Origin of the sequence: Aminobacter sp. HY435 (assembly GCF_027568395.1) — a bacterium.
Classification (GTDB): domain Bacteria; phylum Pseudomonadota; class Alphaproteobacteria; order Rhizobiales; family Rhizobiaceae; genus Aminobacter.
Genome location: NZ_JANKZL010000012.1, coordinates 173,015 through 220,310, shown reverse-complemented (window position 1 = coordinate 220,310; position 47,296 = coordinate 173,015). Strand labels below are relative to the sequence as shown.

45 protein-coding genes and 1 pseudogene (1 of these 46 only partly in view) are annotated in these 47,296 nt (G+C 64.4%); 25 read left to right on the top strand and 21 right to left on the bottom strand.

The features are described from left to right. Nucleotides 1-132, top strand: a pseudogene (locus PCJ21_RS18845) (IS481 family transposase); the annotation flags it as partial. Here PCJ21_RS18845 and PCJ21_RS18840 read toward each other — a convergent pair. The 8 genes from PCJ21_RS18840 to PCJ21_RS18805 form a co-directional block, all read right to left on the bottom strand. After that, nucleotides 129-1,367 carry a phenylacetate--CoA ligase family protein gene (locus PCJ21_RS18840; protein ID WP_269932966.1) on the bottom strand — a complete coding sequence of 413 codons (1,239 nt, stop codon included), beginning with the start codon at nucleotides 1,365-1,367 and terminating at the stop codon, nucleotides 129-131. The pseudogene PCJ21_RS18845 and the gene PCJ21_RS18840 overlap by 4 nt on opposite strands. Nucleotides 1,368-1,438: 71 nt before the next feature. Then, the gene (locus PCJ21_RS18835) at nucleotides 1,439-2,275 is read right to left on the bottom strand and encodes an ABC transporter ATP-binding protein (RefSeq protein ID WP_269932965.1); all 837 of its coding nucleotides are present in this window, start codon (nucleotides 2,273-2,275) and stop codon (nucleotides 1,439-1,441) included. 62 nt (nucleotides 2,276-2,337) lie between these two features. Further along, nucleotides 2,338-3,666, bottom strand: a complete 1,329-nt coding sequence (locus PCJ21_RS18830) for an ABC transporter substrate-binding protein (RefSeq protein WP_269932964.1) — start codon at nucleotides 3,664-3,666, stop codon at nucleotides 2,338-2,340. A gap of 44 nt (nucleotides 3,667-3,710) precedes the next feature. Then, nucleotides 3,711-4,787, bottom strand: coding sequence for a branched-chain amino acid ABC transporter permease (locus tag PCJ21_RS18825; protein WP_269932963.1), 1,077 nt, complete (start codon nucleotides 4,785-4,787; stop codon nucleotides 3,711-3,713). Nucleotides 4,788-4,791: 4 nt separating this feature from the next. After that, nucleotides 4,792-5,766 (bottom strand): branched-chain amino acid ABC transporter permease, encoded by a 975-nt coding sequence (locus PCJ21_RS18820; protein WP_269932962.1) that lies wholly within the window; start codon nucleotides 5,764-5,766, stop codon nucleotides 4,792-4,794. A gap of 134 nt (nucleotides 5,767-5,900) precedes the next feature. Further along, on the bottom strand, nucleotides 5,901-6,680 hold the full coding sequence (locus tag PCJ21_RS18815; RefSeq protein ID WP_269932961.1) for an ABC transporter ATP-binding protein: 780 nt from the start codon (nucleotides 6,678-6,680) through the stop codon (nucleotides 5,901-5,903). Beyond that, entirely contained in the window at nucleotides 6,677-8,650 is a 1,974-nt protein-coding gene (locus PCJ21_RS18810) for an AMP-dependent synthetase/ligase (RefSeq protein WP_269932960.1), read from the bottom strand. The genes PCJ21_RS18815 and PCJ21_RS18810 overlap by 4 nt, the downstream gene beginning before the upstream one ends. A 217-nt stretch (nucleotides 8,651-8,867) precedes the next feature. Next, nucleotides 8,868-9,542 (bottom strand): Crp/Fnr family transcriptional regulator, encoded by a 675-nt coding sequence (locus PCJ21_RS18805; protein WP_269932959.1) that lies wholly within the window; start codon nucleotides 9,540-9,542, stop codon nucleotides 8,868-8,870. Nucleotides 9,543-10,021: 479 nt separating this feature from the next. Here PCJ21_RS18805 and PCJ21_RS18800 point away from each other — a divergent pair, with 479 nt between their 5' ends. The 10 genes from PCJ21_RS18800 (at nucleotide 10,022) to panD (ending at nucleotide 20,000) form a co-directional block, all read left to right on the top strand. Then, nucleotides 10,022-10,972 carry an NUDIX hydrolase gene (locus tag PCJ21_RS18800; RefSeq protein ID WP_269932958.1) on the top strand — a complete coding sequence of 317 codons (951 nt, stop codon included), beginning with the start codon at nucleotides 10,022-10,024 and terminating at the stop codon, nucleotides 10,970-10,972. An 81-nt stretch (nucleotides 10,973-11,053) separates the two neighbouring features. Continuing rightward, a complete protein-coding gene (gene nadA, locus PCJ21_RS18795) occupies nucleotides 11,054-12,028 on the top strand; it encodes a quinolinate synthase NadA (protein ID WP_269932957.1) in 975 nt (324 codons plus the stop codon). Further along, nucleotides 12,025-13,566, top strand: coding sequence for an L-aspartate oxidase (locus PCJ21_RS18790; RefSeq protein ID WP_269932956.1), 1,542 nt, complete (start codon nucleotides 12,025-12,027; stop codon nucleotides 13,564-13,566). Before nadA ends, PCJ21_RS18790 begins: the two co-directional genes overlap by 4 nt. 2 nt (nucleotides 13,567-13,568) lie before the next feature. After that, nucleotides 13,569-14,420, top strand: a complete 852-nt coding sequence (nadC, locus tag PCJ21_RS18785; RefSeq protein WP_269932955.1) for a carboxylating nicotinate-nucleotide diphosphorylase — start codon at nucleotides 13,569-13,571, stop codon at nucleotides 14,418-14,420. Nucleotides 14,421-14,482: 62 nt separating this feature from the next. Next, the gene (bioB, locus tag PCJ21_RS18780) at nucleotides 14,483-15,481 is read left to right on the top strand and encodes a biotin synthase BioB (protein WP_269932954.1); all 999 of its coding nucleotides are present in this window, start codon (nucleotides 14,483-14,485) and stop codon (nucleotides 15,479-15,481) included. Further along, nucleotides 15,478-16,614, top strand: coding sequence for an 8-amino-7-oxononanoate synthase (locus PCJ21_RS18775; protein ID WP_269932953.1), 1,137 nt, complete (start codon nucleotides 15,478-15,480; stop codon nucleotides 16,612-16,614). The genes bioB and PCJ21_RS18775 overlap by 4 nt, the downstream gene beginning before the upstream one ends. After that, the gene (gene bioD, locus PCJ21_RS18770; protein ID WP_269932952.1) at nucleotides 16,611-17,276 is read left to right on the top strand and encodes a dethiobiotin synthase; all 666 of its coding nucleotides are present in this window, start codon (nucleotides 16,611-16,613) and stop codon (nucleotides 17,274-17,276) included. Before PCJ21_RS18775 ends, bioD begins: the two co-directional genes overlap by 4 nt. Beyond that, on the top strand, nucleotides 17,273-18,538 hold the full coding sequence (locus PCJ21_RS18765) for an adenosylmethionine--8-amino-7-oxononanoate transaminase (protein WP_269932951.1): 1,266 nt from the start codon (nucleotides 17,273-17,275) through the stop codon (nucleotides 18,536-18,538). The genes bioD and PCJ21_RS18765 overlap by 4 nt, the downstream gene beginning before the upstream one ends. Continuing rightward, nucleotides 18,535-19,518 (top strand): beta-ketoacyl-ACP synthase III, encoded by a 984-nt coding sequence (locus tag PCJ21_RS18760; protein WP_269932950.1) that lies wholly within the window; start codon nucleotides 18,535-18,537, stop codon nucleotides 19,516-19,518. Before PCJ21_RS18765 ends, PCJ21_RS18760 begins: the two co-directional genes overlap by 4 nt. 29 nt (nucleotides 19,519-19,547) lie before the next feature. Beyond that, nucleotides 19,548-20,000 (top strand): aspartate 1-decarboxylase, encoded by a 453-nt coding sequence (panD, locus tag PCJ21_RS18755; protein ID WP_269932949.1) that lies wholly within the window; start codon nucleotides 19,548-19,550, stop codon nucleotides 19,998-20,000. 51 nt (nucleotides 20,001-20,051) lie between these two features. Here the strand turns inward: panD and PCJ21_RS18750 are convergent, their stop codons facing one another. Next, nucleotides 20,052-20,807, bottom strand: a complete 756-nt coding sequence (locus tag PCJ21_RS18750; protein ID WP_269932948.1) for an SDR family NAD(P)-dependent oxidoreductase — start codon at nucleotides 20,805-20,807, stop codon at nucleotides 20,052-20,054. A gap of 277 nt (nucleotides 20,808-21,084) precedes the next feature. On the opposite strand from PCJ21_RS18750, the gene PCJ21_RS18745 reads away from it, so the two are divergent. After that, nucleotides 21,085-21,771, top strand: coding sequence for a TetR/AcrR family transcriptional regulator (locus PCJ21_RS18745; protein ID WP_269932947.1), 687 nt, complete (start codon nucleotides 21,085-21,087; stop codon nucleotides 21,769-21,771). 7 nt (nucleotides 21,772-21,778) lie between these two features. Here the strand turns inward: PCJ21_RS18745 and fdxA are convergent, their stop codons facing one another. Further along, nucleotides 21,779-22,114 (bottom strand): ferredoxin FdxA, encoded by a 336-nt coding sequence (gene fdxA, locus PCJ21_RS18740; protein ID WP_269932946.1) that lies wholly within the window; start codon nucleotides 22,112-22,114, stop codon nucleotides 21,779-21,781. Nucleotides 22,115-22,260: 146 nt separating this feature from the next. Here fdxA and PCJ21_RS18735 point away from each other — a divergent pair, with 146 nt between their 5' ends. The 13 genes from PCJ21_RS18735 to PCJ21_RS18675 all read left to right on the top strand — a co-directional run bounded on the left by PCJ21_RS18735 (nucleotide 22,261) and on the right by PCJ21_RS18675 (nucleotide 33,962). Then, nucleotides 22,261-22,842: a 2-oxoacid:acceptor oxidoreductase family protein gene (locus tag PCJ21_RS18735; protein ID WP_269932945.1), complete on the top strand. Its 582-nt coding sequence runs from the start codon at nucleotides 22,261-22,263 to the stop codon at nucleotides 22,840-22,842. Continuing rightward, the gene (locus PCJ21_RS18730; protein ID WP_269932944.1) at nucleotides 22,839-23,096 is read left to right on the top strand and encodes a 4Fe-4S dicluster domain-containing protein; all 258 of its coding nucleotides are present in this window, start codon (nucleotides 22,839-22,841) and stop codon (nucleotides 23,094-23,096) included. The genes PCJ21_RS18735 and PCJ21_RS18730 overlap by 4 nt, the downstream gene beginning before the upstream one ends. Continuing rightward, nucleotides 23,096-24,172 (top strand): thiamine pyrophosphate-binding protein, encoded by a 1,077-nt coding sequence (locus PCJ21_RS18725; RefSeq protein ID WP_269932943.1) that lies wholly within the window; start codon nucleotides 23,096-23,098, stop codon nucleotides 24,170-24,172. Before PCJ21_RS18730 ends, PCJ21_RS18725 begins: the two co-directional genes overlap by 1 nt. After that, nucleotides 24,169-24,957: a thiamine pyrophosphate-dependent enzyme gene (locus tag PCJ21_RS18720; protein WP_269932942.1), complete on the top strand. Its 789-nt coding sequence runs from the start codon at nucleotides 24,169-24,171 to the stop codon at nucleotides 24,955-24,957. The genes PCJ21_RS18725 and PCJ21_RS18720 overlap by 4 nt, the downstream gene beginning before the upstream one ends. Nucleotides 24,958-24,961: 4 nt before the next feature. Beyond that, complete coding sequence (locus PCJ21_RS18715; protein ID WP_269932941.1) at nucleotides 24,962-26,455, top strand: class I adenylate-forming enzyme family protein; 1,494 nt, start codon at nucleotides 24,962-24,964, stop codon at nucleotides 26,453-26,455. Nucleotides 26,456-26,507: 52 nt separating this feature from the next. After that, nucleotides 26,508-27,752, top strand: a complete 1,245-nt coding sequence (locus PCJ21_RS18710; RefSeq protein ID WP_269932940.1) for an ABC transporter substrate-binding protein — start codon at nucleotides 26,508-26,510, stop codon at nucleotides 27,750-27,752. 17 nt (nucleotides 27,753-27,769) lie between these two features. Beyond that, nucleotides 27,770-28,633, top strand: a complete 864-nt coding sequence (locus PCJ21_RS18705; RefSeq protein WP_269932939.1) for a branched-chain amino acid ABC transporter permease — start codon at nucleotides 27,770-27,772, stop codon at nucleotides 28,631-28,633. Further along, entirely contained in the window at nucleotides 28,630-29,637 is a 1,008-nt protein-coding gene (locus PCJ21_RS18700; RefSeq protein WP_269932938.1) for a branched-chain amino acid ABC transporter permease, read from the top strand. The genes PCJ21_RS18705 and PCJ21_RS18700 overlap by 4 nt, the downstream gene beginning before the upstream one ends. Beyond that, nucleotides 29,634-30,404 carry an ABC transporter ATP-binding protein gene (locus PCJ21_RS18695; RefSeq protein WP_269932937.1) on the top strand — a complete coding sequence of 257 codons (771 nt, stop codon included), beginning with the start codon at nucleotides 29,634-29,636 and terminating at the stop codon, nucleotides 30,402-30,404. The genes PCJ21_RS18700 and PCJ21_RS18695 overlap by 4 nt, the downstream gene beginning before the upstream one ends. Then, complete coding sequence (locus PCJ21_RS18690) at nucleotides 30,397-31,101, top strand: ABC transporter ATP-binding protein (RefSeq protein WP_269932936.1); 705 nt, start codon at nucleotides 30,397-30,399, stop codon at nucleotides 31,099-31,101. Before PCJ21_RS18695 ends, PCJ21_RS18690 begins: the two co-directional genes overlap by 8 nt. A gap of 68 nt (nucleotides 31,102-31,169) precedes the next feature. Next, the gene (locus PCJ21_RS18685) at nucleotides 31,170-31,946 is read left to right on the top strand and encodes a ferredoxin--NADP reductase (protein ID WP_269932935.1); all 777 of its coding nucleotides are present in this window, start codon (nucleotides 31,170-31,172) and stop codon (nucleotides 31,944-31,946) included. A gap of 310 nt (nucleotides 31,947-32,256) precedes the next feature. After that, complete coding sequence (locus PCJ21_RS18680) at nucleotides 32,257-33,177, top strand: dihydrodipicolinate synthase family protein (protein ID WP_269932934.1); 921 nt, start codon at nucleotides 32,257-32,259, stop codon at nucleotides 33,175-33,177. Nucleotides 33,178-33,302: 125 nt separating this feature from the next. Beyond that, nucleotides 33,303-33,962 (top strand): TetR/AcrR family transcriptional regulator, encoded by a 660-nt coding sequence (locus tag PCJ21_RS18675; protein ID WP_269932933.1) that lies wholly within the window; start codon nucleotides 33,303-33,305, stop codon nucleotides 33,960-33,962. Between the two features lie 59 nt (nucleotides 33,963-34,021). On the opposite strand, the gene PCJ21_RS18670 is transcribed toward PCJ21_RS18675, so the two are convergent. The 11 genes from PCJ21_RS18670 to PCJ21_RS18620 form a co-directional block, all read right to left on the bottom strand. After that, on the bottom strand, nucleotides 34,022-34,918 hold the full coding sequence (locus tag PCJ21_RS18670) for an MBL fold metallo-hydrolase (protein WP_269932932.1): 897 nt from the start codon (nucleotides 34,916-34,918) through the stop codon (nucleotides 34,022-34,024). Nucleotides 34,919-34,947: 29 nt separating this feature from the next. Continuing rightward, nucleotides 34,948-36,120, bottom strand: coding sequence for a MalY/PatB family protein (locus PCJ21_RS18665; RefSeq protein WP_269932931.1), 1,173 nt, complete (start codon nucleotides 36,118-36,120; stop codon nucleotides 34,948-34,950). 154 nt (nucleotides 36,121-36,274) lie between these two features. Further along, a complete protein-coding gene (locus tag PCJ21_RS18660) occupies nucleotides 36,275-37,786 on the bottom strand; it encodes a malonate--CoA ligase (protein ID WP_269932930.1) in 1,512 nt (503 codons plus the stop codon). Next, nucleotides 37,779-39,071, bottom strand: a complete 1,293-nt coding sequence (locus tag PCJ21_RS18655; RefSeq protein WP_269932976.1) for a malonyl-CoA decarboxylase domain-containing protein — start codon at nucleotides 39,069-39,071, stop codon at nucleotides 37,779-37,781. The genes PCJ21_RS18660 and PCJ21_RS18655 overlap by 8 nt, the downstream gene beginning before the upstream one ends. 64 nt (nucleotides 39,072-39,135) lie before the next feature. Next, a complete protein-coding gene (locus PCJ21_RS18650; RefSeq protein WP_269932929.1) occupies nucleotides 39,136-40,560 on the bottom strand; it encodes an amidohydrolase in 1,425 nt (474 codons plus the stop codon). A gap of 25 nt (nucleotides 40,561-40,585) precedes the next feature. Further along, on the bottom strand, nucleotides 40,586-42,499 hold the full coding sequence (locus PCJ21_RS18645; RefSeq protein ID WP_269932928.1) for a CocE/NonD family hydrolase: 1,914 nt from the start codon (nucleotides 42,497-42,499) through the stop codon (nucleotides 40,586-40,588). A 10-nt stretch (nucleotides 42,500-42,509) separates the two neighbouring features. After that, entirely contained in the window at nucleotides 42,510-44,183 is a 1,674-nt protein-coding gene (locus PCJ21_RS18640; RefSeq protein ID WP_269932927.1) for an acyl-CoA synthetase, read from the bottom strand. Between the two features lie 7 nt (nucleotides 44,184-44,190). Further along, complete coding sequence (locus PCJ21_RS18635) at nucleotides 44,191-45,051, bottom strand: alpha/beta fold hydrolase (RefSeq protein ID WP_269932926.1); 861 nt, start codon at nucleotides 45,049-45,051, stop codon at nucleotides 44,191-44,193. Then, on the bottom strand, nucleotides 45,044-46,048 hold the full coding sequence (locus PCJ21_RS18630) for an ABC transporter ATP-binding protein (protein ID WP_269932925.1): 1,005 nt from the start codon (nucleotides 46,046-46,048) through the stop codon (nucleotides 45,044-45,046). The genes PCJ21_RS18635 and PCJ21_RS18630 overlap by 8 nt, the downstream gene beginning before the upstream one ends. Further along, nucleotides 46,041-47,003, bottom strand: coding sequence for an ABC transporter ATP-binding protein (locus PCJ21_RS18625; protein WP_269932924.1), 963 nt, complete (start codon nucleotides 47,001-47,003; stop codon nucleotides 46,041-46,043). Before PCJ21_RS18625 ends, PCJ21_RS18630 begins: the two co-directional genes overlap by 8 nt. A 68-nt stretch (nucleotides 47,004-47,071) precedes the next feature. Continuing rightward, nucleotides 47,072-47,296, bottom strand: the end of a protein-coding gene (locus PCJ21_RS18620; RefSeq protein WP_269932923.1) for an ABC transporter substrate-binding protein. It continues 1,389 nt past the right edge of the window; 225 of the gene's 1,614 nt are visible here — the last part of the coding sequence; the start codon falls outside the window, past its right edge; its stop codon occupies nucleotides 47,072-47,074.

Genomic DNA, 47,296 nt, shown 5'->3' with positions numbered 1-47,296 from the left:
CATCGTGCCGCTGAGTTGCCGGTCTGGCTTCACAGATACAATTGGCATCGCCCGCATGGCAGCCTAAGGTCCAAAACACCCATCAGCCGCCTCGGCGTGACCGAGGACAACCTGTTGAGGCTCCACACCTAGTCCAGCGGTCGTTCGTCGGCGATCACCTTGCCGTCATTGGGGAGGCTGCCCGGCGCCACGATCTCGACGCTGCCCTTCATCTTGGTCGCCGCCTGCAATGCCGCCTCGAGCGTTGCCGCAAGCCCGGTTGCCGGCGACCCGGCTTCCGCCTTGAGCACCATCACATCCTGTTCGCCATCGCGGCCGACGACCAGCCGCAGGCGGCCAAGTTCCGGGAAGTTTCGGCCTACAGCAGCGATCTGGGCAGGGTCGACGAACATGCCCTTGACCTTGGTGCGCTGGTCGGCGCGGCCCATCCAGCCGGCAAGCCGCAGGTTGGTGCGGCCGCAGGTGCTGCTTCCCGGCAGGACGCGCGACAGGTCGCCGGTGCCGAAGCGCAGCAGCGGATATTCCGGGCTGAGCCTGGTGACCACGATCTCGCCGACTTCGCCCTCGGCGACCGCCTCGTGGGTGCCGGGGCGTACGATCTCGACGATCAGGCCTTCATTGACGATCAGCCCCCCGCGCGCCGAACTCTCGTAGGCCGTCACGCCCAGTTCAGCCGACGCATAAGCCTGATAAGCATCGATGCCGGCGCGAGCGATCTCCTGCTGCAGCGAGACCGGAAACGCCGCGCCCGACACCAGCGCATGCTTGAAAGGATTGGTAACGCCGGCAGATGCCATGCGGTCGAGCAATATCTTGAGAAAGTCCGGCGTGCCGATATAGCCCGACGGCTTGAGCACGGCGATCGCCTCGATCTGCTGGTCGGTGTTGCCGACGCCCGCAGGGATTACCGCGCAGCCGAGCGCATGGGCACCCGATTCCATCATGTGTCCGCCCGGCGTCAGATGGTAGCTGAAGGCATTGTGGACGATGTCTTCCTTGCGCATTCCGGCCGCAAAGAGAGCTCGCGCCGTCCCCCACCAGTCATCGCTCTTGCCTTCAGGATCGAAGATCGGCCCCGGCGAGACGAGCAAACGCTTCAGGGCACCCGGCCTGACGGGCGACAAGCCGGCGAATGGCGGAGTCGTGGCCTGCAGGGCAAGCAGATCGCCCTTGCGGATGACCGGTACCCGCTGCAGCGCCGCGCGGTCGACGAGACCCTCGACGGCAATTCCGGCAAGCTGGTTGCGCAAGGCTTCGGCGCCGGATTGCGCCTCGGTGAGGAGCGTACGCAGCCCGGCGAAGAGCGCTGCCTCGCGAGCGGCCGGATCCTGGGTTTCTCCGGCATCATAGTGTGCGGTCGTGACCATGGTTCACCTAAGTTCAATGTGGCGCATGCTGCCGACAGGGATTTCCGCGCGGGCCTCCGGCAAATGAAGCGTCACGCCAGCCAGCGCTTGCGCCGCTTGTAGCTCTTGACCTCGCGGAACGACTTGCGGCCCTCGCCGCCGATGCCGAGGTAGAATTCCTTGACGTCCTCGTTGTCGCGCAGGGAGGCCGCGTCGCCATCCATGACGATACGTCCCGTCTCCATGATGTAGCCGTAGGTGGCGTATTTCAGCGCCATGTTGGTGTTCTGCTCGGCCACGAGAAAGGATACGCCCTGCTTGCTGTTCAGGTCCTTGACGATCTCGAAGATCTCGTCGACCACCTGTGGCGCGAGTCCCATCGACGGCTCGTCGAGCAGGATCATCTTGGGCCGGCTCATCATCGCCCGGCCGATGGCGCACATCTGCTGCTCGCCGCCCGAGGTGTAGCCGGCCATCGACGACCGGCGCTGCTTCAGCCGCGGGAAGTAATCGTAGATCATGTCGAGGTCGTCGCGGATGGCACGGTTGCCGTCGCGGCGCGTGAAGGCGCCGGTCAGCAGATTCTCTTCGATGCTGAGATGGCCGAAGCAGTGGCGCCCCTCCATCACCTGAATACAGCCGCGCCGCACCAGTTCGTTCGGGCTCAGGCTGTCGACGCGTTGGCCATCGAACTCGATCGAGCCCTTGGTCACCTCGCCGCGTTCGGCATGCAAAAGATTCGATATCGCCTTCAGCGTCGTCGTCTTGCCGGCGCCGTTGGCACCAAGGATGGCGACGATGCCGCCCTGCGGCACGGCCAGCGACACGCCCTTGAGGACGAGGATGACGTGGTCATAGATGACCTCGATGTTGTTGACGGACAGCATCGGGCGAGCTGGCTCGACGACGATGGAAGCATGTTCAGACATGACGAAGCTCCGGAGCGGGTATCCCTCCCCCTGGCGGGGAAGGGATATGGTTCGGGTGTCGCTTACGAAGCGTCGCAGGCCTCGGTGCGGGCCGGCCATGGCGCATTCTTTTCGGCATAGGCCTTGGCGTCGGCATCAAGCAGCGGGCCGACCTTGTCGTTCAGCGGCGCGATGTAGTCCGACACCTTCTCGTAGGTCGTTCCGTTCCAGCTCTGGACGAAGGTCGAGAAGTGGCCGTTGTGATCGGCGCAGGACAGCTTGACCGGGCTGGTGAAGCCTTCGAGGCCGATTTCCTTGAGCCGCGCCTCGTCGATGTTGAGGCTTTCCAGGCCACGACGCACATCCTCACCGGTGACCGCCTTCTTGCCACTCAGTTCCTGGGCCTTGCGGATGGCTTCGGCGATCAGCATCGAGTTGTAGATGCCACGGTTGTAGAGCACCTGGCCGACCTTGTCCTTGGACGAGACCTGGCTCTTGCCGGCGTCGACGACGTGCTTCTGGATGTCGGCGAGCAGCGGGAAGTCGGCGCCCACGGCATGCCAGTTCAGCGTCTTGAAGCCCTTGGCCTTTTCGCCCGCGCCCTTGGCGTCGTCCTCGCTCGGCCACCAGATCGAGATGAACTTCTCCATCGGGTAATTGGTCTTGACCGCTTCCTTGACGGCGGTGGCGTTCAGCGCGCCCCAGCCGTACAGGATCATGTAGTCGGGCTTGTCGCGCCGGACGCTCAGCCATTGCGACGACTGGTTCTGCATGTCGGCCGCGGCAACCGGGTAGAGCTTGGCCTCGAAGCCGAGTTCCTTCGAAAGCTGCTCGATCAGCGGCAGCGGCTCACGGCCGAAGCTGGCGTCGAGATAGATGTAGCCAATCTTCTTGCCCTTGAGCTTCTCGACGCCACCGCCTTCCTGCGCCGCGATGTACTGCAGGATCTGCGTGAAGCCGTCCCAATAGGTCGCCGGCGGATTGAATATCCACGGGAACACGTCCCCCTTGGCCGATGCCGACAGGCCGTAGGCCATCGACAGGACCGGGATCTTGTCCACCGCGGCCTTGGGGATCAGCGGCAGGGTGATTCCGGTCGACCACGGATTGACCAGCACCGGGTTCTTCGGCTTGACCGCCTCGTAGCATTCGAGGCCCTTCTTGGTGTCATAGCCGGTCTCGCACTCCTCGACGATCAGCTTGACGCCGCCGATGCCGCCGTCGCGCTCGTTGAGAAGCGTCAGATAGTCATGCATGCCGTCGGCGATCGGCGTGCCCGAGCCGGCAAACGGCCCGGTACGGTAGGTGAAAAGCGGCACATAGATCGATTCCTGGGCCTGCGCGTCGTGGACGGCGGGCAAGGCCAGAGATGCCGTGGCAGAAAGTGCGAACAACCAGTTTCTAAGCGACATTTTCGTTCTCCTCCCTAGTGTGCATTCCCGTCTTGCGTGTGGCCCTAGTAGGGGAAGGGCCACACGCGAAGCTTCTGTTTGGCGATCTGCCAGAGCCGGGCCAGGCCATGCGGCTCGACGATCAGGAAAAAGATGATCAGTGCACCAACGATGAGATAGGTCAGGTGCTCGACCGTGGCGGCGCCGATCGGCAGCCCCAGCGCTTCCGGCAGCGCGCGGATGGCGATCGGCAGGATGTGGATCAGCGCGGCGCCGAGGAAGCTGCCGATCATCGAGCCCAGTCCGCCGATGATGACCATGAACAGCAACAGAAACGACAGCTTGATGTCGAAGGCCGAGGGTTCCGCCGCGCCCAGCCACAGGAACACCATCAAGGCGCCGGAAACGCCGCAGTAGAAGGACGAAACCGCAAAGGCCAACAGCTTGGCCGGCAAAAGCCGGATGCCCATCAGCTGTGCTGCGATATCCATGTCGCGCACCGCCATCCAGGTGCGGCCGATCCTGCCATGCACGATGTTCGAGGCCAGAAGCGTCATGACCACCACGATCACCAGCACCACCAGATAACGCGTCGTCGGCGTCGCCGAAGGCCCGGTGATGGCGATGCCGAACAACGTCCTTGCCGGCACCTCGATCGCGCCTGACGGATTGTCGTTGTAGAGCCAGCTGATGCGCACGAAGCACCATTGCAGGAAGAACTGCGCAGCCAGCGTCGCCACCGCCAGGTAGAAGCCCTTGATACGCAGCGACGGCAGGCCAAACAACACGCCGATGCCGGCGGCAAAGAAGCCCGAGCAGAGGATCCACACCAGGATGTTCACGCCGGGGAAGAAGGTCGAAAGCTTGTAGGCCGAATAGGCGCCGACGCCCATGAAAGCGGCCGAGCCAAGGGAGAGAAGGCCGGTGTAGCCGACCAGGATGTTCAGGCCGATGGCGCCGAGCGACAGGATCAGGAACGGAACCATCACCGAGGCGAGCAGGAATTCGTTGCCGAACATGGGGATGCCGACAAAGGCGACGAGCAGGATGAGGGCCAGGCCGAAGCGGTCCTGAAGGATCGGGAACACCGCCTGGTCGGCCGCGTAGCTTTGCTTGAACTGGCCTGTTTCGCGATAAAACATCGTCTCAGATCCGCTCGATTATCTTGTCGCCGAACAGGCCCTGCGGCCGGTACAGCAGGAACAGCAGGGCGATCGCGTAGGCGAACCAGCTTTCGATGCCGCCGCCGAGCAGCGGCCCCCAGTAGAACTCGCCGAGCTTTTCGCCGATGCCGATGATGAGCCCGCCGACGATCGCGCCGGGCACCGAGGTCAGGCCGCCCAGCACCAGCACCGGCAGCGCCTTCAGCGCCACGATCTCGAGCGCGAAGGAGACATCGGACCGGGCGCCCCACATGATGCCGGTCACCAGCGCGACCAGGCCGGCGGCGAACCAGACGATGACCCAGATCTGGTTGAGCGAAATGCCGACCGAAAGCGCCGCCTTGTGGCTGTCGGCGACGGCGCGAAGAGCCCTGCCGATGCGCGTCTTCTGGAAGAACAGCGCAAGCCCGACGATCATCACCGAAGCGATGACCGCGGCGGCGATGTCAATCTTCTGGAAGGAAACGAGGCCGCCGAGCATCTCGACGTCGACCGAGCCGCTGGGCAGGAACAGCTCGCTTGTGATCATCTGCTTGGGGTCGCCGCCAAACACCATCTCGCCAAGACCGATCAGCACATAGGTGATGCCGAACGTCGCCATGAACAGGATGATATCGGGCTGGTTGACCAGCGGCCGCAGCACGACGCGCTCGATCAATACAGCAAGCACGAACATCACCCCCGCCGCGAGCGCCAGCGACACGAAGGCGGCGACATGGCCGGAAAATCCGGCCGCCGACAGCTTTTCGTAGAAGCCGACCAGGGTCAGCGCCGAGAACACGACCATGATGCCCTGGGCGAAGTTGAACACGCCGGAAGCCTTGAAGATCAGCACGAAGCCGAGCGCGATCAGGGCATAGAGGACGCCGGAGACAAGCCCCTCCCAGATGGTCTGGACCAGCAGGTCCGGCATCTGAACCATCTGGACGAAGGGATCGATGAAGATGTTGTAGAGCATCGGTCCGCCTCCTCAGCCTGCCCGCGCCGAACTGGCCGAACGGCACCCCTGGCCGTTTGCCACGGCCTCGGTCGACGTGTTTTCCGGCGCCGTGCGTCTCATGCGGGACATTCCTCTTCCTGACGCCGGCATGGTCAGTGCCCCACGCCCAGATAGGCCTCGATGACTTTCGGATCAGCCTTGACCACCTCGGGCGTGCCGTCGGCGATCTTGTGTCCGTATTCGAGCACCACGACGCGGTCGGACAGGTCCATGACCACGCCCATATCGTGCTCGATCAGCGCGATGGTGGTGCCGAAGTATTTGTTGAGGTCGAGGATGTAGCGGCACATGTCCTCCTTCTCCTCGATGTTCATGCCGGCCATCGGCTCGTCGAGCAGCAGGAGTTCCGGCTCCATCGCCAGCGCGCGGCCCAGCTCGACGCGCTTCTGCAGGCCGTAGGGCAGCTTGCCGACGGGGGTCTTGCGGATCGACTCGATCTGCAGGAAGTCGATGATGTCCTCGACGACGCGCCGGTGCTCGATCTCCTCGCGCATCGCCGGGCCGAAGCGCAGCATCTGCCAGAAGAGCCCGCGGTGCATCTTCAGCGTGCGGCCGACCATGATGTTGTCGAGCGTGCTCATGCCCTTGAACAGCGCCACGTTCTGGAAGGTCCGTGCTATGCCCTGGCTCGCGGCCTGGTAGGGCCGCATGCGCGTACGCGTCTTGCCCTTGTAGGTGATGCGCCCATGCTGGGGATGGTAAAAGCCGTTGACGACGTTCAGCATCGAGGTCTTGCCGGCGCCGTTTGGGCCGATGATGGCGCGGATTTCGCCCTTGCGGATGTCGAAGGAGACATCGGTGATAGCCTTGACGCCGCCAAATGACAGCGACACGCCGTCGACCGACAGCAGTGGCTCCGAAGTGGCGGTCATGCGGCGGCTCCGAGCTTGGCTGCGGCCGCAACGGGCGCATCGGCGATGCGCACGCGTGCCGAGATGACGCCCTTGCGGCCGTCCTCGAAGGTCACCTCGGTCGAAATGTCGGCGGCCTCAGCGCCATTGTAGAGCGCATCGACAAGTGGCTTGTAGCGCTCGGCGATGAAGCCGCGGCGAACCTTCTGCGTCCGCGTCATCTCACCGTCGTCGGCGTCGAGCTCCTTGTGCAGGATGAGGAAGCGCTTGATCTGCGCCGCCGCCATGCGCGGCTCCGCGGCGAGCGCCCGGTTGACCTCGGCGACATGCCCGCTGAACATCGCATAGACCTCCGGCCGCTGCGCCAGTTCCTGGTACGAGCCATAGGCGATGTTCTTGCGTTCCGCCCAGTTGCCGACCGCCGTGAGGTCGATGTTGAGCATGACGGTGGCGAAGTCGCGGTCCTGGCCGAAGGCCACCGCCTCCTTGATGTTGGGGAAGAACTTCAGCTTGTTTTCGATGTATTTCGGCGCAAACAGCGCGCCCGAGCTCAGCTTGCCGACATCCTTGGCGCGATCGATGATGGTAAGGTGGCCGTCATTGTCGAAGAAACCGGCGTCGCCTGTCTTCACGTAACCGTCGGGCGTAACCGTTTCTGCCGTCTTGTCGGCGTCCTTGTAGTAGCCGACGAACTGGCCCGGCGAGCGGTAGAGCACCTCGCCGTCCTCGGCGATGCGGATGTCGACATTGGGCGTCGCCGGCCCCACCGTGCCGACGCGGATCTGGCCGTCGGGCTGGGCCGTGACATAGAGGAAGGCCTCGGTCTGCCCGTAGAGCTGCTTCAGGTTGAGGCCGAGCGAGCGGTAGAACGAAAACAGGTCCGGGCCGATGGCCTCGCCGGCGGTGTAGGCGACGCGGATGCGCGAGAAGCCAAACACGTTCTTCAGCGGCGCATAGACCAGCAGATCGCCGATCGCATAGGCGATGCGCCCGCCTGGCGGCACTTTCTCGCCGTCGAGTATCTTTTCGCCCCAGCGCCTGGCGACGCCGATGAAGTGGTTGAACATGCCGCGCTTCAGCGCGCCTGCATCCTCCATGCGGATGGTGATGCGCGTCAAAAGCGTTTCGAAGACGCGGGGCGGCGCGAAATAGAAGCTCGGCCCGATTTCCTGCGTGTCGGCCTCGGCAGTCTCGCGGCTTTCCGGACAGGCGATGCAGAAGCCGGCGACCAGCGACTGGGCATAGTTGAGATAGTGATCGCCGACCCAGGCCAGCGGCAGATAGGCAAGCACCTCGTCGCGGTCGGTCAGCTTGTCGAAGGTGACCGTGTCGCGCGCCGCGGCGATCGAGCCTCCGGCGGTCAGCAGCACGCCCTTGGAGCGGCCGGTGGTGCCCGACGTGTAGAGGATGATCGAGATGTCGCTGGCCTGGCCGCGATCCCGCTCGGCATCGATGGCCGCAGCCATTGCGCTGTCCGAGGCCAACAGGCCACGGCCCTGCCCGATCACGTCGGCGACGGCATGCAGCCTGGTGTGGTCGTAGTCGCGCAGGCCGCGCGGTTCGTCGTAAAGCACGGTGCGGAGCTTCGGCGCACGGTCCTGGATGGAGATCAGCTTGTCGACCTGTTCCTGGTCCTGCACCACGGCGAAGGCGACGTCGGCATGATCCAGCACATAAGCCATCTCGTCGGCCACGGCATCGGCATAAACCGGCACCGGGATCGCGCCCAGCCATTGCGCGGCAAGAATTGTCCAGTACATCGCCGGGCGGTTCGAGCCGATCACCGCAATGGTGGCGCCGCGCTCCAGCCCCATCTGTCGCAAGCCTGTAGCGTAGGCACGAATTGTCTCGGCCAGTTCGCTCCAGTTCCATGTCCGCCAGATGCCGAGATCCTTGTGCCGCATTGCCGGGCGGTCTGGCCGCACGCGGGCATGCTCGCACAAAAGCTTGGCAAACGTATCGAGCCCTGCGGTCTCGCTTGCTTGTGCCAACGGCACGCCTCCCGTTCGTTCCCTCGTAGTCGCCGGGTGTTCCCGGTCGTTGGATCGAAGCTCGCAACCTTGGCGCCGTTTTTCAAGGGGTGCCTTGACAGACACGCCTCCTATGTTCAGTCTTGGCTACCGGCCTCATGCGGCAGCGCGGCCAAGATTTCACCAAGCGTTTGATTTCATTGCTATCCTTGCTCCGCCCAAGGTCGCGAGCGGCTGACTACTCGCCGTGGCGACGCAGTTTTTCCAGATCCAGGATCGTCACGCCACCGCCCTCGTTGCGGATCAATCCGGCCTTTTCCAGTTCCTGCAGGATTCGGTTGGCGACGGGGCGCGACACGCCGGCCAGCAAGCCGATATCCTCCTGGCTGATGTCGAGGTGCGACCCGACAAAGGGACTGATCACCGGGTTGAACAGCGACGCCAGGCTGCGCGCCACCTTGCCAGTCGAATCGAGCGTACGGTCGTGTTCGACCTGGGCGATGAACTGCCCGAGCCGCTCGTTTATGAGCCGCACCAGCAGGCGGTCGAAGGCGACGCTGTTTTCGAACAGCCAGAGAAATGTTGAGCGGTTGAGCAGCGCCACCTGCGTGCGGCGCAGCGCCAGAACGTCATACTGGCGCGGTTCGTCCTTGAGCAGCGACCCCTCGCCGAACCAGCAGCTTGGCGGCAGCCCGGCATAGGTCACCGCCTTCCCCGACGTGGTGATCGAGCCCAATCGCAGCAACCCGCTGACCACGCCGATCCAGCTGTCGATGCGGTCGCCGCGGTGGATGAGATAGGTCCCAGGCTCGAGCACGCGCAAGGTGATGCCGCGACGCGCGCGCTCACGCTCGTCCTCAGGCAGTTCCCGCGCCCAGAATGCCGACGACAGAAATTGCTCCGAGCTTATCAAGCGCGCTCCTGCTCAAACCGATTGCCGTGCGTCCCGCCGGTAACATTCGCCACGCCGCAACAATAGCGCTGTCGGTCCAGACTGCCAGCAGCCATGCCTGCTATCCTCAACATTCGCGAGGCGTAGGCCCGGATGTGACGGAGCGGTCGATCCAGGCGATGCGTCAGTTGCAGGTCAGGGATGCGAATGATCTCGCGGGAAGCCCGACAGAACAATTCTGCGGGAGACGCACGCAGCGGCGACCGATCCGGAAAAGTCGGGTCAACTGAATGAACGCTTTTGCGTTCGGGCCCAGCATTACCAGACGTAAGCTTGCAGATTTGCCCGGCCCCGCGCGAGGCGCGGACGACATTCTTGTGCACACAACTCAAAACAGGCATACGAAAGAACAGAGACTGGCCTTCATTTGTTGACGGCGCAGTGCTGCGAGTTCAGGTTCGGACACAACCCGCCCTTCAAGCTCAAACGACAGCGAGAGTATGCAAGACGACACCGCAGTCCCGAAACCTGGCGCAGGCTCGAGCCCAAGCGCCGGCGTACAGGTCGACCTGATTGCGCTGCTCGTCGCTGCCCCGAATGGCAATCCGGTGGTATTGACGGTCAACGAGGGCGACGCGCTGCCGTCGGGACCTTTCGAGCAGAGCCACCGTTCGCTGCAATCGGGTTTGCGCAACTGGGTCGAACAGCAGACCGGGCATCCGGTCGGCTATATCGAGCAGCTCTATACATTCGCCGACCGCGACCGTGGCAGCGAGGAGCCGAAGCACCGCGGCATCTCCATCAGCTATCTTGGCTTGTCCCGCGAGGAGCCGTCGCACCGCACGCCGCCGGGAAGCTGGCGCAACTGGTACGAATTCTTCCCGTGGGAAGACCATCGCCTTGGCGCGCCGCAGATGATCGCCGACGTCGTCGAACCCGAGTTGCGCGCCTGGGCTGCCTCGGCCGAGCAGCAGGAGAGGCGACAGAACCGCCGGCGCCGGGCCGCCGGCGCTTTCGGCTTCGACGGCCGCCTTTGGAACGAGGAGATGGTGCTGCAGCGCTATGAACTGCTGTATGAAGCGGGACTGGTCGAGGAAGCCGTGCGCGCGACGGGCGCAACCGGAGTCCGGACCGTCCCCGGAAGGGCGATGACTGGCGACCACCGGCGTATCCTGGCCACCGGCATCGCGCGTCTTCGGACCAAGATCAAATACCGCCCGGTCGTCTTCGAGTTGATGCCGCCGGCCTTCACGTTGCTGCAGCTGCAGCGCGCGGTGGAGGCCCTGGCCGGCGTGACCGTACACAAGCAGAACTTCCGCCGGCTGATCGAACAACAGGACCTCGTCGAGGAGACCGGCCAGATGTCGTCGGACACCGGCGGCCGGCCGGCCAAGCTGTTCCGCTTCCGCCACGCCGTGCTGGACGAGCGCCCGGTGGCCGGCACCAAGTAGCAAACTTCCGCTTGACAGACCTTATGCTCATGGTAAGCATATGCTCCAATTATACTCAACACGAGCATAATAGGAACGACGATGTCTGGCATTTCCCCCTCCGCCGCCGCGCTCTACAGCCGTGTCGAAAAGGTCATCCCCGCCATCGAGTGGCCGGTCTTCACCGACGACATCGATGCGATCCTGCGCCTCAAGCGCGAGCGCAACGCCGTCATCCTGGCGCACAACTACCAGACCCCTGAAATCTTCCACTGCGTCGCCGACATCGTCGGCGACAGCCTGGCGCTGGCCCGCAAGGCAATGGACGTCGAGGCCGACGTCATCGTGCTCGCCGGCGTGCATTTCATGGCCGAGACCGCCAAGCTGCTCAACCCGGGCAAGACTGTGCTGATCCCCGACATGGGCGCAGGCTGCTCGCTGGCCGACTCGATCACGCCGGACGATGTCCGCCTGATGCGCCAGCGCTACCCCGGCGTACCAATCGTCACCTACGTCAACACTTCGGCCGCCGTGAAGGCAGAGTCCGACATCTGCTGCACCTCGGGCAACGCCAAGGCGGTGGTGGAGTCGCTCGGCGTGCCGCGCGTCATCATGCTGCCGGACGAATACCTGGCGCAGAACATCGCCGCCCAGACCGATGTCGAGATCATCGCCTGGAAAGGCCATTGCGAGGTGCATGAGCGCTTCACCCCGGAAGATATCCGCGAGCTGCGCGCCGCCCATCCCGGCCTGACCGTGCTCGCCCATCCCGAATGCCCGCCTGATGTCGTCGACGAGGCCGATTTCGCCGGCTCGACCGCGGCCATGTCCGACTATGTCGGTACCGTAAAGCCGGCACGGGTGGTGTTGATGACCGAATGTTCGATGAGCGACAACGTCGCCGTCGACCATCCCGACGTCGAATTCATCCGCCCCTGCAATCTCTGCCCGCACATGAAGCGGATCACGCTCGCCAACATCCGCACGGCGCTCGAAGAGATGCGGCATCCGGTGACGATCGAGCCCGAACTGTCGGGCCGCGCCCGGCTGGCCGTCGAGCGGATGCTTGCGGTATGACCACCGATATGCGCGACCTTGCCGGTCGCCCCGTCATCGTCGGCGCCGGCATCGCCGGACTGATGACGGCGCTGGAGCTGGCGCCCGAGCCTGTGCTGCTGCTGTCGGCAGTGCCTCTCGGCGGCGAGGCGTCCAGCCCACTGGCCCAAGGCGGGTTGGCAGCAGCCATCGGCCCTCAAGACTCGCCTGCCCTGCATCTCGCCGACACGCTGGCTGCCGGCGACGGACTTTGCGACGAGTCGGTGGCCCGGCGCGTCGCCGAAGCGGCTCCTCTGGCAATTGAAAAGCTCGAACGCCTCGGGATCGCCTTCGACCGCACGCCCACCGGCAGCATTGCGCTGGGTCTGGAGGCCGCCCATTGCCGCCGGCGGATCGTCCATGCCGGCGGCGACGCCACCGGGCGGGAGCTGGTGCGCGGACTGGTGGCGGCGGTGCGCCGCACGCCGTCGATTGCGGTGCTTGAAGATTTCGCCGCGCGTCGACTTATCGTCGAGGATGGCACTATTGTGGGCGTGCTGGCGGCCGGCCCGGGGGGTGACATCGCACTCGCCACCGGCCGCATCGTTCTTGCCACGGGCGGTGTCGGCGGTCTGTTCGGCGACACCACCAATCCGCTCGGCTGCTTCGGCCAGGGACTGGCGCTTGCAGGCCGTGCCGGGGCGGAACTGGCGGATCTCGAATTCGTCCAGTTCCACCCGACAGCGCTCGACACGGCGACCCGCCCGATGCGGCTGGTCAGCGAGGCGGTGCGCGGCGAAGGCGCAAGTCTCATCGACGAGGCAGGCCGGCGTTTCCTCGCAGACCTGCCGGGCGCGGAACTCGCCACACGCGATGCGGTGGCACGCGGCGTCTTTCGCCATCTCGCACGCGGCCACCGGGTGTTCCTCGACACCCGCCAATGCCTCGGCTCGCGGTTCGCCGAGCGCTTCCCCGCCATCGATGCGTTCTGCCGCGAAGCCGGCATCGACCCGGCGGTCGAACCGATCCCGGTGCGCCCGGCGGCTCACTACCACATGGGCGGCGTCGCGGTGGACGTAGAGGGCCGCAGCTCGGTACCCGGCCTGTGGGCTTGCGGCGAAGTCGCCTCTACCGGCCTGCACGGCGCCAACCGGCTGGCCAGCAACTCGCTGACCGAAGCCGTCATTGCCGCCGGCTGGGTGGCCGACAGCATCCGGGGCTTGGACGGCGGACGCGCAGTGCAGACCCTGGCGGAACAGGTGCCGGTCCGCCCCGACGCCTCCCTCGTGCGACCCATCCTCTCACAGGCGATGGGCGTACTGCGCGACGGCGACGGTCTGCGGCAGGCTGTAGCCGACTTGCTGCCGCTCGCCCTTGGTGACAGTGCTTCCGCCGATCCGGCAGCCGTGGGCCTCATGATGGTCGTCTCAGCGCTCGGCCGGGCGGAAAGCCGCGGCGCGCACAGCCGCACCGACTATCCCACCAGGAGTGCGGTCGCGCTCCGTTCGAAACTCACGCTCGACGCCGCGCTGAAATCCGCCTGCGAACTCGACCTGAAGCCATTGGCCCGGAGCGCCTGACCATGCACCTTCCCCCCCTTCCCCGGATCATGCTGGAGCCGTTGGTGCGCGCCGCGCTGCTGGAAGATCTCGGCCGCGCCGGCGACACCACCACTGACGCCATCGTTCCAGCGGACCACCGGGCAACAGTCGTTCTTGCCTCGCGCCAGCCGGGCGTGGTGGCAGGGCTCGACCTGGCAGCCCTCGCCTTCCAACTGATCGATCCGGCAATCGGGATGGCGATCGCGAAACCGGATGGCAGCCGCCTCATCCCCGGCGACGTCATCGCCACGCTGCGCGGCCCGGCCCGCGGCCTCCTGACCGGCGAACGCGTCGCGCTCAACTTCCTCTCCCATCTCAGTGGCATCGCGTCCGCCACCGCCGGCATGGTCGATGCCATCAGCGGCCACAAGGCGCGCATCGTCTGCACGCGCAAGACCACGCCCGGCCTGCGCGCGCTGGAGAAATACGCCGTGCGCGCCGGCGGCGGCTCCAACCACCGCTTCGGCCTCGACGACGCCGTGCTGATCAAGGACAACCACATCGCCATTGCTGGCGGCGTACGCCCGGCGATCGAACGGGCCAGGGCCAATGTCGGCCATCTGGTGAAGATCGAGGTCGAGGTCGACACGCTGCGGCAGCTCGACGAGGTGCTTGCGCTCGGCGTCGATGCCGTGCTGCTCGACAACATGTCGCCAGAGCAACTGACGACAGCAGTCGGCATGGTCGGCGGTCGGGCGATCACCGAGGCTTCGGGCCGGATCAATCCGGCAACAGCGCCCGATATCGCCGCCAGCGGTGTCGATCTGATTTCGGTTGGCTGGCTGACCCACAGCGCCCCTATCCTCGATATTGGGCTGGACACGGCCGCCTGACCAAGGCAATGGTCCCGCCCCGGGTGGGGATGGCAAGCACATTTCTTGGCGATGGAGAGCGCATGAACGCCGATTTGCACCTGAACGCAGCCGCGGAACCGCTCAAGGGGGCAAGCCCCCAGTGGAGCCGCGAGGACGCCCAGGCGATCTACGACCTGCCCTTCAACGACCTGCTGTTTCGCGCACAGACCGTCCATCGCGCGAATTTCGACCCGAACCGGGTGCAGCTGTCGCGCCTGCTGTCGATCAAGACCGGTGGTTGCCCCGAGGATTGCGGCTATTGCAGCCAGTCGTCGCACCATGAGTCGGGCCTCAAGGCCTCCAAGCTGATGGAAGTGCAGCGCGTTCTGGCCGAAGCCAAGAAGGCCAAGGACGCCGGCGCCACCCGCTACTGCATGGGCGCTGCCTGGCGCAGCCCCAAGGAGCGCGACATGGAGGCGGTCGTCGCCATGATCGAGGGCGTCAAGGAGCTCGGCATGGAGAGCTGCATGACACTCGGCATGCTCGATCTTGGCCAGGCGCAGCGGTTGAAAGAGGCCGGCCTCGACTACTACAACCACAACATCGACACCTCCGAGCGCTACTACAACGAGATCATCACCACCCGCAGCTTCGCCGACCGGCTCGATACGCTGGCCAATGTCCGCGACAGCGGCATCAAGGTCTGCTGCGGCGGCATCGTCGGCATGGGCGAGGAGAAGGCCGACCGCGTCGACATGCTGGTGACGCTCGCGAACCTGCCCGAACATCCCGACAGCGTGCCGATCAACATGCTGATCCCGATCGAAGGCACGCCGCTGGGCGAAGCCGAGCCGATCGAGCCGATCGAGTTCGTCCGCACCATCGCGCTCGCCCGCATCATGATGCCGAAGTCGCATGTGCGCCTGTCGGCCGGCCGCACGGCGATGAGCGACGAGATGCAGGCGCTGTGCTTCTTTGCCGGCGCAAACTCGATCTTTGTCGGCGACACGCTTTTGACGGCGGAGAACCCCGGCGAGGACAAGGACACCATGCTGTTCCGTCGTCTCGGCATTCAGCCGATGGAGCTCGTAACGGAGTGAACGGACGGGCCTTGCTCGACCGCTACGAGGCCAGCCTGCGCGGGCTGGCCCGCAAGAGCCGGCTGCGCTCGCTCAGCGGCCGCGCCGGGCTCGACTTCGCCTCCAACGACTATCTCGGGCTCGCGGGCAGCAAGCGTTTGGCCGAGGCGGTCGCCACTGCCCTCGCCAATGGCACGCCCGTCGGCGCCACCGGCTCGCGGCTTTTGCGTGGCAACGATCCCGAACACGAGGTGCTGGAGGAAAAGGCCGCCAGCTTCTTCGGCGCCGAGCGCGCGCTGTTCTTCGGCGGCGGCTATGTCGCCAATTTCGCCGTGCTGACCACCCTGCCGCAGAAGGGCGACCTGGTCGTGCTCGACGAGCTGATCCACGCCAGCGCCCATGAAGGCGCACGCGCCGGCCGCGCCGAGGTGGTGGAAGCCAGGCACAACGATGCCGACGCGGTGGACGACGCTATCAGATCTTGGCGTGCCAAGGGTGGCACCGGCCGGCCGTGGATCGTCACCGAAAGCCTCTACTCGATGGACGGCGACCGCGCCCCGCTGGACGAACTGATGGCCGTGGCGGGTAGGCACGACGCCTTCCTGTTCATCGACGAGGCGCACGCGACCGGCGTCTACGGCCACGATGGACGCGGACTCGCGCATCACCTCGAAGGCCGCGACAACATCGTTGTGCTGCACACCTGCGGCAAGGCGCTGGGCGCTTCCGGCGCGCTGGTCACAGCCTCAGCGGTTTTGTGCGACTATCTCGTCAACCGCTGCCGGCCCTTCATCTATGCAACAGCGCCTTCGCCACTGATGGCGGTGGCGTCGGCAACCGCGCTCGACATCATCGCCGACGAACCCGATCGCCGCGAGCGGCTGGCAAGGCTGGTGACACTGGCGGGCACCAGGGCAGACGCCCTGGGTTTCAAGCCAAGCGGCTCGCAGATCCTGCCCATCATCATCGGCGACAATGGCCGCGCCATGGCGCTGGCCGAGGCGCTGCAGGCACGCGGCTTCGATGTGCGCGGCATCCGCCCGCCGACCGTGCCCGAGGGCACCGCGCGGCTCAGGATCTCGTTGACGCTCAATGTCGGCGAGGACGACGTTTCGGCGCTGTTCGATGCCCTTTCGGAGGAATGCTCGCGATGACGGCGCAGACGCCAGCAACGATCGTCGTGACCGGCACCGATACCGGCATCGGCAAGACCGTGTTTGCGGCTGGCCTCACCGTCCTGCTCGACGGCACGTACTGGAAGCCGGTGCAGTCGGGCATCGAGGAGGAGACCGACAGCGAGATCGTTGCCCGGCTCGCCGGCCTTGCGCCGGACCGTGTGTTGTCGGAAGCTTGGCGGTTGAAGGAACCGCTGTCGCCGCACCGCGCCGCCGAGCTCGACGGCGTCGAGATCGATGCAGACGCGCTGACGCTACCAACGACCGGACGGCCGCTGGTGATCGAGGGCGCGGGCGGGCTGATGGTACCGGTCAACCGGCGCACGCTCTACATCGACGTCTTCGCCCGCTGGGCGGCACCAGTGGTGCTCTGCGCCCGCACCGGCCTCGGCACGATCAACCACACCTTGCTGTCCATCGAGGCGCTGCGCGCCCGCGCCGTCCCGCTAATGGGCGTCGCCTTCATCGGCGACGAGATGGCCGATACCCAGCGCACCATCGCCGAGATGGGCAAGGCGCGCGTGCTCGGCCGCCTGCCCCGGCTCGACCTGCTGACGCCTGAAACGCTTGCCGAGGCCATGCGCGCGAACTTCAAGGTAGCCGACTTCCTGGAGGCCCTGTTCTTCGAGACCAAGTCATGAGCCGTTCCGCCGTCTGGCATCCCTTCACCCAGCACGCCACCGAGCCCACTCCGCCGCTGATCGCGCGCACCGAGGGCGCTTATGTCGAGACATCTGACGGCAAGCGCATCCTCGACGCGATCTCGTCCTGGTGGGTCATCACCCACGGCCACAGGCATCCCACAATCGTCGAGGCGATCCGCACGGCAACCGAAACACTCGACCAGGTGATCTTCGCCGGGCTGACCCACGAGCCGGCGGAACAGCTGGCGTCCGCGCTGGTCGAGATGGCGCCTGCCGGGCTCGACTGGGTGTTCTATTCCGACAGTGGCTCGACCAGCGTCGAGGTGGCGCTGAAGATGGCGCTCGGCTTCCACCACAACAACGGTCGGCCGCGTTCGCGCATCGTCGTGATGGAACACAGCTACCATGGCGACACCATCGGCACGATGAGCGTGGGTGCGCGCGGCGTGTTCAACGCCACCTACGATCCCCTGCTGTTCGAGGTAGATACTATCCCCTTCCCCGCGGCGGGCCGCGAACAGCAAACACTCGACCGCTTCGAAGCGCTGGCCCGCGACGGCAAGGCCGCCGCCCTCATCGTCGAGCCGCTGGTGCTCGGCGCCGGCGGCATGCTGATGTATCCGGCCCGGGTGCTGACTGAGCTGAAACGCATCGCCGAGCGCTCGGGCACGCTGTTGATCGCCGACGAAGTGATGACCGGTTGGGGCCGCACCGGCACCATGTTCGCCTGCGAGCAGGCTGGTATCTCGCCCGACATCCTCTGCACCTCCAAAGGCCTGACCGGTGGCTCGCTGCCGCTGGCGGCGACACTTGCCACCGACCCGATCTTCCGGGCGCATTTCTCGACCGACCGCGCCAAGACGTTCTTCCATTCGAGCTCCTACACCGCAAACCCCATCGCCTGCGCCGCAGCACTCGCCAATGTCGAGATCTGGCGCGACGAGCCGGTGTCCGAGCGTGTGGCGGCGCTGTCGCGCATGCAGGCGGAGAAGATCGCGCGCTTCCGCAAAGACCGGCGCTTCGAGAATGTGCGCACGGCAGGCACCATAGCCGCAGTCGACCTGCGCGTCGGCAAGGCAGGCTATCTCGCCGAAGTCGGCCCAAAGTTGCGCGCGTTCTTCCTGGAGCGTGGCCTGCTGGTCCGGCCGCTGGGCAACGTCATCTATGTGCTGCCGCCCTATTGCGTGACCTCAGCCGAACTCGACAGGCTCTACAATGCCGTCGACGAAGCCGCCGAACTGGCTGGCGGCGCTGGATGAACCGCGCGGCGCGCATCGCCGGCTTCGGCCACCATGTGCCGGGGCGCAAGGTCGAGAATGCCGAGATCGAGGCGAGCCTCGGCCTCGACGCCGGCTGGATCGAGGGCCGTACCGGCATCCGCACACGATACTGGGCCGAGGCAGGGGACACGCTGTCCGACCTCGCCACCAAGGCCGGCGAGATGGCGCTGGAGGCGTCGGGCCTCAAGCGCGAGGATATCGGCCTGCTCCTGCTCGCCACCTCGACGCCCGACCATCTGCTGCCGCCGAGCGCGCCGTTGGTCGCCCACAAGCTCGGGCTTGCCAAATCAGGCGGAGTCGATCTAGCCGGCGCCTGCGCTGGCTTCATCTACGCGCTGACCTTCGCCGACGGCTTTGTCCGCCTGCACAACAAGCCGGCCGTCGTCATCGCCGCCAACATCCTGAGCCGCCGCATCAACCCGGCCGAGCGGGCAAGTGCGGTGCTGTTCGCCGACGCCGCCGGTGCAGTGGTGCTCGCGCCATCCGACAATCCGGGTCACGGCATCCTCGGCGCTTCTGTCGCCTCGGACGGATCGAGCTACGGCCTGATCCAGATCCCGGCCGGCGGCAACAATCGGCCCTTCGCCGACGAAATCGACATCGCCGAAACGCGCATGACCATTTCCGACGGCCGCGCGGTATTCACCAAGGCCGTCGAGATGATGAGCCGATGTTCGCAGGAGGCGCTTGCGGCGTCAGGTCTCGCCCCGACCGACATCTCCCGCTTTGTGCCGCATCAGGCCAATGCCCGCATCTTCCATGCGGTCGGCAAATCGCTCGGCATCGCCGACGACAGGACCGTCAAAACCATCGCCGACTACGGCAATTCGTCGGCCGCGACGATCCCGCTGTCGCTTTCGGTCGCGCATGCGACCGAGCCGCTTCTTTCCGGCGAAAAACTGCTGCTTGCTGCGGCGGGTGCGGGCCTGACCGGCGGAGCGCTGGTGGTGGGAATGTAAGACGACACTGTCTGGCAAGGAGGACAAGAATGCGCAAGATCGTCGCCGGCAAGCTGCACGGCATCCACGTCACCGAAGCCAACCTCAACTATCACGGCTCGATCACGCTCGACCCGAACCATTGCGAGGAAGCCGGCATCCTGCCGATGGAGTTCGTCGAGATCTGGAACAAGAGTTCCGGCGCGCGGATTTCGACCTATGTGATCCTCGGCGAGCGCGGCTCGCGCTGCTGCATCCTCAATGGCGCTGCCGCCCGCACCTGCCAGGCCGGCGACCAGCTCATCATCTGCAACTCGGTCTATGTGAACGAAAACGAGATCACCGGCCTCAAGCCGCGTGTGCTGACCTTCGACAGAGACAACCACGTCATCGAACGCCTGACCTATTCTGTCGAGCGTGACCGGGCCGGGCGCTACAGCTTTGCCATCCTGGACGAAAGCAACGCGATATTGCCCATCCCTGCACTGGTCAGCGGCAACTGAGCTTCGATTTTGGCCTCCGAGTTGGGAAGCGCTACGGAGATGTTGCCGACATCAGCTCAAGGTCTGGCCGCCATCGACCAGCAGCGTCTGGCCGGTGATCCAGCCGCTCAGCGGCGAGGCAAAAAACAGGATGGCTCGAACAATGTCTTCGGGCGTGCCGAAACGGCCAAAGGGAAAGCTGGCCTTGGTCTTGTGGTAGAGCTCGGGATTGTCGTCACGGCATTTGTCCCACCAGCCGCCTGGGAACTCAAGCGAACTCGGGGCTATGCAGTTGACGCGAATACCCTTTTTCGCCAGCGCCGCGGCCTGTGACTGCGTGAAGTGCATGACGGCGGCCTTCGCCGCGCCATAGGCCGGCGTTGTCGGCGCCGGTCCGAAGGCGGTGCGCGACGAGATGTTGACCACCGCCGAGGCGTTGCCCTGCTCCAGATAAGGCTGGGCGACACGCGAGGCCCGCACAGTGGCAAGGACATCAATCCCAAGGCTCGCCGCCCAGTCGTGCTCGGTGTCCGAACTGGCTTTGCCGGTGGCGTTGTTGACGAGGATGTCGATGCCGCCGAGAGCTTTTGCCGCCTCCGCAACGTAGTTGTCGATCGAGGACAGTTCTCCGAGATCGCAATAGGCGGCATGGGCGGTGACACCGTGGCTTGCGATGCTGTCGCGCGCGGCAGCAAGATCGGCCTCGCCGCGGGCGCATATCGAGACCGAGGCGCCAGCCCTGGCGAAGGCCAGCGCCGTATGCAGGCCGAGCCCCCTGCTGCCGCCGGCGACGACAGCACGCCTCCCCTTGAGATCGAGTTCGAACATGATCGCTGCCTTTCGCGAGAGCGCTGCCGCGCAACTTACCCGGATAAATTTCATGCTCAAGTAGAAATTCTAGTTGCCTTGTCCACGGCGATGGCCATCCTGTGAGCGATTCTGAACGCCCGACGAAGCCACACTCCATGCATCGCCCGGATGGCCGGGCCGCCGACGCGCATGGCCAGCCACGAGTGGGAAAGCAGTGGCTTGAGTGCAAGGAGGCACGTTACACATGGTCCGGGAACACAGGCACGGCGAGTCGGCAGGCTCGAGCGGCGGAAGAATGACGACGAACGAATCCGAAGCGCTGACAATCATCGAGGCAGAAGGCACGCGCGAACTCAACCGCACGGCCCGCAACGCCTCGGGCCGCAAGCCGAGCCGCAAGACCGAAGGCGTCCAGGAAAAGATCCTGGACGCCGCCGCCAAGGTGTTTGCCCAGAAGGGCTACCAACTCACCAAGCTCAGCGACATTTCCGACGAGATCGGCCTGCATGTCACGGCGCTGCGCTATCACTTCCCGACCAAGGACGTGCTGGTCGAGGAGATGATCAACAGCCTGACGCGGCAGTTGCACGTCAGGTTGCTGGCAACGCTGCAGCAACTGCCCGCCGATACGCCCTATCGCGAACGCATCGAAGCAGCGGCGATCACCTACCTGAACACGACGCTGCAGAAGCTCGACTACATCGCCGCTCATGGCAACGTCATCAACCAGATCCCGCAGGATGTGCGCGAGCGGCATTTCGGGCTGTTGAACGAGACCAACAAGATCTGGCGCGACCTGATGACCGCGGCAGCCGAGGCGGGTGAGCTGCGGTCCGGCATCAACGTGTCGCTGGCCAACCAGGTGCTGCAGGGCACGCTGATCTGGACCCGCGAATGGTACAAGCCGGGCGGCCTCACCCCTACCGAGCTGGCCATCAGCATTCTCGACGTGTTGTTCGACGGGCTTTCGCCACGAAAATAGCAGCCTCTCAGCGCGCCGCCGCAGCCGGCGAGAAATGGGTCTCGAACTTGTCCTCGATGCCCTTGAAGGCCTGAGCATCCCCGGGCGGCGGCAGCTGGGCCGCGATGACCGGCCATTTCGCCGCATATTGCCTGTTCAGCGCCAGCCACTTTTCCGCCCGCGGATCGGTGTCGGCCAGGATGGCGTCGGCCGGACACTCCGGCTCGCAGACGCCGCAATCGATGCAAACCTCCGGGTCGATCACCAGCATGTTTTCGCCTTCGTGAAAGCAATCGACCGGGCATACCGCCACGCAGTCGGTGAATTTGCAGCGCACGCAGGCGTCGGTCACCACATAGGCCATTGGTCCCTCCTTCAAAGCGGTGGCCGGAAGCTAGCTGACATTTTTTGTTGTTCAACAAGAAATTTCTAGTCGAGATAGAAAAAATGTCTTGCGCCCGAAACCGGATGCCCGTAGCTGTAGAGCCACGAGTAACCGGGAGGGGTTAGTTGGAACTCGACCTTTTCATTTCTGGCATCGGCGGCCAGGGCATCCAGCTTGTCGGCAAGTCGCTGGCGCTGGCAGCCATACGAGACGGACGCCATGTGATGCTGGCCGGCGAATATGGCGGCCACATGCGCGGCGGCAGCTCGATCGGCACCGTCGTCATTGGTGCGCGGCCGCTCAAGGCGCTGCCGATCCTGCCGCATGCCGGCACCGCCATCGCCCTGTCGCATCTGTTCTGGGAACGCGTCGGCTCAAGGTTGCGGCCCGGCTCCCTGGTACTGGCCGAAGAGACCATCGCCGCCGACCTGCCCGACATGGACAGGCACCGTCTGGTCAGACTGCCGGCAACGGCGATCGCCACCGAGCAAGGCAGCCGCATGGCCGCCGGCATGGTCATGCTGGGCGCCTTCGCCGCGCTCACTGGCGCGGTGAAAATCGACAGCGCGGTGGCAGCGATGGCCGAACAGATCCCTTCGTATCGCCGCCAGCACATCGAGGCCAACGAGCGAGCGATCCGGGCCGGCGCGGCTGCCGTGACGGCTTTGGCCTTCGCCGTCGACTTCGACGCCCGGGAGGTCGCATGAGACAGGTCACGCGCGGCACACTCGTCATCGACGCCGACCGCTGCAAGGGCTGCGAACTCTGCATCGTTGCCTGTCCGCCGAGGGTCCTGACCATGTCCAGGACCGGCAATGCGACAGGCTATCTTTACCCCGAGCTTGCGCCCGGCTGCACCGGCTGCACCGCCTGCCAGCAGGTTTGCCCGGATTTCGTCTTCGAAGTCTACAAGTACCACGAGCCGATCGTTTCGGGCTCCGACGCCGAAAGGATCCAGTGATGACGATGCGCCTGATGGACGGAAGCGAGGCGATCGTCGAGGCAGCGATCCAGGCGGGCCTGCGCTTCTATGCTGGCTACCCGATGTCGCCGGCGACCGAGCTGCTCGAATACATGGCCGAAAAGCTGCCGCGCCACGACGGCGTATGCATCAACGCCGCGACCGAGATCGAGGGCGTCAACATGGCACTTGGCGCCGCCGCCGGCGGCTTCCGCGCGGCCAGCGGCTCGTGCGGCCAGGGCCTCGCCCTGATGCAGGAGGCCATCGCGGAAGCCGCGCTCAACGAGACGCCGGTCGTCATCTTCAACATGGCGCGCAACCAGCAGGACTATTTCCAGGCCACGCGCGGCGGCGGCTGGGGTGACTATCGCACCATCACGTTGGCGCCGAAGGACCTGCACGAGGCGGTCGAGCATGCGCAGCTCGCCTTCCACCTCGCCGACAAATACCGCGTGCCGGTGATCTTCATGGGCGACAACCTGCTCGCCCGCACCCAGATGGGCACCACCTTGCCGCAGCTCGACCTCGAGCCGCTGCCACCCAAGGACTGGCAGCTCGACGGCACCTCCGGCGGCACCGGCAAGTCGCGCCAGATCTGGACCTTCGGCTGCGGAAAGACCAACGATCCCGGCCCTGGCCCGAGCAAGCACTGGGAGCGCATCGCCGCCAAGTTCGACGCCATCGCCGAGGTCGAGGCGCGGCATGAGGACGGGTTCGTCGAAGATGCCGAGACCCTCGTCGTCGCCTTCGGCAGCGGCGGAAAATTCGTCGAGCACGTCGTTCGCGAGATGCGCGCCGACGGCCACAAGGTCGGCTATTTCCGCCCGATCACGCTGTGGCCCTATCCGGGCGAGGCGCTGGAGAGGGCATCTCAGCACTGCAAGCGCGTGCTCGTCTTCGAGCTCAACGCCGGCCAGATGATCGACGACGTCAAACTCAACGTGCGCGACCGCAAGATGGTCAAGGCCATCGGCGGCGTCAGCTTCGACGAATCCGGCCTGAACCTCGGCCCCCTCATGGATGCGACTGTTATCCGCGAGCGCATCGAGCTAGCCATCAACGGAGCCAGCCAATGAGCATCGTCATGACCACGCGCCCGCCCGAGGCGCCTTCCAACAAGGTCGCAGCGTTCAAGCCGACGCTGCTGCAGACCGAGGAACACCACCTCTGCCCGGGATGCGGCGAGCCGGTGGCGATCCGCCTGGTGCTCGAGGTCATCGAAGAACTCGGCCTAGCCCAAAAGAACGTATCGATCATCGGGCACGGCTGTTACGGCTCCTTCATCATGACGATGGATGTCGACTCCACGCTTTGCCTGCACGGACGCGCCCCCGCGGTCGCGACCGGCCTCAAGCGCATGCGCCCGGACGTCGCCGTGTGGACGCTGCAGGGCGACGGCGACATGACCAGCGAGGGCCTGGCCGAAATCCTGCATGCCACCGCGCGCGGCGAAAACATCACCTGCATCCTCCTCAACAACGGCGTGTTCGGCGATACCGGCGGCCAGATGACGGCGTCTTCGGTCATCGGCCAGCGCACCAAGAACACACTGGAAGGCCGTGACGCGGCCTATCACGGCCATCCCATCGTCATCGGCGACATGGTGGCGGCCATGCCGGGCGCGGCCTATGTGGCGCGAGGCTCGGTGCACAACGCCGCCTCCATCGCCGCGACCCGCCGCCTGATCCGCAAGGGCTTCCAGCGCCAGATGGAGAAGAAGGGGCTCAGCCTCGTCGAGATCCTGACAATGTGCCCGACCGGCTGGTTCGTGCCAGCATCGGGCGGCGCCGACTACATGATGGAGTCGCTCGGCAAGACCTATCCGCTGGGCGAGATCAAGGACATTTCAGCTTCGGAATGAGACAATGCTCTGCCTGACCCATCGCATTCTCGATCTCGCCGTCGGTTCGACACCCAACGCGCTCGCGGCCTCGCTCGATGAGCGGACGGTTACATTTGCCGAGGTCGACAAGGCTGCGAACGCCATGGCGCGCGCACTGCAGGTCCTCGGCATCGGGCGCGGCAGCCGCATCCTGTTTCAGGCCGAGATGGCGCTCGACCATCTCGGCTTCTATTTCGCCACCCAACGGCTCGGCGCCGCTTTCGTGCCGATCAACCCGGCGCTGTCGCCGGAAGAAATCCGCCCGATAGCCGGCTATATCCGCCCCGACCTGCTGGTGCTCGATCCGGCCCGCCAGGACGGCAGCAGCTTCAGCGTGTCCGGCCTGAGCATCCCGGTCGCCGTACTCGGCGCAGGCGAAAATGCCACGGCCGGCATCAACCTCGACGCGCTGGCCGGCAAGGCCAGCACCGACGCCCTGCCCGACCTTGGCGTAGCTGAAAGCGATACGCACGCCATTTTCCTGACCAGCGGAAGCACCGGGCTGCCGAAGGGCGTGGTGCTGTCCCACAAGGCGAGCTGGCTGCGCTCCTATCTTGGCGCGTCGCGCTTCGTCACTTCGGGGGGACGCGGCGAGTTGATGACGTTTCCGATGTTCCACTGGGCGGGCTGGAACTATCTCATGGAAAACTGGGCGCATCGCCGCGCCGCCCACTTCGTCAGCCGTCCCGACGGCGAGATGCTGGCGCGCGCGATCGACCGCTGGAAGCCGGCTTTCCTGTACTGCATCCCGGCGATCTGGGAGCGCGTGCTTGCCGCCAAGACACCCTTCGACGGCGCGGTCGTCCGCTCGGCCGCATCGGGAACCTCGAGCTTCGACCCAGTGCTGATGGAGCGCATTCGCGCCCGTTTCCCGCGTGCCTACCGGGCAGCGATGTACGGTTCCACCGAATTCGGCGGCGCTCTCGGCCTCAACGACTCCGACATCGAGCTCAAGCCGGGCAGCGTCGGCCTGCCGATGCCCGGCCACGAGACACGGATCGTCGACGGCGAACTGCAATTGCGCTCGATGAGCATGATGGATGGCTATTTCGAACTGCCCGATCAGACGGCGGACGTATTTGTCGACGGCTGGTACCGCAGCGGCGACCTCGTCGAAGCCGACGACGAAGGCTACCTGACCATCACCGGCCGCCGCCGCGAAGTCATTCGCTCGGGCGGCGAGACCGTCGCCCCGGCAGAGGTCGAGCTTGCACTCGCCGGCTGCCCCGGCATCCGCTCGGTCGCCGTCGTCGGCCTGCCCGATCCGGTCTGGGGCGAACTGGTCTGCGCAGCCGTCGTGCTCGACCGTCCCGGCGAGTGTCCAAGCCTCGACGTCCTGCGCTCGCATCTCGGCGGCGCGCTCGCTGCATTCAAGCATCCACGCAAGATCGTCGCCGTCGACGACCTGCCGAAGACGCCGGCCACCGGCCAGATCATGCGTTCGCGGGTCAAGGAGATGGTCCTGCTGATGAACTGACCAGGCATTTCATATCCGGGGCGGAGGAACCCCGGTCTTTTGGGAGGAAGACATGAGATTGAACAGAAGACATTTTCTGACGACGACCGCTGCAGGCATCGGCGCATTGGCCATGCCGGGCATTTTGCGCGCAGCGCAGGGTGATACGGTGCGTATCGGCCTGATCACCACGCTGAGCGGGCCAGGCCAGGTGTACGGCAACTACATCAAGGACGGCAGCGAGATCGCCGTCGAGCGCATCAATGCCGCCGGCGGCATCAACGGCTCGAAGATCGAGCTTGTGGTGCGCGACGACAAGAACTCGCCCGAGGGCGCTGTCACCGCGTTCCGCGAGCTGACCGGCAACGGCATCAAGCTGTTTGCCCAGGGCACCTTCACCGCCAACCTGCTCGGCACGCTGCCGCTGCTCGATGAAGCGGACGTGACCATGGTGATGGTCGGCGCATCGGCACTGGCGCTCACCCACGAAGCCTTCAACCGGCGCGCGTTCCGGCTCGGCTTCTCGTCGCCGATGTGCTTCGGCGGGTACGGCACCCTGATGGCCCAGAAGCATCCGGAAATCGAGAAGTGGGCGATGCTGCGCTCGGACGTGACGGCACTGGCCGACATCACCAACGCCTTTGCGAAAGGCCTGACTGCGGAAACCGAGAAGGCCGGCCGCAAGGTCGAGATTCTCGACCCCGTTCTGGTGCCCTATGGCGGCGCCGATTTCCGCAACCAGATCTCCAACATCATCGGATCCGGCGCGCCCGGCCTGTTCAACGTGCTGCAGGGCGCCGACGCCATCAGCTACTACAAGCAGGCGCGCACCTTCGGCCTCGACCAGAAATTCAAGGTGCTGTGCGACTCGGCCAACGAGTTCGCCATCGCCAAGGCGATGGGCGCCAACACGCCCGCCTCGCTGTGGAGCTGGACCGGCTGGTACCCGGCGGCCAACAAGGACAATCCGGTCAGCGAAGAGGTGCACAAGGCCTACATCAAGCTGCGCGGCGACGAATTCCCCAACTGGTACATCGGCGTCTCGCACGACAGCATCCTGACGCTGGCCAACGCCGTCGCCAAGGCCGGTTCGATGGACGCAGCCAAGCTGATCCCGACCATCGAGACCGAAACGCCGCAGGGCGCGCTCGGCAACATCCACTTCCGCAAGGAAGACCACGGCTTTGCCGGCGACCTCACCTACATCCGCTTCGGCCGCGACGACAAGAACGCCAACGGCTGGAGCGTGTTCGAAACGGCGCAGCTTCCGGGTGCCGAGTTCCTCGAGCCGGCGACGCCCGGCAAGAAACTCAACTAGGTCGGGGGAAGCACTAGATGTTTACGCTGGTCAACGGTCTCACGACCGGGATGGCCGTGTTCCTCGTCGCCGCGGGTCTTACCCTCGTCTTCGGGATCATGCGCATCCTCAACTTCGCCCATGGCGCCTTTTTCATGATCGGCGCCTATGTCGCGAGTTCGCTCGTCGGCTCGGCGCCGCGCTCGGTCCTGGCGCTCGTCGCCGCGGCCGTCGTCGCGGCGCTGGTGGTTGGCGTGCTGGGGATCGTTGTCCAGCGTTTCGTCCTCAGGCGCATCCAGCATGTCGACGAGCACTACATGCTGATCGCCACCTTCGCCGTAATGCTGGTCTGCGTCGGCTTCGTGAAGCTTGTCTGGGGGCTGGAATTCCTGTCCGTCGACCCACCTCCCGGCATTGATACGGGCGTCGAGATCGCCGGGCTGTTCATCCCCTCCTTCTCGCTGTTCATCATCGGCTCCGGTATCGTCGTTTTCCTGGTGCTCGACTTCGTCATCCATCGCGCCTGGGCCGGCAAGATGATCACCGCGATTGCCCGCGACGGCTGGATGTCTGAACTGCTGGGCATCAACGTGCCGGCCGGCATCATGGCGGCGGTCGGCGGCAGCTTCGCGCTCGCCGGGCTGGCCGGCGGATTGCTGCTGCCCAACCAGACGCTGTCGCCCGCGCTCGGCGACACCTTCCTGCTGCTCGCCTTCATCACCGTCGTCATCGGCGGGCTGGGCAATGTGCGCGGCGCCTTCATCGCGGCGGTCCTGCTCGGCGTCATCGACGGGCTCAACACCATGTTCCTGCCCGCCTATCCGGGCATTGTCGTCTATTTCGCCATGGTCGCCTTCCTGCTGTTGTGGCCGAACGGCATTCTCGGGGAGAGCCGGCTGTGAACCGCCTGTCGACATCGCTTCTGGCAGCACTCGCCGCCGCCCTGTTGCTGCTGCCCTTGTGGGCGAATTCCGGCCTCGTCTTCCTTGCCGGCACGACAATCATCGTCGCGGTCTTCGCGTTGTCGTGGAACCTGTTGTTCGGCTATGCCGGCCTGGCCAGTTTCGGCAGCGGTGGGCTGTTCTCCATCGGCGCCTACACCATGGCTGTCATGCTGCGCCAGGGCTACGAAGGCCAGTTCCTGCTGCTGATCGTGCTGGCCACGCTCGCCGGCGGGACGGTCGCCTTCGCCATCGGCCTTGTCGCGCTCAGGCGCTCGAGCGGCATCTTCCTGGCTATCCTGACGCTGGCGCTGGCCGAACTGCTGCGCATCTCGCTCGCCAAAGTCCACTGGCTCGGCGCCGAAGACGGCATCCCAAGCATTGTCCGGCCTGCCTTTTCGGTCGGCTTCGCCACTGTCGACCTGTCGCGTGGCAACAGCTACTACTGGTTCCTGTGCATCGCCTGCGCGCTGCTCGTCGCCCTCACTTGGTGGATCGCGCATGGCCGCTTCGGCCGCACGTTGCGCACCATCCGCCTCGACGTCGAACGCGCCGCCTTCATGGGCGTCGATACCCACCGCTACAGGCTGGTCGCGTTCACGATATCAGGTGCGATCGCTGCCTGCGCCGGATCACTGTTTGCGCCCTGGGCCCAGATCGTGACGCCCGACATCGGCAACATGATGCGCTCGACACAGCCAATCCTGTTCACCTTGCTCGGCGGCGCATCGTCCTTCTGGGGACCGCTGATCGGCGCATTCCTGTTCTCGGCGATCGAGTTCTCCACCCGCACGCTTGTCGGCATCCAGGAGATCATCACCGGCGGCATCCTGCTCGTGGTCGTGCTGATGTTCCCGACGGGCGTCGCCGGGGCCTGGAATGCGCTGATCGCCCGCCTGTCTGTGCGGCAGGCGCCCGAAAAAGCGGCGACAGCCGCCCCTGCGAGCGAAGGAGCAAGCCAATGAGCATCATTCGCCTGTCCTCCATCGACAAGAGCTACGGCGCGCTGAAGGTGCTGCACGGCGTGGACGCCGAAATCGCCGAGGGCGAGACCTTCGCCATCATCGGCCCCAACGGCGCCGGCAAGACCACGCTGTTCAAGGTCATGACCGGCGAGGTCGGCTGCGAGGCCGGGACGGTCGAGTTCCTTGGTCAGGACGTGACCCGCGACCCCGCCTACAAGCGCACCCGCGCCGGCATGGGCCGGACATTCCAGGTGGCCCGCGTGTTCAAGGACATGACGGCGGAGGAAAACCTGATCGTCGCCGTCGAGGCGCGGCTCAGGAACACCGGCAAATCCGACGCGCCCTGGTATGCGGTCAAGCCGTCATCCGCCACTCTGGACGAAGTTCATGCCATCCTTGCCAGGCTGTCGCTCGACAGAAAGGCGAAGACGCCGGCTTCCGAGCTTTCGCATGGCGACAAGAAACGTCTCGAACTCGGCATCACGCTCGCCGGACGTCCAAAAATCCTGATGCTCGACGAGCCGACCGCCGGCATGTCGCCGAGTGACCGCGTCGGCGTCACCGAACTGATCCGCAGCATCAGCGGCAAGGGCAGCGGCCTCACCGTCGTCATGACGGAACACGACATGGGCGTCATCTTCGGTCTCGCCGATCGCATCATGGTGATGAACCAGGGCCGAAAGATCGCCCAGGGCAGTATCGACGACATCCGCGCCGACCCGATGGTGCGCGAAGTCTATCTCGGCAAGGAAGCGCATCATGCTTGAGGCCAGCCGCATCAACGCCTTCTATGGCGGCAGCCATATCCTGCATGGCGTGGACCTCGCCGTGCCAGCTCTCGGACGCGTCGCGGTCATCGGCCGCAACGGCGCAGGCAAGTCGACGCTGCTGAAGTCGATCATGAACGCGGGGCCGACCGTCGACGGCGAGGTGACCTGGGAAGGCCGGTCGATTGCCACCCTGCCCGCCTTCAGGCGCGCCCGCCTCGGCCTTCAGCTGGTGCCGGAAGACCGGCGCATCTTCCAGCACCTGACGGTGCGCGAGAATATCCAGATGGCGGCATATGCCACAGCCCCCGGCCGCAAGCCGATACCGGCGCAGGAGGTCGTCGACCGCTTCCCGATGCTGCAGCCCATCGCCGAGCGCGGCGGCGGCCAGATCAGCGGCGGCCAGCAACAGATGGTGGCGATCGCCCGGGCGATTGCCTGCCGTCCGCGCCTGCTCCTGCTCGACGAACCGACCGAGGGCCTGGCCCCGGCCATCGTCGAGGAGCTTGCCGTAAGCGTGCGTGAACTGTGCGAAGCCGAGCAGGCAGCGTTGCTGCTGTGCGAACAGAACATCTGGTTCGCGCGCCAGATCACCGACACGGTCCTGGTCATGGATACCGGCCGCATCGCGTTCCGCGGCAGCTGGCCTGAGTTCGACAGCAACCCGGAGATCAAGCAGCGCCACCTGGCGGTGTAGCTTCTCCGGCTCACAACTCCCAACAAGTCCGACCGGGCTTTTCAACCCTAAGCAAAGGAGCGCAGGGAATGAGCAACCTTACCCAACAGCAAGTGCTGAGCGTGCATCACTGGACCGATACGCTGTTTTCGTTCACCACCACCCGCGACCCCTCGTTTCGCTTCGAAAACGGTCAGTTCGCCATGATCGGCCTTGAGCTCGACGGCAAGCCGTTGCTGCGCGCCTACAGCGTTGTCAGCCCCAACTATGAAGACAATCTCGAATTCCTGTCGATCAAGGTGCCGGACGGCCCGTTGACCTCGCGGCTGCAGCACCTGGCCGTCGGCGACAGCATCGTCGTCGGTCGCAAGGCCACCGGAACACTGCTGCTCGCCAACGTCCGGCCGGGTCGCAACCTCTACCTGTTCGGCACCGGAACCGGGCTCGCGCCCTTCATGAGCCTGATCCGCGATCCCGAGACCTTCGAGCGCTACGAGCGCGTCGTCCTGGTCCATGGCTGCCGCCAGACAGACGAGCTCGCCTACCGGGACCAGATCGTCAACGAGTTCCCGACCAGCGAATATTTCGGCGAGCTGCTTACGGAGAAGCTGATCTATTATCCGACGGTCACACGCGAGCCCTTCCGCAACCGCGGCCGCATCACCGATCTGATCCGCTCCGGCGTGCTGTCTACCGATATCGGCCTGCCGGCGATGGATGCGGCCGATGACCGGGCGATGCTTTGCGGCGGTCCGGCGTTCATCGCGGACATGGCCGAAATCCTCGAAGGCCTTGGCATGAGCGAGGGCAACAACGCCACCCCCGGGGAATATGTCGTCGAAAAGGCCTTCGCCGAGCGCCGCTAGCAATGCGCATTTCCTCGTAAAGCGCCGACACTGCATTTGTCGATGCATCGGCGCTCCAGGACTTCCTCGACAGACCCCATGGCAAGGACTTCCAGTTTGCCGACCGTTCGATCGGCAAGGCCAGCGACACGTGGCGCCTCAAGGGCCTCGCGATCTGCCGCCCCCTTCAGCCTGCGTGAGGTGCGAATGCGGGCGACGCATGCGCCATTGACAAAGTACATCCGGCATTTCAAACATATGTTTGAAACTACCATTTGAAGCAGGCATTTCGCCATAGCCTGGCCGAGCGTCTGAACTCTGGAGGGATGTCATGCATACCAAACCGAATGGCTCGTTCGTCGCGCTGATCACCCCGATGAACTCCGACGGCTCCGTCGATCTCGAAGGGTTTCGCACCCTGCTCGATTTTCACCGGCAGAACCATACAAAGGCGATCCTGATCATGGGCTCGACCGGCGAAGTCTCGATGCTGAACCCGGAAGAGCGGCGCATGATCATCACCGAAACGGCAAAGATGCCGCGCGGCGACATGCTCCTCTATTTCGGGTGCACGGGCTCCAACACCCAGGCCACGATCGACTTGGTGCGCTATGCCAAGAACGAAGGCGGAGACGGCGCCATCATTGCCGCGCCTTCCTACATCTGCGCCGACAACGAATCCATCGTCGAGTATGTGCTCGAAGTTTGCGATGCGGTCGACTTCCCCATCGGCTTCTACAACAATCCCCCGCGCGTGAAGACGGACCTGCACTGGACCGACATCCAGCGCATCGCGGCCCACCCCAACATGGTCGTGCTCAAGGAATCGACCACACGAGTCGGACAGGTGGCGCAGGTCTGCCGCGCCGACCTCGACCTCTCGGTCATGTGCTGCTGCTCGCCCAACCTCGGCCTTGTCATCCCCACCATGGCACTGGGCGGCCATGGCACCGCCAACATGACAGGCAACATCATTCCGCGCGAGATGGCGATCATCTCCAAGCCATGGGAGAGTGGCGAAGACGCATTCGCCTGCCGCGCAGCCTGGCTGCGCAATCTGCCGATGCTGCATTTCGCCTATGCGGCAGTCAATCCGGTTTCGATGAAGTCGCTGATGGCGGCAGTCGGCCTGCCGGCCGGGCCCCTACGCAAGCCGCTCCGTGCGGCAGACCCCAAGCTGCTGGAAGACGGCATCCGTATCGTCCGCGAACTCGAACTCGACAGGATCTACGGCTATCGCCTGGCGCGCTGACGGGCGGCTGCGGCTTCGCATGCCGGGAGTGGGTTTGGCGCCCGGCTCTGCTTGAGCGGCACATATCCTCAGATTTGATGCCGCTCGGGCAAGCGCCCGGGCAGGCTTTCGGCTATGAGGGATGGATGGAGGCAACAGAAGAAAGATCCGGCCAGCAGGACGATCGCGACACGCGTGGCGCATTGCTCCGCGCTGCCACCTTCGTGTTCGCCGATCGGGGGTTCGACGCGGCCACGCTGCGCGAAGTGACCCGGGCGGCCGGTGCGAACATCGCAGCGGTCAACTACCACTTCCGTTCCAAGGACGAATTGTTGCGGCTGACGCTCGAGCAATGCCTTGGCCCGCTGAACGCTGCACGCCTGGAGGCAATAAAGGCATGTGAGGACGACGCGCGGCCAGACCTTCGCTCGGTGCTGCGCGCGATCGTGCGACCGCTTGTCGAACTCAGCCTCGATGAGCGCGGCGGGCGGGCGGCAATCCGACTGATGCTGCAAACCAAGGCGTTGCCTCGAAGCCTGACCAATGAAATCTTCGCTGAACAGTTCGACGAACTCCACCGCCGTTCCCGGCAAATGCTTCAGCGGGTGGCGCCGCATCTCAGTGAGGCGCAGATCGCGCTACGTTACGAATATATCCGCGGAGCCATCTTGCACATCGTCGCGGACCTCGATCCGAATGCCCGTCGCATGCCCGGCCTCGAGGATATCCAGGAGCACGTCAGCAACAGTGCCCTCATAGAAGACATCATCAGCTTCTTTGAGACCGGCATTTCAGGCCGGGATTGATCTGGCTTCCCGTCGGGGCGCATGAGCGGATGCGCCCCCGTCGACCGCCATTGTCAATATCAGAGTGTATTGATGGGAACCTTGAGAAAGGTCTTGCCATCCTTGTCCGCGGACGGAAGTTGTCCCGCGCGCATGTTGACCTGTAGCGACGGGATGATGAGCTTCGGCATGCTTAGCGTTACATCGCGCGCCTCGCGCATCTTCACGAATGCGTCCTCATCCATGCCGTTGCCGACGTGGATGTTGTGTGCCTTCTCGTCGGCGACAGTTGTCTCCCATCTGATGTCGCGTCCGTTCGGTCCGTAGTCGTGGCACATGAACAGTCGCATCGCGTCGGGAAGCGCCAATACGCGCTGGATGGAGCGATACAGCGTACGGGCATCGCCTCCAGGAAAATCGGCGCGCGCCGTTCCGCCATCCGGCATGAACAGGGTGTCGCCGACGAAGGCGGCATCACCGATCACATGGGTCATGCAGGCAGGTGTATGGCCGGGCGTGTGCATGACGTGCACGGTCATGGTTCCAATCGTGTAGCTGTCGCCCTCGGCAAACAGCTGATCGAATTGGCTGCCATCCCGCTGAAAGTCGGTGCCTTCGTTGAAAATCTTGCCGAACGTGTTCTGGATGACGGTGATGTGCTCCCCGACACCAAGTCGTCCGCCGAGCTTCTCTTGAATATAGGGCGCCGCCGACAGGTGGTCCGCATGGATGTGGGTCTCTATCAGCCATTCCAGGGACCAGCCGTTGTCATGGATATGGGCGACTATCTTGTCGGCGCCATCATGTGTGATGCGGCCGGCCGCATAGTCGATGTCCATGACGGAATCAATGACGGCACAGGCATCCGAGTCCGGATCCTTGACGACGTAAGTGATCGTGTTGGTGGCCTCGTCGAAGAACGGAATGACTTCCGGTTTGACCAGCATGGTGGGCGTGAATGCGAAGAGCGGGGGCATGGGAGTGTATTCCTGTTTGGATCCACCTGCTATTGCAGGTCAGAAAACACAGACTTAAGGCGCGTCACGGCTTCATCTATCATCGCTCGTGAGCAGGCAAAATTGAAGCGCAGGAAACCGTCGCCGCCCAGGCCGAACGTATGACCATGGTTTGTCGCGATGCGGGCGTCCTTTTCCACCCGCATGATGAACTCTTGGCTGCTGAGCCCCGCCCCTGATCCGTCCACCCAGGCCAGGTAGGTTGCCTCCAGCGGCATGGAACGCAGGCCCGGAATTGTGGCGATGCCCGCGTCGAAGGCTTTGCGGTTGTTGTCCAGATACCGTACCAGACCATCGAGCCACGCCGCCCCTTCGGGCGAATATGCAGCCGTGACCATATGCATCCCGAAGGAATTGGGCGAGATTCCGAGCGCAAGGTGGCGCCTGGCGAAGGCATTCTTCAGTTTTTCATCGGCGATGATGACATTGCCGATATGAGCGCCCGCGATGTTGAAGGTCTTGGTCGAGGCGGTCATCATGACCAGACGCTCTACCGCTTCGGGTGCGGCAATGGTCATGGGAATGTGCCGCTGACCGGGAAACACCAGATCCTGATGGATTTCGTCCGACACCAGGATGAGGTTGTGACGTGCGGCAAAATCGGCCACCCCGCGCAATTCCTCCAGCGTCCATACGCGGCCGCCGGGATTATGCGGCGAGCACAGGATGAGCATCTTCTCCCGACCGGTCATGCGATCGTTCCAGCCGTCGAAGTCCATCCGGTAGCGGCCATCCTCCAGGACCAGGGGCAACTCGCGCACCTCGCGTCCGGCCGCGCGCACGACGCGAGCAAACGCATGATAGACCGGCGTCATCACAGCCACCGCGTCACCCGGTTCAGTCCAGGTGTCGACGCAAAGGGCAGTGCCGTTCACAAGCCCGTGGGTGGTGAAGATTGTGGCCGGATCCAACTGCCAGCCATGACGGTTCGCCATCCACCAGCAGATTGCCTCCCGATACGCGCGTTCATCGCCGAAATAGCCGTAGATGCCGTGTCGCAGCATCCTTTCCAAGGCTTCCTGCACGGCTGCGGGAGGACGGAAATCCATGTCGGCTACCCACATCGGCAACGCGTCGTCTGAGGACAGACCGTAAAGCGGCTCCATCATGTCCCACTTCGAGCAATGGGTTCCGCGACGGTCTATGTTGTCGTCAAAATTCATTGAAATCTCCGGATGCCGTGCAAGTTCTGGAATACTGATCGTCGTCGAGGGTGCGATTGAAGCACGCTTCTGCTTCGTACATTGGCAAGATGCAAACCCAAAATATCCAGTTTGCCTGGGCTCACAGGCCAGCCACTGCTATCCGCGGAAACGTTCAGGCGAAAAGGGACACGAACTGCTGTCGAAGCAGGTTCTTCTGCACCTTGCCCATCGTGTTTCGCGGCAGGTCCGCAATGACGGCGATATGCTTCGGCTGCTTGAACTTGGCCAGGCGCTCGCCCATCGCCGTCGCCACCCTGGCGGCGTCGATCGTCTCGCCCGGCCGCGCGACCAGGACCGCAATCACGGCCTCGCCGAAATCGGGATGTGGCACGCCAACGACGGCACTTTCCAGAACGCCCGGCTGTTCATCCAGGATGAGTTCGATCTCCTTGGGATAGACATTGTAGCCGCCGGTGATGATGAGATCCTTCTGGCGTCCGACGATCGTGACATAACCATCAGCATCCATCGTGCCGATATCGCCCGTGATGAAGAAGCCGTTCTCGCGCAGTTCCTCGCGAGTCTTCTCGGGCATGCCCCAATAGCCCTTGAATACATTGGGGCCGCGCACTTCGATCACGCCCGCTTCCCCTTGCTGCACGACACCACCGGTTTCGGGATCGGTGATCTTGACCTCGACGCCGGGCAAGGCGCGTCCCACCGTTCCTGCGCGTCGCTCGCCGTCATACGGGTTCGACGTGTTCATGTTGGTTTCGGTCATGCCGTATCGCTCCAGGATACGGTGACCGGTACGCTCTTCGAAACGCGTATGCGTTTCGGCCAGGAGCGGTGCCGATCCGGAGGTGAACAGGCGCATATGCCGCGTCAGGTCGCCGGTGAAGGCGGGCGTATCGAGAAGTCGGGTGTAGAAGGTCGGCACCCCCATCATCGTGGTGGCGCGAGGCAGCCACTTGAGCGCTTCATCGGCCTTGAAGCCCGGCAGGAAGATCATGGACCCGCCCGACAGCATCACGACATTGGACGCAACGAATAGCCCATGCGTGTGGAAGATAGGCAGCGCGTGCAGCAAGATGTCGTCTGCCACGAAGCGCCACTCGCGGACAAGCACCCGGGCATTGGACAACAGGTTCTCGTGGCTCAGCATTGCGCCCTTCGAACGTCCCGTTGTGCCTGAGGTGTAGAGAATGGCGGCGAGGTCATCGCCCGATCGTGTCACCGGCGCGAACTCGGTCCCGGCCGCCCTCGCGCGATCCCGAAGGCTGCCTTCGCCATCGGCGCCGAGCGTCTCGAACCGGGCACCGTGGCGCTGCGCCACCGGCGACAGCAGTTCGGCCTTGGCAGGATCTCCCACCAGAAGCGACGCACCCGCATCGGATACGAAGTATTCCACCTCCGCCGCCGTATAGGCAGTGTTGAGCGGCAGGAAGACGATGCCCGTCGTTATGGCTGCACAGTAAAGCGCCAGCGCCTCGGGCGTCTTCTCCACCTGCACCGCCATCCGGTCACCGGATTTCAGGCCGAGGCCGGTCAACGCGGAAGCCAGCGACATGGCAGTTTGGTACAGGCTTGCGCCCATGATTTCGTGACCCTGCGCGTCAACAAGAAATGTGCTGCTGCGCGTCGCAAGCGGGGCCACCAGATGATCGTAAAGCGGATTAGGCACGGCGTCTTTTCCTGTCCTTGCGTAAGAGCTGTTCGACCTGCCGCGATGCGGAAACGGTTCCAGCAGTTGCATAGCGCTCGCTGTTACGGCTTACCGACGGCAGATCGTAGAGGTAGTTCACCATCACCGTCGACGACTGCGCCCATCCATTGGCAGACGTGTCTGCCAATGGATGCACGTCGTGCAGCGACGCGCCATTGGCGAGATGGAACCGTGCGACGGAGTCGTAAGGAAGGCCTTCCGGCCGCTTTGCTTGCAGCAGATACTCAGCGCAATGCCGCCGAAGCAAATCCGCGTCACCGGCCATCGCATGGGGATCACAGCCTTGGCTACGCGCGAGCAACGCGGCCAGTTCAGGCCTGTCTGCCGAACCTTTCCGCAACCAGCGATTCAGTCCCGGAACGGGCGAAAGCGTCACAAACGTCTTCAAGTGCGGAACGTCTCGTGCCAGTTCCTCGACGACCTGCTTGATGAGAAGATTGCCAAAGGAGATGCCCCTCAGGCCTTCCTGGCAGTTCGAGATCGAGTAGAAGACTGCCGTGTCGATTTCATTTTCATGCAGCGGATTGCGGTCTTCACCGAGAAGATCCTGCACTGAATTGGGTATGCCGCGGCACAGGGCCACTTCGACGAAGATGAGCGGTTCCTCCGGCATTGCCGGATGGAAGAAGGCAAAGCAACGACGGTCGCGCGGCAACATCCTGCGCCGAAGCTCCTGCCAGTCATTGATCGCGTGGACGGCTTCGTATTCGATGATCTTTTCGAGGATATTGGCCGGCGTATTCCAGTCGATCTGCCGCAGCACGAGAAAGCCGCGGTTGAACCAGCTGGAAAACAAGTGCCGAAAATCAGCATCGATCACGCCAAGCTCGGGCGCCTGCGGGATCAGCGCCAAGAGATCGCGACGCATCCGCACCAGCCAGGCGGTGGCGCCCGGTGCCTGGTTAAGACGACGCAGCAACTCCTGCCGGCGCGGTTCCGCTTCACGCGACAACCGGTTCAGCGTCTCGGCGCTCCGGTCGTTGCGGTAGGCCTGGACAGCGGCATGCAACCTATCTGGATCAAGGTCCAGGTGGTCGGCCAGATGGGCGAAGAAGTTGCGCTTCGCCGCATCGTCCATTGCCTGATATCGCGACAGGATTTCGCCCGCGAGCCGGATGCCCGAAACCTCGCCCTCCCCTGACAGGAGTGCCTCGATCCGCTCGGCTATCGACCCGGTACCGGACGCACGGTGCAACTCCGAGCGCCTTTCGAACAGCGTTGCCATCAGGTCGGCAAAGAACATGGCCAAATGTCGAAACTCCCGAACTCAGCGCCATTGACACCAGTGTGTCGCGAAATTCTTTCCGTTAGAGGTCGCCACCAGATCGGAATGGACCTAGGGTGTCCGCTGGTACCAGCGATACATACATCCGCCCATCGCGGCGTTCCTGGTGTTCCTCGCGAGCCTGCTGGATCAATGACGGATTGGCGATCAATTCCAGTGCCGTGCCTGCCATGGTAGCGGCTGCCCGCACCATTCCCCTGTGCGCAGCGGGACTGCAACCCTGTGCCACGGCTTGCCAGCTATGGCTTGGCGTACCCACGGCCCAGGTCGCCGTCGAACACTCGACAACAGGAACGACCCAGCTGACGTCGCCTACGTCCGTCGAGCCGGATCCCTGGGTCATTCGCCCGTCAAAGGGACGCAGCCCTTCGTGCAGCGGCAGCCGCCCTTCGCCCGACGGCAGAAGCACGTCTTGCTCGGCGCGCGCGCGCCGGTCGACACTGCCCTGAGCCGGAAGCGATGAGCGGATTTCCTCGGCGAAGATGCGCTCGCCATAGGTAAAATCAAGGCGTCCCAGCCTTTGCATGACGCCATGCATGACATGGCAAAGCACAGCATTCGGCAGCACGTTCGAAGCGCCCCCTTGGGGCAGGAACTCCACCTCGGTGCCCGTCATCAGCGCTGCGCCGCGGGCGATGTCATCGACGCGGGCGACCAGATCATGGACCTCATCGAGCTCCGGGGCGCGGATCATGTAGAGCACTTCCGCCCGAGCCTGCACGACAGCTGGGGCGACGCCACCGGCATCGGTGATGGCATAGTGGAGACGGACATCGGGAGGCACGTGCTCGCGCAGGAAGTTGGCGCCGATGTTCATCAGCTCAACCGCGTCGAGCGCACTGCGGCCCAGATGCGGCGCCATGGCTGCGTGGGCAGCCGTGCCCCGGAAGCGATAGGCACGGTTGACAACTGCCAGGGTCGAGCGGGCACGAACACCGTTGAAAACGCCGGGATGCCAACCGATCGCCACCGCGGCATCATCGAAAGCCCCGGCACGCACCATGTATCCCTTGCCCCAGCCGCCTTCTTCGGCAGGGCAGCCATAGTAGCGAATCCGGGCTCGGATGCCGGTCTGCTTCAGCACGCGGACCAGCGCCGCGGCGGCCAGCATCGATCCGCCACCGAGGAGGTTGTGCCCGCAGCCATGACCGTTGCCGCCCGGCTCCAGCGGCTGTTGCTGTGCGCTGCCGGCGATCTGGCTGAGGCCGGGAAGGGCGTCGAATTCACCCAACAACGCGATGACCGGACCGTCCTCGCCCCACTCCGCTGAAAAGGCCGTATCGAGTCCGGCCAATCGCGGCGCGATGCGGAACCCCTGCGCCGCCATCGCATCGATCTGCAGCGCAACGGAGCGATGCTCGGCGAAGCACAGTTCCGGCGTTGACCAGATCTTGTCAGCCACCGCCTTGAAGGCCGGAGCAAGGCCGGCGATCTCGGCGTCAAGCAAAGCGCGGGGGTCCGTTTCCACCAGCCTAGCCCCGACGCATGATCGGCAGGATCACCCTGGAAGGGTGCTGAGGGTCGTGATGGATCGCATTCAGAGCCTTGCGCATGTGGGTATGGTAGCCGATCGCTTCGCCGGTGTTCGGGTTTACGTCGAACCTCGGGAACGAGGACGACGATACCAGCACCCGCAGCCGGTGGCCCGCCTTGAAGACATTCGAAGTCGGGTAAAGTTCGAAGCGTACCTTCACGACCTCGCCCTCCTTCATCAAGGTCGGCTTCTCGAAGCCGTCGCGATAGCGGACGCGGAAGATGCTCTCGCAGAGATTCATCCGATAGCCATCGGGCCAGGCCTCGCTTTCCGGATAGACGTCCTGCAGTTGCACGAAGATGTCGGTGTCCGGTGCGTCCGAGGACAGGTAGACCTCGACCTCGGGGCCGCCGACGACGTCGGTATCCTCGGCGAAAGGCCGCGTGGTGAAGGCCAGAACGTCAGGCCGGTCAGAGAGATCGCCATAGGGCGCCTCTGCCCCGTGAACGCCCTTGTGCGTGACCTGGTCGCCCGCGCCCTGCAGCACGAGGCTTTCGCGCAGCGTGATCGGGTCGCCGGTGCGCATCATCCGGGGGAACGGCGGCAGGTTCTGTGTCATCGACGATACGTTCGAGGCAACCGTCGGCATCGGCTTCGACGGGTCGAAGGTGAAGCGGCTGGGTTCCGAGGCGTCGGGCAGCGTCGACGACAGCGAGCCGTCCGAATGCAGGTACCAGTCCTCTGGCACACCCCCCAGCGGTGGCCACTGCTCGGAACTGCGCCATTCGCCGCCATGGACGAGGCGACCGGCGGCATTCTTGCTGCCATTGCCGCCCATGTGGAAATAGCTGACTTTCGGCTGGTCGACCCAGGCGCTTTCGTCGGCTTTCAGGAAGCGATCGAAGAACCGAAGCATCAGTTCCATGCGGTCCTTGGCGAGGTTGCCCTTGATCGGCGCCGTCGGCCCCATGTCGACATTGCCGACCAGCGGATTGTCGAGATTTGGACCGCCATGAACGCCAGGCGCCATCAACAGGTACTGATGGGAGAGCCTGCCTTCCAGGTCCGTGAAGTTCTTGATCGTCGCGCGCGGATAGGTGTCGTACCAGGCGCCGGAATAGACAGTCGGCACGTCGGCTGTCTGGTCGCGATAAGCCTCGGGATTGAGGGTCGGATTCACCCAGTAATCGCTGAAATCGGCGTTGCGATAATATTCCAGCGCCAGCTTCTCCCACTTCGGAAGCGGCGACAGCGGGCTGTTTCCTTCGCTCCACGGCAAGCGGCGGAACCACTCATACATGTTCTCGGAATTGCGGACGAGTTGCGCCTGGAGCGCCGGATCGGCGTGCGCCTCCTGCGAGTGGATGCTGTTGGTCACGAGCCAGGCCAGCCAGCGCAGTTCCAGCGTGCCGTGGTGGCGCAGCGCATGCATGAATGCATTGGAGCCGCCCTGGTTGACCCACATCGCCTTCAGGTGCGGCGGGCGGTTGATCGCGGTGGCGGTCTGGTTCCAGGCGCGCAGCGAGCTGCCCTGGGTACCGATCATGCCGTTGCAATAGGGCAGCGTGGCCAGCCATTCGATGACGTCGTGGCCGTCTTCGCCTTCCTTCTGGTCGAGAAGGACGAAATCGCCTTCGGAATCGAAGCGGCCCCGCGAATCCTGGACGGCGTAGATGTAGCCGCGGCGGGCGAAATACTCGCCGTTCTTGGCCTGCCCCGACGGGCCCTTGCCCGAGCGGGTGTCATAGGGCGAACGGGTGACGACGGCCGGAAACGGCCCCGGCAGCGGCTCTCCGTTGCGGGCCGGGCGGTAGATGTCGACCGAAAGCTTGACCCCGTCGCGGGCCACGCATTTCACCGAGCGCGCGATCATCACGTCGTAAGGCGCTGCTTCCCTGTTCATCGCGTTCATTGCGTTCTCCTCACGCTTGCGTCTCTAGCTTGCCCTTGCGGGCGGCGAATTCGCGCAAACGCAGGTCGCGGCGCTGGATCTTGCCGACCGGGTTTTTGGGTAGTTCGTCGATGAACTCGATCCGTCTGGGATATTTGTAGGGTGCCGTCAGACGCTTGACGAAATCCTGCAACTCACGCGCCAGCGCATCGCTGCCTTCAAAGCCGTCATGGAGCACGACAAAAGCCTTGACCACCTCGCCCCGTTCTTCATCGGGGCTTGGGACAGCGGCTGCCTCGCGCACCATGGGATGTTCGATCAGGGCGTTCTCGACTTCCTGCGGGCCGATGCGATAGCCGGCGGAGTTGATGACATCGTCGGCGCGGCCCTCGTAGTAGAGATAGCCGTCGGCGTCCGCTCGGGCATTGTCGCCGGTCAGGAAATAGTTCTGACCGTCGAGCATCATCCGGGTGGATTCGGTGCGTTCCGGATCCTGCCAGTAACCCAGCATCAGATGGGGGCTGGGGAGTCGGAGCGCGATCTGCCCGGTCTCGCCTGGCGCCGCAAGCTTGCCGTCGCTGGTGATGAGGTCGAGGGTGACACCCGGCAGCGGGCGGCCCATGGCGCCGGGACGCACCTCGGTGTCGCGATAGTTGGCGACGAGCATCAGCGTTTCGGTCAGACCATAAGCCTCGAGCACAGGCTTGCCGGTCATTGCCTTCCATGCCTCCAGGACAGGCGGGTTCAGCGATTCACCGGCAGAGACCGTAAGCCGCAGCTTGGGCAACGTCGTGTTGGTAAGATCAAGAGAAACCAGGCGACGGAGTTCTGTCGCGGCGGCACAGTAAACCGTGACCCCGTAGCGGGCGATCAGCTCAAGCCGGTATTCCGGGTCGAATGGCCCATCATAGAAGAGCACCGTCGAGCCTCGGCTCCAGGGTCCGAAGAGGATCGAGGTTCCCGCCTTCGACCAGCCGGTGTCGGCGGTGCAGAACATCACGTCGTCCTGATCCAGATCCAGCCAGTGCTCGGCCGACCCGCGCCAGGCGTGGAGCGCCCGCGAGGCATGGGTGACCCCCTTGGGCAGGCCGGTGGAGCCGGATGTGTAGAAGATCAAGGCGGGGTCCTCGGCGCGGACCGTGGCAGCACGGAACCCTTCGGCCCCCTCTCCCATCAATTGGTCGAACGCAAGCCAGCCCTGCGGCGGGGACGAAGCCGATTCCGCGTCAACTGGGTCAACGGCAATCCGCAACGAACCCGAAGGCGCAGAGGCGAACTTGCCAACTTCGGCCACGGTGGTGATGATTGCCTTTGCGCCGGAATTCGTCAGCCGATAGTCGATATCCTTGGCTGTCAGCATGGTGACGCAGGGAATGGCAATCGCACCGAGCTTGAGCACCGCCACCATCGCCAGTTGCCATGCGGGAATGCGCGGCAGCATGACCATGACCCGGTCGCCAGGGGCGACGCCGCGGCGGCTCAGCGCCGCAGCCAGCTGGTCGGTCAAGGCCGCGATTTCCGCAAAACTGTAGCTGCGCTCTCGGCCGGTGGCATCGCACCAGATCAATGCAGGAGCGGCGGCGTTGCGCACCGTATCCGCTGCCCAGGCATCGACGACATCGGTGCCAAAGTTAAATGTCTCGGGAGTTGCGAGCCGGTGGTCGGCTCGCAAGCTTTGGTATCTGTCCATGGTGTTTTCCTGCAACCGCCCGTCAGGCGCTATGCAGGTCCCTCAGAAAGGCCCGGGCCGTATTGGCCAGAAGCACGGGTTGATCTCCCCAGATCGTGTGGTTGCTGTTCGACACGACTTCCAGGCGCGCATTGGAAAACGCGCGGGTCAGCTCTTCGGCCTGGTTGCCGCTCAGCACGTTGGAACGATCGGCGTTCAGCACCAGCACCGGCACATGGATTGCAGAGATATCGCCCGACTGATCGGTCGAGAGGTTGAAGAAGAGCTTGGTGATCGCCAGCAGGTCATAGGCCCAGCTCCAGCTGCCATCGTCCTCCTGGCGGAAGTCGCCTTGCATGGCCAGGCCGTGCATCTGGTCGCTCAGGCCTGCCCTCTGCGGCAGGGCGCGAGCAAAAGCTTCGGCCTCGGCTCGCGTCGGGTAGTTGCGGCGGCGCGTGTGGTGCGAACGAAGGTATTTGACGATTTCGGCATCGGAAACGAAGAAGCTCGGGTCCGAAAGGATCATGCCGGCGACGCGATCAGGGTTGGATGCCGCAAACGAAACCGCGACCTGATTGCCGACCGAGCTGCCCATCAGGGTGATGCCCTTGAGGTCAAGGCTTTCCGCCAGCCTGGCGATGTCCCCCGCCAGCTCGGCGATGGTATAGGTCGTGTTTGGCCTGTCGGAAGCGCCGTGACCGCGCATGTCCACGGCGATCACTCGGAATTGGTCCTTCAAGGTGCTTCCAAGGTGCCCCCAGGCATGCGCCGTCATCGAAGTGCCGTGCAGGCAGATCAACACCGGGCCGGTGCCGCCATTGTCGAGATAACGGATTTTCACGCCATCAAGGTCGACAGTGGCCGATTTCCAGTTCGGATCGATGTGCAGGGGATCATCAGTCATTGGTCTTGCCTTGAAAGAGTTGCTGGTTGTCATCTTGAGCAATGCACGTGGCCGTCTGGCGACCATTCGGCGCCGCCACCATGTGGTGCACGAGGTCGGCGCAAGCAGGCTGCGCCAACGGGCAGCGGCTGCGAAAACGGCAACCGCTTGGCGGATTGCGAGGGCTCGGCACGTCACCCTTGAGCAAGGCAACGGTCTCGATACGCGCGTCGGGATCGACCTTCAGCGACGAAGCGAGCAGCGCCTTCGTATAGGGATGACGCGGATTGGACAGGACGTCCCCGACCCGCCCGATCTCCATGATCCGGCCGAGATACATCACCGCTACGCGGTCCGCGAACTGGCCGACCACGGTCAGGTCGTGCGAAATGAACAGATAGGTCAGGCCGTACTCGACCTGCAGGTCCTTCATCAGGTTGAGTATTTGCGCCTGGACGGAAACGTCGAGCGCCGACGTTGCCTCGTCCAGAACGATCAGTTGCGGCCGCAAAGCCAGCGCACGCGCGATTGCGACGCGCTGTTGCTGGCCGCCAGAGAGCTGATGCGGGAACTTGTAGAACGAAGACGCTGGAAGCTCGACCTGAGCCAGAAGTTCTCGCACCCGCGCGTCACGCTCGGCTCCACGGGCGATCCGGTGAACGTCCAGCCCTTCGCCGATAAGGTTGCCGATTGTCCAGCGCGGATCGAGCGAGCCCAGAGGATCTTGAAACACGACCTGCGCGCGCCGGGCGTTGTCACGACGACTGCCACCCTGGCCATAGGACGTGGAAATCTTGCCGTCGGCAACCTCCTCCAACTGCAGGATGGCGCGGCCGAGTGTGCTCTTTCCGCAACCGGATTCGCCCACCAGTGCCAGCGTCTCGCCACGCATGACGTCGAAGCTGACCTTTTCCACCGCTCCGACGTGGCCGACGACGCGTTGGAAGAACCCACGCCGAATGGGGTAGCGGACGCTCACATCCTTGAGGGACAACAGGCTGGCTGCGGCATCAGACATGACGGGCGATCTCCTCAGCCCTGAGACAGCGCAACTGATGACCGCCGGCCGCAGACTCCAACTGGGGAGTTTCCTGTGAGCATCGGTCTATTGCTATCGGGCAGCGCGGGTGAAAACGGCACCCCGTGGGCATGGCAACTGCCGAGGGCACCGAGCCGGGCAATGCGGCAATCCTGGCGCCCGGCACGCCGGTCGGCAGGCTTGCCAGCAGGGCGCGGGTGTAGGGGTGGCGCGGTGCGTTGATGATGTTTGCCACCGTCCCCGTCTCCACCACCTGGCCCGCATACATGACGGCAACGCGATCGGCCATGGCTGCAACCACGCCGAAGTCGTGGGTGACGATGACCAGCGCAAGGTTGAGTTCGCGCTGCAGGCGGCGGATCAGATTGAGCACCTGCGCCTGGATAGTGACGTCCAGCGCGGTGGTGGGCTCGTCCGCGATAAGAAGTTCCGGCTCCGAGGCGAGCGCGATGGCGATCATCGCCCGCTGCCGCTGACCGCCCGACAACTGGTGCGGATAGCGATCCAGCGCTTCTTCCGGGTCCGGCAGACCGACATGCCGCAGCCACTCGGCCCCCTTGCGTCGCAACGCTTCCTTCCCGGACAATCCGGTGAGGCTGATGGCTTCGTTCAATTGCTGACCGATGGTGAAGACAGGGTCGAGCGCCCGGGATGGATTCTGAAAGATCATCCCGATGCGCTTGCCGAGAAGCCCCCGGCGGCGCCGTTCGCGGTCGCTCAGGCGCGAGATTTCCTCGCCATCCAGCATGATGCGACCGCGGGTAACCGCCCCGCCACGTCCGAGCAATCCGGTGACGGCAAGCACCGTCACCGATTTTCCGGACCCCGATTCGCCGATCAGGGCCAGAGCCTCGCCCCGTCTTACGTTCAACGACACGTCCGAGCAGACTTCGAGCTTGCCGTAGCAAATGGCAAGGCTGTCGACTTCAAGCACGGGATGTTCATCCATTGCCGCAGTGTGGCTTACGGGCATCCGGGTCTCGGCAGTAGCGGGGGCAGCAGTCATTTTGTGACCCAGACCTCGGGCAGGCTCGGGAAGCCCTGGGTCAGCATTGGATGCCAACCCTCGACGCGAGCCTGCGCAGGGTGCAGCAGCACGGCTGCCCAGATCGGCAGCGGATTCTGGATGTTCTGATAGATGTACCGCTGGATTTCCCAGACCTTCTGCTGGCGCGCAGCGGGGTCAGCGATGCCCTGCTGTTCCCGGATCATTTCCACCAGCTTCGG

Bases quoted from the DNA above. Each gene is read 5' to 3' on its own strand.
- PCJ21_RS18840 (WP_269932966.1), bottom strand. From the start codon at position 1,367: ATGGTCACGACCGCACACTATGATGCCGGAGAAACCCAGGATCCGGCC.
- PCJ21_RS18835 (WP_269932965.1), bottom strand. From the start codon at position 2,275: ATGTCTGAACATGCTTCCATCGTCGTCGAGCCAGCTCGCCCGATGCTG.
- PCJ21_RS18830 (WP_269932964.1), bottom strand. From the start codon at position 3,666: ATGTCGCTTAGAAACTGGTTGTTCGCACTTTCTGCCACGGCATCTCTG.
- PCJ21_RS18825 (WP_269932963.1), bottom strand. From the start codon at position 4,787: ATGTTTTATCGCGAAACAGGCCAGTTCAAGCAAAGCTACGCGGCCGAC.
- PCJ21_RS18820 (WP_269932962.1), bottom strand. From the start codon at position 5,766: ATGCTCTACAACATCTTCATCGATCCCTTCGTCCAGATGGTTCAGATG.
- PCJ21_RS18815 (WP_269932961.1), bottom strand. From the start codon at position 6,680: ATGACCGCCACTTCGGAGCCACTGCTGTCGGTCGACGGCGTGTCGCTG.
- PCJ21_RS18800 (WP_269932958.1), top strand. From the start codon at position 10,022: ATGCAAGACGACACCGCAGTCCCGAAACCTGGCGCAGGCTCGAGCCCA.
- nadA (WP_269932957.1), top strand. From the start codon at position 11,054: ATGTCTGGCATTTCCCCCTCCGCCGCCGCGCTCTACAGCCGTGTCGAA.
- PCJ21_RS18790 (WP_269932956.1), top strand. From the start codon at position 12,025: ATGACCACCGATATGCGCGACCTTGCCGGTCGCCCCGTCATCGTCGGC.
- nadC (WP_269932955.1), top strand. From the start codon at position 13,569: ATGCACCTTCCCCCCCTTCCCCGGATCATGCTGGAGCCGTTGGTGCGC.
- bioB (WP_269932954.1), top strand. From the start codon at position 14,483: ATGAACGCCGATTTGCACCTGAACGCAGCCGCGGAACCGCTCAAGGGG.
- bioD (WP_269932952.1), top strand. From the start codon at position 16,611: ATGACGGCGCAGACGCCAGCAACGATCGTCGTGACCGGCACCGATACC.
- PCJ21_RS18765 (WP_269932951.1), top strand. From the start codon at position 17,273: ATGAGCCGTTCCGCCGTCTGGCATCCCTTCACCCAGCACGCCACCGAG.
- PCJ21_RS18760 (WP_269932950.1), top strand. From the start codon at position 18,535: ATGAACCGCGCGGCGCGCATCGCCGGCTTCGGCCACCATGTGCCGGGG.
- panD (WP_269932949.1), top strand. From the start codon at position 19,548: ATGCGCAAGATCGTCGCCGGCAAGCTGCACGGCATCCACGTCACCGAA.
- PCJ21_RS18750 (WP_269932948.1), bottom strand. From the start codon at position 20,807: ATGTTCGAACTCGATCTCAAGGGGAGGCGTGCTGTCGTCGCCGGCGGC.
- PCJ21_RS18745 (WP_269932947.1), top strand. From the start codon at position 21,085: ATGACGACGAACGAATCCGAAGCGCTGACAATCATCGAGGCAGAAGGC.
- fdxA (WP_269932946.1), bottom strand. From the start codon at position 22,114: ATGGCCTATGTGGTGACCGACGCCTGCGTGCGCTGCAAATTCACCGAC.
- PCJ21_RS18730 (WP_269932944.1), top strand. From the start codon at position 22,839: ATGAGACAGGTCACGCGCGGCACACTCGTCATCGACGCCGACCGCTGC.
- PCJ21_RS18725 (WP_269932943.1), top strand. From the start codon at position 23,096: ATGACGATGCGCCTGATGGACGGAAGCGAGGCGATCGTCGAGGCAGCG.
- PCJ21_RS18720 (WP_269932942.1), top strand. From the start codon at position 24,169: ATGAGCATCGTCATGACCACGCGCCCGCCCGAGGCGCCTTCCAACAAG.
- PCJ21_RS18715 (WP_269932941.1), top strand. From the start codon at position 24,962: ATGCTCTGCCTGACCCATCGCATTCTCGATCTCGCCGTCGGTTCGACA.
- PCJ21_RS18710 (WP_269932940.1), top strand. From the start codon at position 26,508: ATGAGATTGAACAGAAGACATTTTCTGACGACGACCGCTGCAGGCATC.
- PCJ21_RS18705 (WP_269932939.1), top strand. From the start codon at position 27,770: ATGTTTACGCTGGTCAACGGTCTCACGACCGGGATGGCCGTGTTCCTC.
- PCJ21_RS18695 (WP_269932937.1), top strand. From the start codon at position 29,634: ATGAGCATCATTCGCCTGTCCTCCATCGACAAGAGCTACGGCGCGCTG.
- PCJ21_RS18690 (WP_269932936.1), top strand. From the start codon at position 30,397: ATGCTTGAGGCCAGCCGCATCAACGCCTTCTATGGCGGCAGCCATATC.
- PCJ21_RS18685 (WP_269932935.1), top strand. From the start codon at position 31,170: ATGAGCAACCTTACCCAACAGCAAGTGCTGAGCGTGCATCACTGGACC.
- PCJ21_RS18680 (WP_269932934.1), top strand. From the start codon at position 32,257: ATGCATACCAAACCGAATGGCTCGTTCGTCGCGCTGATCACCCCGATG.
- PCJ21_RS18675 (WP_269932933.1), top strand. From the start codon at position 33,303: ATGGAGGCAACAGAAGAAAGATCCGGCCAGCAGGACGATCGCGACACG.
- PCJ21_RS18670 (WP_269932932.1), bottom strand. From the start codon at position 34,918: ATGCCCCCGCTCTTCGCATTCACGCCCACCATGCTGGTCAAACCGGAA.
- PCJ21_RS18665 (WP_269932931.1), bottom strand. From the start codon at position 36,120: ATGAATTTTGACGACAACATAGACCGTCGCGGAACCCATTGCTCGAAG.
- PCJ21_RS18655 (WP_269932976.1), bottom strand. From the start codon at position 39,071: ATGTTCTTTGCCGACCTGATGGCAACGCTGTTCGAAAGGCGCTCGGAG.
- PCJ21_RS18645 (WP_269932928.1), bottom strand. From the start codon at position 42,499: ATGAACGCGATGAACAGGGAAGCAGCGCCTTACGACGTGATGATCGCG.
- PCJ21_RS18635 (WP_269932926.1), bottom strand. From the start codon at position 45,051: ATGACTGATGATCCCCTGCACATCGATCCGAACTGGAAATCGGCCACT.
- PCJ21_RS18630 (WP_269932925.1), bottom strand. From the start codon at position 46,048: ATGTCTGATGCCGCAGCCAGCCTGTTGTCCCTCAAGGATGTGAGCGTC.